The 56,462-nt window shown below is 72.6% G+C and carries 54 protein-coding genes (1 of these 54 running past the window's edge); 34 read left to right on the plus strand and 20 right to left on the minus strand.

The window, feature by feature from the left end; all coding sequences use genetic code 11:
- The first annotated feature begins 142 nt into the window (after nt 1-142).
- Nucleotides 143-1,306: a glycerate kinase family protein gene (locus tag AC3A5R_RS07465; RefSeq protein ID WP_487620133.1), complete on the plus strand. Its 1,164-nt coding sequence runs from the start codon at nt 143-145 to the stop codon at nt 1,304-1,306.
- Between the two features lie 174 nt (nt 1,307-1,480).
- Nucleotides 1,481-1,858, plus strand: a complete 378-nt coding sequence (gene erpA, locus AC3A5R_RS07470) for an iron-sulfur cluster insertion protein ErpA (protein ID WP_323098708.1) — start codon at nt 1,481-1,483, stop codon at nt 1,856-1,858.
- Nucleotides 1,859-1,960: 102 nt separating this feature from the next.
- Here erpA and AC3A5R_RS07475 read toward each other — a convergent pair whose 3' ends face one another.
- Nucleotides 1,961-2,155, minus strand: coding sequence for a hypothetical protein (locus AC3A5R_RS07475; protein ID WP_323098707.1), 195 nt, complete (start codon nt 2,153-2,155; stop codon nt 1,961-1,963).
- A 96-nt stretch (nt 2,156-2,251) separates the two neighbouring features.
- Here AC3A5R_RS07475 and AC3A5R_RS07480 point away from each other — a divergent pair, with 96 nt between their 5' ends.
- Nucleotides 2,252-3,238 (plus strand): carbohydrate kinase family protein, encoded by a 987-nt coding sequence (locus AC3A5R_RS07480; RefSeq protein WP_487620134.1) that lies wholly within the window; start codon nt 2,252-2,254, stop codon nt 3,236-3,238.
- 62 nt (nt 3,239-3,300) lie between these two features.
- Nucleotides 3,301-3,975, plus strand: a complete 675-nt coding sequence (gene aat, locus AC3A5R_RS07485; protein ID WP_487620135.1) for a leucyl/phenylalanyl-tRNA--protein transferase — start codon at nt 3,301-3,303, stop codon at nt 3,973-3,975.
- A 46-nt stretch (nt 3,976-4,021) separates the two neighbouring features.
- On the opposite strand, the gene AC3A5R_RS07490 is transcribed toward aat, so the two are convergent.
- Complete coding sequence (locus tag AC3A5R_RS07490; RefSeq protein WP_487620136.1) at nt 4,022-4,294, minus strand: sulfurtransferase TusA family protein; 273 nt, start codon at nt 4,292-4,294, stop codon at nt 4,022-4,024.
- A complete protein-coding gene (locus AC3A5R_RS07495) occupies nt 4,291-5,529 on the minus strand; it encodes a cysteine desulfurase family protein (protein WP_487620137.1) in 1,239 nt (412 codons plus the stop codon). Before AC3A5R_RS07495 ends, AC3A5R_RS07490 begins: the two co-directional genes overlap by 4 nt.
- Nucleotides 5,530-5,680: 151 nt before the next feature.
- On the opposite strand from AC3A5R_RS07495, the gene ctaC reads away from it, so the two are divergent.
- From ctaC to AC3A5R_RS07510, 3 genes are read left to right on the plus strand one after another with little or no spacing between them, the layout of a single operon-like run.
- Nucleotides 5,681-6,598 carry an aa3-type cytochrome oxidase subunit II gene (ctaC, locus tag AC3A5R_RS07500; protein ID WP_487620138.1) on the plus strand — a complete coding sequence of 306 codons (918 nt, stop codon included), beginning with the start codon at nt 5,681-5,683 and terminating at the stop codon, nt 6,596-6,598.
- Entirely contained in the window at nt 6,595-8,352 is a 1,758-nt protein-coding gene (ctaD, locus tag AC3A5R_RS07505; RefSeq protein ID WP_487620139.1) for an aa3-type cytochrome oxidase subunit I, read from the plus strand. Before ctaC ends, ctaD begins: the two co-directional genes overlap by 4 nt.
- Nucleotides 8,353-8,355: 3 nt before the next feature.
- Entirely contained in the window at nt 8,356-8,757 is a 402-nt protein-coding gene (locus AC3A5R_RS07510; protein WP_323098698.1) for a cytochrome c oxidase subunit 4, read from the plus strand.
- Between the two features lie 335 nt (nt 8,758-9,092).
- Here AC3A5R_RS07510 and AC3A5R_RS07515 read toward each other — a convergent pair whose 3' ends face one another.
- The 6 genes from AC3A5R_RS07515 to ctaE form a co-directional block, all read right to left on the minus strand.
- Nucleotides 9,093-9,446 (minus strand): metallopeptidase family protein, encoded by a 354-nt coding sequence (locus AC3A5R_RS07515; RefSeq protein WP_487620140.1) that lies wholly within the window; start codon nt 9,444-9,446, stop codon nt 9,093-9,095.
- A gap of 225 nt (nt 9,447-9,671) precedes the next feature.
- Nucleotides 9,672-10,241 carry a DUF2231 domain-containing protein gene (locus AC3A5R_RS07520; RefSeq protein WP_487620141.1) on the minus strand — a complete coding sequence of 190 codons (570 nt, stop codon included), beginning with the start codon at nt 10,239-10,241 and terminating at the stop codon, nt 9,672-9,674.
- Nucleotides 10,242-10,449: 208 nt separating this feature from the next.
- On the minus strand, nt 10,450-12,219 hold the full coding sequence (gene qcrB, locus AC3A5R_RS07525; protein WP_487620142.1) for a cytochrome bc1 complex cytochrome b subunit: 1,770 nt from the start codon (nt 12,217-12,219) through the stop codon (nt 10,450-10,452).
- Nucleotides 12,216-13,319 carry a cytochrome bc1 complex Rieske iron-sulfur subunit gene (gene qcrA, locus AC3A5R_RS07530; RefSeq protein WP_487620143.1) on the minus strand — a complete coding sequence of 368 codons (1,104 nt, stop codon included), beginning with the start codon at nt 13,317-13,319 and terminating at the stop codon, nt 12,216-12,218. The genes qcrB and qcrA overlap by 4 nt, the downstream gene beginning before the upstream one ends.
- A 49-nt stretch (nt 13,320-13,368) precedes the next feature.
- Complete coding sequence (gene qcrC / locus AC3A5R_RS07535; protein ID WP_487620144.1) at nt 13,369-14,175, minus strand: cytochrome bc1 complex diheme cytochrome c subunit; 807 nt, start codon at nt 14,173-14,175, stop codon at nt 13,369-13,371.
- A gap of 81 nt (nt 14,176-14,256) precedes the next feature.
- Complete coding sequence (gene ctaE, locus AC3A5R_RS07540; RefSeq protein WP_487620145.1) at nt 14,257-14,919, minus strand: aa3-type cytochrome oxidase subunit III; 663 nt, start codon at nt 14,917-14,919, stop codon at nt 14,257-14,259.
- 214 nt (nt 14,920-15,133) lie between these two features.
- On the opposite strand from ctaE, the gene AC3A5R_RS07545 reads away from it, so the two are divergent.
- Both AC3A5R_RS07545 and trpD read left to right on the plus strand, forming a co-directional pair.
- On the plus strand, nt 15,134-15,604 hold the full coding sequence (locus tag AC3A5R_RS07545; RefSeq protein WP_487620146.1) for a PleD family two-component system response regulator: 471 nt from the start codon (nt 15,134-15,136) through the stop codon (nt 15,602-15,604).
- A gap of 4 nt (nt 15,605-15,608) precedes the next feature.
- Entirely contained in the window at nt 15,609-16,664 is a 1,056-nt protein-coding gene (gene trpD / locus AC3A5R_RS07550) for an anthranilate phosphoribosyltransferase (RefSeq protein ID WP_487620147.1), read from the plus strand.
- 52 nt (nt 16,665-16,716) lie between these two features.
- Here trpD and AC3A5R_RS07555 read toward each other — a convergent pair whose 3' ends face one another.
- Both AC3A5R_RS07555 and AC3A5R_RS07560 read right to left on the minus strand, forming a co-directional pair.
- Nucleotides 16,717-17,001: an Lrp/AsnC family transcriptional regulator gene (locus AC3A5R_RS07555; RefSeq protein WP_323098687.1), complete on the minus strand. Its 285-nt coding sequence runs from the start codon at nt 16,999-17,001 to the stop codon at nt 16,717-16,719.
- A 20-nt stretch (nt 17,002-17,021) separates the two neighbouring features.
- A complete protein-coding gene (locus AC3A5R_RS07560; protein ID WP_487620148.1) occupies nt 17,022-18,788 on the minus strand; it encodes a DEDD exonuclease domain-containing protein in 1,767 nt (588 codons plus the stop codon).
- A 181-nt stretch (nt 18,789-18,969) separates the two neighbouring features.
- On the opposite strand from AC3A5R_RS07560, the gene AC3A5R_RS07565 reads away from it, so the two are divergent.
- Together AC3A5R_RS07565 and AC3A5R_RS07570 are read left to right on the plus strand one after the other, a co-directional pair.
- Complete coding sequence (locus AC3A5R_RS07565; RefSeq protein ID WP_487620149.1) at nt 18,970-19,293, plus strand: hypothetical protein; 324 nt, start codon at nt 18,970-18,972, stop codon at nt 19,291-19,293.
- A 54-nt stretch (nt 19,294-19,347) separates the two neighbouring features.
- Nucleotides 19,348-20,679, plus strand: coding sequence for a hypothetical protein (locus AC3A5R_RS07570; protein ID WP_487620150.1), 1,332 nt, complete (start codon nt 19,348-19,350; stop codon nt 20,677-20,679).
- 46 nt (nt 20,680-20,725) lie between these two features.
- On the opposite strand, the gene AC3A5R_RS07575 is transcribed toward AC3A5R_RS07570, so the two are convergent.
- Nucleotides 20,726-22,516: an AMP-dependent synthetase/ligase gene (locus AC3A5R_RS07575; RefSeq protein WP_487620151.1), complete on the minus strand. Its 1,791-nt coding sequence runs from the start codon at nt 22,514-22,516 to the stop codon at nt 20,726-20,728.
- A 203-nt stretch (nt 22,517-22,719) separates the two neighbouring features.
- Between AC3A5R_RS07575 and AC3A5R_RS07580 the strand changes: the two genes are divergently transcribed.
- The 4 genes from AC3A5R_RS07580 to AC3A5R_RS07595 are packed head-to-tail and all read left to right on the plus strand — an operon-like array spanning nt 22,720 to nt 25,347.
- Nucleotides 22,720-23,163, plus strand: coding sequence for an SRPBCC family protein (locus tag AC3A5R_RS07580; protein ID WP_487620152.1), 444 nt, complete (start codon nt 22,720-22,722; stop codon nt 23,161-23,163).
- Between the two features lie 6 nt (nt 23,164-23,169).
- A complete protein-coding gene (locus tag AC3A5R_RS07585; protein WP_487620153.1) occupies nt 23,170-23,625 on the plus strand; it encodes a hypothetical protein in 456 nt (151 codons plus the stop codon).
- Nucleotides 23,622-24,599, plus strand: coding sequence for an ROK family glucokinase (locus tag AC3A5R_RS07590; protein WP_487620154.1), 978 nt, complete (start codon nt 23,622-23,624; stop codon nt 24,597-24,599). Before AC3A5R_RS07585 ends, AC3A5R_RS07590 begins: the two co-directional genes overlap by 4 nt.
- Before the next feature lie 52 nt (nt 24,600-24,651).
- Nucleotides 24,652-25,347 carry an endonuclease/exonuclease/phosphatase family protein gene (locus tag AC3A5R_RS07595; RefSeq protein ID WP_487620155.1) on the plus strand — a complete coding sequence of 232 codons (696 nt, stop codon included), beginning with the start codon at nt 24,652-24,654 and terminating at the stop codon, nt 25,345-25,347.
- Here AC3A5R_RS07595 and AC3A5R_RS07600 read toward each other — a convergent pair.
- A complete protein-coding gene (locus AC3A5R_RS07600; protein WP_487620156.1) occupies nt 25,344-26,006 on the minus strand; it encodes a hypothetical protein in 663 nt (220 codons plus the stop codon). The two genes, AC3A5R_RS07595 and AC3A5R_RS07600, sit on opposite strands and share 4 nt — an antisense overlap.
- Nucleotides 26,007-26,228: 222 nt before the next feature.
- On the opposite strand from AC3A5R_RS07600, the gene AC3A5R_RS07605 reads away from it, so the two are divergent.
- From AC3A5R_RS07605 to AC3A5R_RS07630, 6 genes are all read left to right on the plus strand, one after another.
- Nucleotides 26,229-27,176, plus strand: a complete 948-nt coding sequence (locus tag AC3A5R_RS07605; protein WP_487620157.1) for a lysophospholipid acyltransferase family protein — start codon at nt 26,229-26,231, stop codon at nt 27,174-27,176.
- 3 nt (nt 27,177-27,179) lie between these two features.
- Nucleotides 27,180-28,412: a MacS family sensor histidine kinase gene (macS, locus tag AC3A5R_RS07610; protein ID WP_487620158.1), complete on the plus strand. Its 1,233-nt coding sequence runs from the start codon at nt 27,180-27,182 to the stop codon at nt 28,410-28,412.
- Between the two features lie 80 nt (nt 28,413-28,492).
- On the plus strand, nt 28,493-29,176 hold the full coding sequence (locus tag AC3A5R_RS07615) for a response regulator (RefSeq protein WP_487620533.1): 684 nt from the start codon (nt 28,493-28,495) through the stop codon (nt 29,174-29,176).
- 46 nt (nt 29,177-29,222) lie between these two features.
- Nucleotides 29,223-30,659, plus strand: a complete 1,437-nt coding sequence (locus AC3A5R_RS07620; RefSeq protein WP_487620159.1) for a class II 3-deoxy-7-phosphoheptulonate synthase — start codon at nt 29,223-29,225, stop codon at nt 30,657-30,659.
- 1 nt (nt 30,660) lies between these two features.
- Entirely contained in the window at nt 30,661-31,728 is a 1,068-nt protein-coding gene (locus AC3A5R_RS07625) for a threonine aldolase family protein (RefSeq protein WP_487620160.1), read from the plus strand.
- A gap of 121 nt (nt 31,729-31,849) precedes the next feature.
- A complete protein-coding gene (locus tag AC3A5R_RS07630; protein ID WP_487620161.1) occupies nt 31,850-33,568 on the plus strand; it encodes an alpha/beta hydrolase in 1,719 nt (572 codons plus the stop codon).
- A gap of 45 nt (nt 33,569-33,613) precedes the next feature.
- On the opposite strand, the gene AC3A5R_RS07635 is transcribed toward AC3A5R_RS07630, so the two are convergent.
- The 3 genes from AC3A5R_RS07635 to AC3A5R_RS07645 all read right to left on the minus strand — a co-directional run bounded on the left by AC3A5R_RS07635 (nt 33,614) and on the right by AC3A5R_RS07645 (nt 37,687).
- Nucleotides 33,614-34,474: a DMT family transporter gene (locus AC3A5R_RS07635; protein WP_487620162.1), complete on the minus strand. Its 861-nt coding sequence runs from the start codon at nt 34,472-34,474 to the stop codon at nt 33,614-33,616.
- Between the two features lie 49 nt (nt 34,475-34,523).
- Nucleotides 34,524-36,542 carry a Stk1 family PASTA domain-containing Ser/Thr kinase gene (pknB, locus tag AC3A5R_RS07640; protein WP_487620163.1) on the minus strand — a complete coding sequence of 673 codons (2,019 nt, stop codon included), beginning with the start codon at nt 36,540-36,542 and terminating at the stop codon, nt 34,524-34,526.
- A 137-nt stretch (nt 36,543-36,679) separates the two neighbouring features.
- On the minus strand, nt 36,680-37,687 hold the full coding sequence (locus AC3A5R_RS07645) for a lytic transglycosylase domain-containing protein (protein ID WP_487620164.1): 1,008 nt from the start codon (nt 37,685-37,687) through the stop codon (nt 36,680-36,682).
- Between the two features lie 330 nt (nt 37,688-38,017).
- On the opposite strand from AC3A5R_RS07645, the gene AC3A5R_RS07650 reads away from it, so the two are divergent.
- On the plus strand, nt 38,018-38,431 hold the full coding sequence (locus AC3A5R_RS07650) for an Rv2175c family DNA-binding protein (protein WP_487620165.1): 414 nt from the start codon (nt 38,018-38,020) through the stop codon (nt 38,429-38,431).
- Nucleotides 38,432-38,519: 88 nt separating this feature from the next.
- Here the strand turns inward: AC3A5R_RS07650 and AC3A5R_RS07655 are convergent, their stop codons facing one another.
- Nucleotides 38,520-39,626, minus strand: a complete 1,107-nt coding sequence (locus AC3A5R_RS07655; RefSeq protein WP_487620166.1) for a polyprenyl synthetase family protein — start codon at nt 39,624-39,626, stop codon at nt 38,520-38,522.
- A gap of 105 nt (nt 39,627-39,731) precedes the next feature.
- Between AC3A5R_RS07655 and metF the strand changes: the two genes are divergently transcribed.
- Nucleotides 39,732-40,640: a methylenetetrahydrofolate reductase [NAD(P)H] gene (gene metF, locus AC3A5R_RS07660; protein WP_487620167.1), complete on the plus strand. Its 909-nt coding sequence runs from the start codon at nt 39,732-39,734 to the stop codon at nt 40,638-40,640.
- Between the two features lie 32 nt (nt 40,641-40,672).
- On the opposite strand, the gene AC3A5R_RS07665 is transcribed toward metF, so the two are convergent.
- Complete coding sequence (locus AC3A5R_RS07665) at nt 40,673-41,392, minus strand: DUF4126 domain-containing protein (protein ID WP_487620168.1); 720 nt, start codon at nt 41,390-41,392, stop codon at nt 40,673-40,675.
- 517 nt (nt 41,393-41,909) lie between these two features.
- Between AC3A5R_RS07665 and AC3A5R_RS07670 the strand changes: the two genes are divergently transcribed.
- From AC3A5R_RS07670 to AC3A5R_RS07695, 6 genes are all read left to right on the plus strand, one after another.
- On the plus strand, nt 41,910-42,242 hold the full coding sequence (locus AC3A5R_RS07670) for a DUF6504 family protein (RefSeq protein WP_487620534.1): 333 nt from the start codon (nt 41,910-41,912) through the stop codon (nt 42,240-42,242).
- A 59-nt stretch (nt 42,243-42,301) separates the two neighbouring features.
- The gene (locus AC3A5R_RS07675; RefSeq protein WP_487620169.1) at nt 42,302-42,760 is read left to right on the plus strand and encodes an SAV_6107 family HEPN domain-containing protein; all 459 of its coding nucleotides are present in this window, start codon (nt 42,302-42,304) and stop codon (nt 42,758-42,760) included.
- A gap of 29 nt (nt 42,761-42,789) precedes the next feature.
- Nucleotides 42,790-46,701 carry a DNA polymerase III subunit alpha gene (locus AC3A5R_RS07680; protein ID WP_487620535.1) on the plus strand — a complete coding sequence of 1,304 codons (3,912 nt, stop codon included), beginning with the start codon at nt 42,790-42,792 and terminating at the stop codon, nt 46,699-46,701.
- 144 nt (nt 46,702-46,845) lie between these two features.
- Entirely contained in the window at nt 46,846-47,610 is a 765-nt protein-coding gene (locus tag AC3A5R_RS07685) for a class I SAM-dependent methyltransferase (protein ID WP_487620170.1), read from the plus strand.
- A 45-nt stretch (nt 47,611-47,655) separates the two neighbouring features.
- Entirely contained in the window at nt 47,656-48,915 is a 1,260-nt protein-coding gene (dinB, locus tag AC3A5R_RS07690) for a DNA polymerase IV (protein ID WP_487620171.1), read from the plus strand.
- Between the two features lie 73 nt (nt 48,916-48,988).
- Nucleotides 48,989-49,390, plus strand: a complete 402-nt coding sequence (locus tag AC3A5R_RS07695) for a DUF3040 domain-containing protein (protein ID WP_487620172.1) — start codon at nt 48,989-48,991, stop codon at nt 49,388-49,390.
- Nucleotides 49,391-49,519: 129 nt separating this feature from the next.
- On the opposite strand, the gene AC3A5R_RS07700 is transcribed toward AC3A5R_RS07695, so the two are convergent.
- Nucleotides 49,520-50,008: a DUF456 domain-containing protein gene (locus tag AC3A5R_RS07700; RefSeq protein ID WP_487620173.1), complete on the minus strand. Its 489-nt coding sequence runs from the start codon at nt 50,006-50,008 to the stop codon at nt 49,520-49,522.
- A gap of 82 nt (nt 50,009-50,090) precedes the next feature.
- A complete protein-coding gene (locus AC3A5R_RS07705; protein ID WP_487620174.1) occupies nt 50,091-50,315 on the minus strand; it encodes a DUF7455 domain-containing protein in 225 nt (74 codons plus the stop codon).
- A gap of 429 nt (nt 50,316-50,744) precedes the next feature.
- Here AC3A5R_RS07705 and AC3A5R_RS07710 point away from each other — a divergent pair, with 429 nt between their 5' ends.
- The 5 genes from AC3A5R_RS07710 to AC3A5R_RS07730 all read left to right on the plus strand — a co-directional run.
- Complete coding sequence (locus AC3A5R_RS07710) at nt 50,745-52,880, plus strand: DNA gyrase/topoisomerase IV subunit B (RefSeq protein WP_487620175.1); 2,136 nt, start codon at nt 50,745-50,747, stop codon at nt 52,878-52,880.
- A gap of 152 nt (nt 52,881-53,032) precedes the next feature.
- Complete coding sequence (locus AC3A5R_RS07715) at nt 53,033-54,286, plus strand: AAA family ATPase (RefSeq protein ID WP_487620176.1); 1,254 nt, start codon at nt 53,033-53,035, stop codon at nt 54,284-54,286.
- Between the two features lie 17 nt (nt 54,287-54,303).
- Nucleotides 54,304-55,191 (plus strand): DUF58 domain-containing protein, encoded by an 888-nt coding sequence (locus AC3A5R_RS07720; RefSeq protein ID WP_487620177.1) that lies wholly within the window; start codon nt 54,304-54,306, stop codon nt 55,189-55,191.
- Complete coding sequence (locus AC3A5R_RS07725; RefSeq protein ID WP_487620178.1) at nt 55,178-55,660, plus strand: hypothetical protein; 483 nt, start codon at nt 55,178-55,180, stop codon at nt 55,658-55,660. The genes AC3A5R_RS07720 and AC3A5R_RS07725 overlap by 14 nt, the downstream gene beginning before the upstream one ends.
- A protein-coding gene (locus AC3A5R_RS07730) for a vWA domain-containing protein (RefSeq protein ID WP_487620179.1) crosses the window boundary here: on the plus strand, nt 55,651-56,462 show its 5' portion. 178 nt of this gene lie beyond the right edge of the window; the window shows 812 of its 990 coding nt (coding positions 1-812); its start codon is at nt 55,651-55,653; the stop codon falls past the right edge of the window. Before AC3A5R_RS07725 ends, AC3A5R_RS07730 begins: the two co-directional genes overlap by 10 nt.

Consider the following 56,462-nt stretch of genomic DNA (forward strand, 5'->3'; position numbering starts at 1 on the left):
CACCCCAGCCGAAGCCCTGGCCAAGCTACTCTCGGCCCCGAACGAGCCAAGCGTTGCAACGACCCCTTGAACTCGCCGGGTGACGGAGTGCTCTTTCGATCGGGTGCGGGGGCGCCGGCGGGCGGGTGGGAGGATGCGACCCGTGCACGTCATCCTCGCGCCCGACTGCTACACCGGAACGCTGACGGCCCCGCAGGCTGCGGCCGCGATGGCCGACGGCTGGTCGCGGAGCGCCCCGCACGACGCGCTCACCCTCGTGCCGCTCTCGGACGGGGGCCCCGGCTTCGTGGACGTGCTCGCGGCGTCGCTCGGGGGCGAGGTGCTCGGCGTCGTCACGACCGACCCGCTCGGGCGCGAGGTGCCCGCGACGGTCCTGCTCGTCGACGAGCCCTCCGGTCGCACGGCCTACGTCGAGTCGGCCCAGGCCGCCGGACTGCACCTGCTCGCCCCCGACGAGCGCGACCCGACGCGCACGACCACCTTCGGCGTCGGCACCCTCGTCCTGGCGGCCCTCGAGGCGGGGGCCCGACGCGTCGTCGTCGGCCTCGGCGGCTCGGGCACCAACGACGCGGGGGCGGGGCTGCTCGCCGCGTTCGGCGCCGGACCGCGCGAGCGCCTCGCCCGCGGGGGGCTCGCCCTCGGCGCCACCGACGCCGACGACGTCGCGGACCTCGACGCCGCCCGGGCACGGCTGCGCGGGGTGGAGCTCGTCGTGGCCAGCGACGTCGACTCCCCGCTGCTCGGCCTCAAGGGGGCGAGCGCCGTCTTCGCGGCGCAGAAAGGAGCGAGCGAGGAGGACGCCCAGCGCCTCGAGAACGCGCTCGGTCACTTCGCGAGCGTCGTGGCGCGGGTGTGGCCACCGGCGCGCGACCTGCTCACCGGCGCGGCGATCCGGCCCGAGCGGGAGCTCGGTGCCGGTGCGGCCGGCGGCCTCGGCTACGCCCTGTTCCTCCTGGGGGCGCGGCACGCGTCGGGCGTCGGCGCGGTGCTCGAGGCCGTCGGGTTCGACCGCCTCGTCGCCGGGGCCGACCTCGTCGTCACCGGCGAGGGGCGCTTCGACTGGCAGTCCCTCCAGGGCAAGGTCGTCGTCGGCGTCGCCGAGGCGGCAGCCGCGGTGGGCATCCCCGCGGTGGCGGTGCCGGGGCAGGCGGTCGTCGGGCGCCGCGAGGCGATGGCGGCCGGGCTCTCCGGGGTGTACCCGGTGGCCGAGAAGCCGGCCGACGTCGCCGGCTCGCTCGCCGACCCCGCGGCGAGCCTCGCCGCCCGGGTGGCGAGGGTGGCCCGGACGTGGTCGCCGGCCCGCTGAGGGCTCGCTGACGTGCGGCGCGCACCGCGAGGAGTCCGCATCGTGGGCACCCGCCCGGGGGCGGGTTGCGTGCCCGGGGGCCTCCTCGACGTATCCTTGACGAGCCGGGAACACTTCCGGCGCGCCACGGGTTGTCACTCCTGACCCGTGCACCACGACGCGAAGGACCAGCACATGAGTGTCGAGACGAACGCTTCTCCCGCCGAGGCCCAGACCGAGGCTCCCGCCCACGGTGTCGTTCTCACGGACGTCGCGGCGACCAAGGTCAAGAGCCTCCTCGAGCAGGAGGGCCGCGACGACCTCCGCCTCCGCGTGGGCGTCCAGCCCGGCGGCTGCTCCGGCCTGATCTACCAGCTCTACTTCGACGAGCGCACCCTCGACGGTGACCTCGTGCGCGACTTCGACGGTGTCGAGGTCGTCGTCGACCGGATGAGCAGCCCGTACCTCGAGGGCGCCACCATCGACTTCGCCGACACGATCGAGAAGCAGGGCTTCACCATCGACAACCCCAACGCGGGCAGCAGCTGCGCCTGCGGCGACTCCTTCAGCTGAGTCGCGCCGCCGCACGAGCCGCCGGCACCCGCAGGACCGCCGAAGGGCCCGACCGAAACGGTCGGGCCCTTCGCGATGTCCGGCGCCGTCCACGTCAGCCGGCTAGCTGCCGTAGTCGTCGAGACCCCGGATGAGCCGCTCCGCGTCGTCCGGCACCTCGATGTCGACGTGCCGGGGCTGCCAGGCCCGCGGAGCGGTGTGCGGGAGGTCGAGGTCCCGACAGTCCATCACGAGCTCGGAGACGCTGCCCGAGTCGAGCTCGTCCCTGGGAGAGGGAAACTCCAGCGCCGTATCCATGCACCAACGCTAGTTCCGGGTCTGGGTGGGGCACAGAGGTACCGGCGGGTAGGTGCCGACCGCCCCGGTAGACGCCGTTCACGCTAGGTTCTCCGTGTGCAGATCGCCATCACCGGTTCCATCGCCACCGACCACCTCATGACCTTCGACGGCCTGTTCGCCGACTCCCTCGTCGTCGAGCAGCTCGACAAGATCTCGTTGTCCTTCCTCACCTCGGACCTTCAGGTGCGGCGCGGAGGGGTCGCGGCGAACATCGCGTTCGGCATGGCCAACCTCGGCCAGAGTCCGATCCTCGTGGGCGCGGTGGGTGAGGACTTCACCGACTACCGGTCCTGGCTCGAGCGGCACGGCGTCGACTGCGCGTCGGTGCACTACTCCGAGTCGCAGCACACGGCCCGCTTCATCTGCACCACCGACAAGGACATGGCCCAGATCGCGACGTTCTACGCGGGCGCGATGTCCGAGGCCCGCGACATCGAGCTGGCCCCGGTCGCCTCCCGGGTCGGTGGTCTCGACCTCGTCGTCATCGGCGCCAACGACCCCGAGGCGATGCTGCGCCACACCGACGAGTGCCGCAGCCGCGGCATCCCGTTCGCGGCCGACCCGAGCCAGCAGCTCGCGTTCTGCGACGGCCCGACCATCGCGCGCCTCATCGACGGCGCCGACTACCTCTTCACCAACGAGTACGAGAGCCACCTCGCCTGCCAGAAGACCGGGTGGAGCGAGGACGAGCTCGCCGACCGCGTCCGCGTGCAGGTCAAGACACGGGGCAAGGACGGCGTGACCGTCCGTGTCCGGGGCGAGGAGCCGGTCGAGGTCGGCATCGCCCGCGAGGTGCGCAAGGCCGACCCCACCGGCGTCGGCGACGCCTTCCGCGCCGGCTACATCACCGGGCTCGGGGCAGGCCTGCCCGTGCGCCGGTGCGCCGAGCTCGGCTCGATGCTCGCCACGTACGTCATCGAGACGATCGGGACGCAGGAGTACGCGCTGTCGCAGACGCGCTTCCTCGAGCGTCTCGCCGAGGCGTACGGCGCCGACTCGGCCGACGAGATCGGCCCACACATCCGGTGCCCGCGCCCGTGACGGCCGGACGCTGACGGCCGGACCGACGAGCCCCGACGCCCCCGGAACCCACGAGCGGACCCGTGCCCATCCCGCCCCCACCCACCGCCTGGGACTTCGCCCTCGACCGGGTGCCGCCCGGCGAGGACCTCATCGGCATCGGCGCCGACCTCGAGGTGCCGACCCTCTACGAGGCGTACTCGATCGGCGTCTTCCCGATGGGCATCGGTGACCACGGCGCAGAGCCGATCGGCTGGTGGTCGCCCGACCCGCGTGGCGTCCTGCGTCCCGACGGCCTGCGGGTGACCCGCTCGCTGCGCAAGGCCCGGAGCCGGTTCGAGGTGCGTGTCGACACGGCCTTCGAGGACGTCGTCGCGGCGTGCGCCGAACCCGACCGCGAGGGCCGGTGGATCACGCCCCAGATCGCGAGCGCCTACACCGAGCTGCACCGGGCGGGCTGGGCGCACTCGGTCGAGACGTGGCAGGACGACCGGCTCGTCGGCGGCCTCTACGGCGTCGCGATCGGCGGGTTGTTCGCGGGGGAGTCGATGTTCCACCACGCCACCGACGCCTCGAAGGTGGCCCTCGTCGGGCTGTGCGAGCTGCTCCGCGCCGACGGCGATCCCCGCCGCATCGTCGACGTCCAGTGGCAGACGCCGCACCTGGCCACGCTCGGCGTCCTCGAGGTCACCCGCGACGAATACCTCGCGATGCTCCCCGGCGCGCTCCGGGCCCCCCTGCCGGAACCCTGGCGCTGAGCGTTCGCCGGCCGACGTGCCGACGTGCCGACGTGCCGGCGGACGCCTAGGGGGCCTCGGGCGCGAGCACCTCGACGTCGTAGGCGGTGTGGTCGCCGCGTTCGCGTGCGCCGGCGAACCGGTGCCCCCGCATCCGGCACCAGGCGGGCACGTCGTGCGCGGCGGCCGGGTCGGTCGCGAGGACGGTGACGACACGAGGCCGGGGGTCGTCGCGAACGAGCCGGGCCAGGCGGATCACCGGCAGCGGGCACCGCTCGCCCCGCGCGTCGACGACGTCAGGCGGGTCGGTCGCGTCGGGAGCGTCGGGCGCGCCGTTCACAGGTCGTCCACCCCGAGGCCGGCGCGCACGGCGGTGACCGTCGGGGCCAGCGCCACGCAGAAGGCCTCGACGTCGGCCGTGAGGCCGGGTGAGACGGCCGGCAGCGGCAGCGTGAGCCGGACGTTGCCGTGCGTCAGCACGCCCATGGCCGCGAGGACGTGGCTCGGCTCGAGCGTGCTCGACGTGCACGCCGAGCCGCTGGCCACGGCGAAGCCGGCCGCGTCGAAGGCCCCGACGACGACCTCCCCGTCGACGTAGAGGCTCGAGAACGTCACGACGTGGGGGAGTCGGTCGACGGGGTCGCCGACGACCTGCGTGTCGGGCACACCGGCCGCGGCGTCGCGGATCCGCGACACGAGACGGGAGGTCGCGTCGGCGTCGGGCACGCGCGTCGCCTGCGTCTGCTGCCATGCCTCCGCGGCGGCGAGAGCCACAGGAACCCACGGGACGACGTCCGTGCGGCCGTGCTCGACGTCGGCCCGGGCCCCCGACCAGTGCCAGCGCACGCCCTCGCGGACGACGAGCACGCCGAGGGGCGGACCCGCCCAGGTGCGGGCGTCGCCGACGAGGACGTCCCAGTGCTCGGGCCGGTCGTCGCGGCCGAGCGAGGCGGACGCGTCGACGACGAGGGGCACGCCCGCGCGTCGGCACGCCTCGTGGGCCTCGGCCAGGGGCTGGCGCGTGCCCACCTCGCCGTTGGCGCTCTGCAGCGCCGCCACGACGGTGCCGGGCTCGGCCACGGCCGCAGCCCACGCGTCGAGGTCGACGCGGCCGAGGGCGTCGACGGGTACCTCCCCGAGCAGCGTCGGGTCGTCGACGCCCGACGCGCGGGCCCGGGCGGGCACGAGCACCGCCGAGTGCTCGACCGCCGAGGCCACGGTGCGGCCGCCGCGCCGGCGCCCCGCATGGAGCACGCCCTCGAGGGCACGCGAGATCGCGGCGGGCCCGCTCGGCAGGAAGCTCACCTCATCCGGACGCACCCCGAGACCGGCTGCGACGACCTCCCTCGAGCGGTCGAGCAGGGCCCGGGCCCGGCGCCCCTCGGAGTGCAGGCGTGCCGGGTCGGCCCAGCCGGCCTCCACGGCGGCGACGAGCGTGTCGCGCGCGGTCGGGTGCAGGGGGCCGGCGGCGGCGTCGAGGAGGCGCCGGACGGGGGTCGTGGCGGTCGTCCCACCGACCTGCCCACCGACCTGTCCCGCGGGTCCAGGGTTCGTGCCCGGATCGTGACTGACCACGCCGCAACGTTAGCCGTACCCTGCCGGACAACCTCTGTGGCAGGGCGGTAGGGTTCGGGGATGTGGGCAGAGGCTGCCCGCGGACGGATGACGGGAAGCGCTCCAGTGGCGCGCCCCGGCGCGCACACGAACGGCAAGAAAGGTGCACCTGGTGCCTGAGCACGACGACACCCCGGCCACGCCGGCGGTGACCTCGGCAGGACGGGGACGCAGGGCGGTCCGGGTTGCGGCAGTGGCCGCGGTCTCCGGTCTCGCGCTGGCCGGCTGTCAGGGTCAGCTCTCCAACGGGTTCCTCCCCGAGGCGGTCTCCGACAGCGGCAAGCTGGTCACCCAGCTCTGGGTCGGCAGCTGGATCGCCGTCCTCGCGGTCGGTGTCATCACGTGGGGCCTCATGCTCTACGCCGCCATCCGCTTCCGGAAGCGCAAGGGCGACGAGACCCTCCCGGTGCAGCTGCGCTACAACGTGCCGATGGAGATGCTCTACACGGTCATCCCGGTCTTCATGGTCGCCGTGTTCTTCTGGTACACCGCCCGCGACGAGGCCACGCTCATCGACACGACGAGCAAGAAGCCCGACCTGCAGATCAGCGTCGTCGCCAAGCAGTGGAGCTGGGACTTCAACTACATCGCGGCGAACGTCCACGAGAGCGGCGTCCACACCGAGCTCGACGGCACCACGGGCAAGCGCGCCCAGATGCCGGTGCTCTACCTGCCGGTCAACAAGCGGGTCCAGTTCATCCTCAACGCCCGCGACGTCATCCACAGCTTCTGGATCCCGTCGTTCATGATGAAGATGGACATGCTGCCGGGCAAGACGAACACCTTCGCGCTGACCCCGACGCAGACCGGCGAGTTCCAGGGCAAGTGCGCCGAGCTCTGCGGCGCCTACCACTCGCAGATGCTGTTCATGGTCAAGGTCGTCACCCAGGAGGAGTACGACCAGCAGATGAAGCACCTCGCCGACATCGGCCAGAGCGGCCTCGTGCCCGTCGACGTCAGCCGAGAGCACATGGTGCCCGCCGACGCCGACAAGATCCCCGCACCCGCTCGTACTGGGAGCAACCAATGACGTCCGCAACCCTCAACCGTGAGGCCTCGGTCCCGGCCGCCACCCCGCGTCCGCGCCTCAAGGGCCAGACCTTCGTCAAGTGGGTCACGACGACCGACCACAAGGTCATCGGCAACCTCTACTTCATCACCTCGTTCGTCTTCTTCCTGCTCGGCGGCATCATGGCCCTGTTCATCCGGGCCGAGCTGTTCGCCCCAGGTCTGCAGGTCGTCGACAACCCGGAGCAGTTCAACCAGCTGTTCACGATGCACGGCACGATCATGCTGCTGCTCTTCGCGACGCCGCTCTTCGCGGGCTTCACGAACGCGCTCATGCCGCTGCAGATCGGCGCCCCCGACGTCGCGTTCCCGCGCCTCAACATGTTCGCCTACTGGCTGTACCTCTTCGGTGGCCTCATCGCCTCGGCCGGGTTCTTCACGCCGCAGGGCGCCGCCGCCTTCGGCTGGTTCGCCTACGCGCCGCTGTCGGACGTGTCCTACAGCCCCGGCCTCGGTGGCGACCTCTGGGTCTTCGGCCTCGCGCTCGCCGGCTTCGGCACGATCCTCGGCGCCGTCAACTTCATCACGACGATCGTGTGCATGCGTGCGCCCGGCATGACGATGTTCCGGATGCCGATCTTCACGTGGACGGCGCTCATCACGTCGCTGCTCGTGCTCATCGTCTTCCCGATCCTCGCCGCGGCGCTGTTCGCCCTCGGTGGTGACCGACGCTTCGGGATGCACATCTTCGACGCCGAGAACGGCGGTGCCATGCTGTGGCAGCACCTGTTCTGGTTCTTCGGCCACCCCGAGGTGTACATCATCGCGCTGCCGTTCTTCGGCATCATCAGCGAGGTCCTGCCGGTCTTCTCGCGCAAGCCGATCTTCGGCTACAAGACCCTCGTCTTCGCCACGATCGCCATCGCGGCCCTGTCGGCGAGCGTCTGGGCGCACCACATGTACGTCACCGGCCAGGTGCTGCTGCCGTTCTTCGCCGTCATGACGATGCTCATCGCGGTCCCGACCGGTGTGAAGTTCTTCAACTGGATCGGCACGATGTGGGGCGGCAAGGTCGTCATGGCCACGCCGATGCTGTGGGCGATGGGCTTCCTCGTCACGTTCCTCTTCGGCGGTCTGACCGGCATCATCCTGTCCAGCCCGGCGCTCGACTTCCACCTGTCCGACAGCTACTTCGTCGTGGCGCACTTCCACTACACGGTGTTCGGCACCGTCGTGTTCGCGATGTTCGCCGGCTACTACTTCTGGTGGCCGAAGCTGACCGGCCGGATGCTCGACGAGCGGCTCGGCAAGATCCACTTCTGGATGCTGTTCATCGGCTTCCACACGACGTTCCTCATCCAGCACTGGCTCGGCATCGAGGGCATGGCCCGCCGTTACCCGGACTACCTGCCGGAGGAGGGGTTCCAGGCTGCGAACATCGTCTCGAGCTGCGGTGCGTTCCTGCTCGGCGCCTCGATGATCCCGTTCATCTACAACGTCTGGAAGACCTGGCGGAAGGCTCCGCTCGTCGAGTCCGACGACCCGTGGGGCTACGGCGCCTCGCTCGAGTGGGCCACCTCGTGCCCGCCGCCGCGGCACAACTTCACCTCGCTGCCGCGGATCCGCTCCGAGCGCCCCGCGTTCGACCTGCACCACCCCGAGGCTGCCGCAGGCGTCCGGCCGGTGGCCGACCAGGGCACCCTCACCCAGGTGATGGGCCCGGCCGACGTCGAGCACGAGCCCACCCCCGCCCGTACCGACAAGCGTGAGGACTGACCGATGCGCGTCGAGACCAAGCTGCTGGTCTACCTGTTCATCTTCTTCGTCCCGGTCACGCTGATCTACGGGTTCTGGTCCAAGTGGGAGGAGCCCATCGGCGTCACCGCCCTGGTCCTCACCGGCGCCCTCTTCGCCCTGTCCGGGTTCTACTTCTGGATGACCGGCAAGAAGCTGCCGCTGCGCCCCGAGGACAACGCGAGCGGTGAGATCGAGGAGGCCGAGGGCAACTACGGCTACTTCGTCGCCAGCTCCTGGACGCCCCTGTGGCTCGGTGCCTCCGGCGCGATCATGTTCGCCGGGCTCGCGATCGGCTGGTGGCTGTTCATCATCGGCGTGTTCTTCGCGATCCCCGCGGTCGTGCTCTGGGTGTTCGAGTCCTTCTCGGGCGAGTACTCCATCTGAGGCGGGTCAGCCGCACCAACCCTGCACCACACCCGGACGGGCCCGATCGCCACTGGCGATCGGGCCCGTTCCGCGTCCCGGCGCCCGTGCAGGTCCGGGCGCGCTGGACCGCTGCACCGGGACATGACGAAGGGGAGGGCGCAGGACCCTCCCCTTCGTGTTGGCCACGTGCGTCACGGACCCTCGGGTTCGTGGTGCGATCGTGTGGGAGAGAACATCCTCGCTTGCACCTCCATCCGATCGGTGGTCGGTCCTACGACCGTAGATCGTCCGAGCGGGGCCGTAAAGGGCAGGTGCCCCCGGGCGGGGGCAAAGTGTCCACCGCACGAGACACGTCAGCCCCAGCCGAGCTCGTGCAGCTGCTCGTCGTCGATGCCGAAGTGGTGCGCCACCTCGTGCACGACGGTCACGGCGATCTCCTCGCGCAGCTCCACGAGGTCGGAGCACATCCGTTCGAGGGGCCCCTTGAAGATCGTGATCCGGTCGGGCAACGAGCCGGCCGACCACCACTCGCCGCGTTCGGTCAACGGCGTGCCTTCGTAGATGCCGAGCAGCTCGGGGTCGTGAGCCGGTGGCTCGTCCTCCACGAGGACGACGACGTTGTCCATGGCCCGGACCAGGTCCTCGGGGATCGTGTCGAGGGCGTCGCCGACGGCCTGCTCGAACTCGGCCTCGGACAGGTGCTGCACGGCAGCAGTCTCGCACGACGGGTGGCCCGCCCCGTGGCCGCGCGGCGCCGGAGCGCGGGCGTGGGCGGGCTCGGCCGAGGGGAAGGGTTCGCGGCACGCAGGACGGCCCGTGGAGGCGCTCAGCGCGCCCCACGGGCCGTCTCGGGTGCCCCCTGGGAGCCCTGCGGAGAGGGTGCGCGCGCAGGATGCCCTACGCCGACATCAGGGGAGGCCGCGCCCCGGCTCTCAGTTGCCGCCGTCGCCGGTCTTCGGGGCGGGGGTCTGCGACACCGAGTCGGACCAGGCGGCCTCGGCGCCGCTGTGGCCGATGCGGATGACCTGAACCGATGTGCCGAGCGCGGCGACGAGGCCGACCACGGCCGCCCCGACGAGCAGCCAGCGCGGCAGCGCCGCCGCCGGTGCGACGCGCTCGGCCGCCACAGACGTTGCCGGTGCCGTCGCGCCGTCGGTGGCTCCCGAAGCGGATGCCCGCTCACGGCGCGCGACGACATAGAGCGCTGCGGCGCCGACGAGCAGGACGACCACCCAGGGGAGCAGGCCGTCGGCCAGCTCAGAGTGCTGCTCGATGAGGGCGCTGTGCTCGACGCGGCGCTCGAGGGCCTCACCGGACTCGGTCGACAGCGGGGTCAGCACGACGGCGAGGACCGCCAGCGCGAGCGGGAACCAGCCGGCCCAGCGGCGGAACCGTGGCCAGACGGCGGCGAGGAGGACGGCCACGGCCGCGGAGGGGACGATGACGGTCGTCGCATGGACGACGAGGGGATGGACGGGGAGGCCGAAGATCGTGTCGAGCATGCGTCTACCTCTCGGGGTGGGGAGGGGCGCCGGGAGGGGCGGACGCCCGAGCAGACCCTTTCGTCCGGTTCTGAGAAGTTTCTCAGAGCGGCCCGCGGTCGGCGCGTCGGGACCGGGACTACGCCGGGAACGCCGAAGGCCCCGACCCGGTACGGGTGGGGCCTTCGGGCGAACCTGACGCGGTGCGCCGGGCCGCAGGTCGGTGGCCTCAGTCGTGGTGACGGTCGGCCTTGATCGTCTCGCGCTCGCTGCCCGCACCCGACTCGATGGCCTCGTGCTCGCCGGCCGGGGCGGCCGCGGGAGCGCCGTGGTCGTGCTCGTGGTGCGCAGCCTCGAGCTGGGACGGTGTGACCGGGGCGACGCGGTCCCTGAAGTAGAAGTGCGAGAACTTCGCGCGCAGCCGCTCCTTGCGGGCGATCGGGCTGTCCACGCCGTTGGCGTCCTTGCCCGCCGTGAGCGCCAGGGGCTCGGGGGACTCGTGCTGGACGAGCACCCACCGCTCCTCGGGAGTCAGCGGCGCGTGGATCTCCTCGAAGCGACCGTCGGCGTAGCGCCAGATGGTGCCGGTCTCACGGCCGTGGAGCACCTTCTGCTGGTCGGCTCGCTGCAGGCTCAGGCAGATCCGCTTGGTGACGATGAACGCGATGACCGGGCCGACGAAGAACAGCACCCGCAGCGTCTGCGTGATGTCGTTGATCGACAGGTGCAGCTTGATCGCCATGAGGTCGTTGCCGGCGGCGAAGAAGAGCACGACGTACATCGTGATGCCGGCGATGCCGATGGCCACGCGCGTCGGGGCGTTGCGCGGGCGGTCGAGCAGGTGGTGCTCGCGCTTGTCACCGGTGACCCAGGCCTCGACGAACGGGTAGACGCCGATGATCGTCCACATGATCGGCAGGAGCAGGATCGAGCCGGGGAAGATGTTCATGCTCCACGTGAAGTTGCCCCACGAGACGAACTCGAGGAAGCCGGGGAGCAGTCGCAGCGCACCGTCGGCGAAGCCCATGTACCAGTCGGGCTGGGAGCCGGCCGTGATCGGTGACGGGTCGTACGGGCCGTAGGCCCAGATCGGGTTGATCGTGACGACCGCCGAGATGAGGGCGATGACACCGAAGACGATGAAGAAGAAGCCGCCGGCCTTGGCGATGTACACCGGCAGGAGCGGGTAGCCGACGACGTTGTTGTTCGTCCGGCCCGGCGCCGGGAACTGGGTGTGCTTGTGCACGAAGACCAGCAGGATGTGCGCCGTGAAGAGGCCGACGAGGATGGCCGGGATGAGCAGCACGTGCGCCGAGTAGAGGCGCGGGATGATCGCCTCGCCGGGGAACGCGCCGCCGAAGATGAAGTAGCTCATGTACGAGCCGATGACCGGCACCGACTGGACGAAGCCGTTCATCGCGCGGATGCCGGTGCCCGAGAGCAGGTCGTCGGGCAGCGAGTAGCCGGCGAAGCCCTCGATGCAGGCGAGCATCGACAGGATGGTGCCGAAGACCCAGTTGATCTCGCGCGGCTTGCGGAAGGCGCCGGTGAAGAAGACGCGCGCCATGTGCACGAAGACCGAGACGACGAAGATCAGCGCCGCCCAGTGGTGGATCTGCCGGATGAGCAGGCCGCCACGGATGTCGAAGGAGATCGCGAGCGTCGAGCGGTAGGCGTCGGACATCGTCACGCCCTGGAGGGGCACGTACGAGCCGTCGTAGACGACCTGGCTGGCGCTCGGGACGAACCAGAACGTCAGGAACGCGCCGGTCAGCAGGCAGACGATCATCGAGTACATCGCGATCTCGCCGAGCATGAACGACCAGTGGTCGGGGAAGACCTTCTTGGCCAGGAACGACACGCCCTTGGCGGCGCCGACGCGGTCGTCGACCCAGCCGGCGATGCCGCCGAGCGGCTTGGTGGCCGACGCCTCGGCCTCGGCCTGACGGTCGCCGGAACGCAACGCGTCGGCGGGACGGGACTCGTTGATGGTGCTCATCGTGCACGCTCCCAGAAGCTCGGTCCCACGGGCTCGAGGAAGCCCTGGGGGGCGACGAGGTAGCCGGCGTCGTCGACAGTGATCTTCAGCTGCGGCAGCGGCCGCTTGGCCGGGCCGAAGATGACGGCGCAGTCCTCGGTGAGGTCGAAGGTCGACTGGTGGCACGGGCAGAGCAGGTGGTGCGTCTGCTGCTCGTAGAGGCCCACCGCGCAGCCCACGTGGGTGCAGATCTTGGAGTAGGCGACGGCTCCGTCGACGCCCCAGTCCTTCGCCTTCTGCACCTTGATCAGGTCAGGCTCGAGACGGATCAGGATGACCGCTGCCTTGGCCTTGGCCTCGAGGACGTGCTTGCCCTCGTCGATGTACTTCTGAAGGGTCTCCGGCATGACGTGGAAGACCGAGCCGAGGGTGACCTCGTCGAGGCGGATCGGCGTCATCTCCGGGTCACGCATGAGGCGGATCGGCTTGCCGCCGTTGTCCTTCGGGTCCCAGATCGTGTGCTTGAGCTCGTCGATGGTGACCGGGCCGAGCGAGCCGGCGACCTGCAGGCCGAGGGGGAGGGCGAAGAGGCCGAGCGCGCCGCCGAGCGTGTACTTCAGGATGGGGCGGCGGTTCATCTGCGTCGACTCGACGCCGGCGGACACGACCTGGACGGCCTTGGCGCGCTCCTGCGTCGTGGAGGCCTGGACGTGGCGCTCCTCGACGATCTCCTCGTCGGACATGAGCGTCTTGGCCCAGTGGACCGCGCCGATGCCGATGAGGAAGATCGCGAAGCCGAGCGAGAGGCCGAGCACGACGTTCTGCGTCTTGGCCTTGCCGATGCCCGGGAAGAAGAACGTGGCCTCGTCGGGGATGGCGAAGTAGCTGACGAGGAAGACGAGCGTGGCCAGCATCGACAGGCCGAACAGCGTCGCGACCTGGCGCTCGGCGCGCTTGGCGGCGGCGGGGTCGTCGTCGGCGGCGCGGTGGACGTGCGGCGGCAGCCCCGGGTTCTCGAAGAGGTCCGCTGCAGCGTCGGCGTGGCGCTCGACGGCGCCCGACTCGGAACCGTGGGCGAGCGCGCTGCCCGCTCCGGTGTCCGTCGTCTCGTTGTCGTTCATCGGGTGGTGGTCCTGTCGTCGTGCGTGATCTGGACGATGCAGTGGGTGCTCATGCGGCCTTCTTGCCGAGCCAGACGGCGCAGGCGATGAGGATGCCGAGGCCGAAGACCCAGGCGAAGAGGCCCTCGGAGACCGGGCCCAGGTTGCCGAGCGTCAGGCCGCCGACGTTGGTCTCGTTCTCCTGTGCCTTGAGGTAGGAGATGACCTTCTGCTTGGCCTCGGGGGTGAGGTTGGTGTCGTTGAAGACGGGCATCGACTGCGGGCCGGTGAGCATGGCCTCGTAGATGTGCGTCGGGGTGGTCTCCTGCAGCGACGGCGCGTACTTGCCGCGGGTCAGCGCGCCACCGGCGCCGGCGAAGTTGTGGCACATGGCGCAGTTGACGCGGAAGATCTCGCCGCCCTCGGCGATGGCCTTGTTGTTCTCGGCGGAGCCGGGCTCGATGACGGTCGTGTACTTCGAGTCCGGGACGGCCGGGCCCGAGCCGAGCGAGGCGACGTAGGCGGCGAGGGCGCTGATCTGCTCCTGCGAGAACTTCACCTTGTTGACCGGGGCCTGGATGTTCGGGCCGGCGAGCGGCATGCGGCCGGTACCGACCTGGAAGTCCACGGAGGCGGCGCCGACCCCGACGAGCGAAGGGCCCGACTTCGTGCCCTGGGCGTTGAGGCCGTGGCAGCTGGCGCAGTTGGCGAGGAAGAGGTCCTTGCCCTCGGCGACGGTGTCGGCGGCGACGGACGCGGCCGCGTTGGCGTCCTTGGGAGCGAGGAAGGAGTAGGCGCCCCCGGTCACGAGCAGGCCGAGCAGCAGCAGCACCGCGATCGCGGCGGGGTGTCGGCGTCGGGCGGCCAAGGCTTTCACTGTGTCTTCCTGTCGTCCAAGGGGGTCACGGTCGGTGTGGTGCGGAGGCGCATGCGCCGGAAGGGCTCGGGGGCGGCGTGGTCAGCGCAGGATGTAGATCGTGGCGAAGAGCGCGATCCACACGACGTCGACGAAGTGCCAGTAGTAGGAGGTGACGACGGCGCCGGTCGCGTTGGCGTGGGTGTAGCGACGCGTCGTGAACGTGCGGGCGATGATGAGCAGGAACGCGATGAGGCCGCCGGTCACGTGCAGACCGTGGAAGCCGGTCGCCATGTAGAAGACCGAGCCGTAGGCGTCGGAGCTCAGCGTGACGCCCTCGCTCACGAGCTCGGCGTACTCCATGACCTGGCCGGCGATGAAGAAGGCGCCGAAGAGGTAGGTCAGGACGTACCACTCGCGCATGCCCCAGTTCTTGATGTCGAGGAGCCGGCCGGTGCGTGCCTTGTGGCCGCGCTCGGCCTTCCAGACGCCGAGCTGGCACCACACCGAGGAGATGACGAGCACGAGGCAGTTGACGCTCGCGAACGGCAGGTTGAGCTTCTCGGTCTGCTGCGCCCAGAGGTCGCCTCGGACGGAGCGGAGCTGGAAGTACACCGCGAACAGACCCGCGAAGAACATGAGCTCGCTGGAGAGCCAGACCATGGTGCCGACGGCAACCATGTTCGGACGGGTCGCCGGGCCGTGAGCGGCCGGGTTCGCTACTGCGCTGGAAGGAACTGCTGATGCTGTCGCCACGTTGGACATTATTCCCACATTCATGTCGGGGGTGGCGAGCGACCCCCCCGATTGCCGCCGCCCTGTCGAGGATTCGTGACCATTCCGACACGTCGTCGAGGGGGAGGGCGCGATACGTCCGGTTCGCTCGCCGGGCACCCGCTCGCGGCCGAGCCTCGGAGAGCGTCCCGACCGCCGGGAGGGTCCTGCGGTCGCGTGTGTGCGGGCCGGTAGCATCTGCCGCATGACCGCCTCGAACGACACCGCAGCCCAGCGCACCTCCACCGACGTCGTGACGTCGACGGGTGACGCGCCCCAGGTGGCGCGGGTCAGCGTCCTGCTCTACAGCGACGACTTCACGACGCGCGACGCCGTCCGGGCTGCCGTCGGCCGCCGCCCCGCCAAGGACGTCGAGGTGGTCCGCTGGCACGAGTGCGCCACGGCCGACGCGGTCATCAGCTCGGTCGAGGGCGAGCATTTCGACATTCTCGTCCTCGACGGCGAGGCGGCCAAGGTCGGCGGCCTGGGTCTGGCCCGTCAGCTGAAGAACGAGATCTTCGAGTGCCCGCCGATCATCGTGCTCACCGGCCGGCCCCAGGACAGCTGGCTGGCCGCGTGGTCGCAGGCCGACCTCGCCGTGCCGCACCCGCTCGACCCGATCGCGCTGACGGCCGCCGTGACGACCCTCGCGCGCGCGGGCGCCACCAGCGCCTGAGCGCATGGTCCCGGACGCGACGACGACGAGCTGGCCCTCGGTCTACGCCGACCTCATCGCCAGGCGTGACCTCGACCGCGGCACGGCCGCGTGGGCCATGGACCAGATCATGGCCGGGGAGGCGACGCCGGCCCAGGTGGCCGGCTTCCTCATGGGTCTGCGCGCCAAGGGCGAGAGCATCGAGGAGATGCAGGGGCTGGCCGAGCAGATGCTCGCCCACGCCCGGCGCATCGAGGTGCCCGGACCGAGCGTCGACATCGTCGGCACCGGCGGCGACCGCTTCCACACCGTCAACATCTCGACGATGTCGGCGATCGTCGTCGCGGCCTCCGGCGTGCGCCTCGTCAAGCACGGCAACCGCGCGGCGTCGTCGTCGTCGGGTTCGGCCGACGTCCTCGAGGCCCTCGGCATTGACCTGTCGTTGACGCCCGAGCGCGTTGTCGAGGTCGCCCACGAGGCAGGCATCACCTTCTGCTTCGCCCAGACCTTCCACCCGGGTTTCCGGCACACGGCCGTTCCGCGCCGCGACCTCGGCATCGGCACGGCCTTCAACTTCCTAGGCCCGCTGACCAACCCGGCGCAGCCGACCTACGCCGCCGTGGGGTGTGCCGACGCACGGATGGCCCCGCTGCTCGCGGGGGTCTTCGCCGGCCGGGGCAAGGACGCCGCCGTGTTCCGCGGTGACGACGGCCTCGACGAGGTGACCGTGTCGACGACGACGACGGTGTGGTGGGTGCGCCACGGCGAGGTCGGCGACCGCGTCGTCGACCCGACGCGTCTGGGCCTGTCGCTGCACCCGATCGAGGCGCTGCGTGGCGGCGACGCCGGGCACAACGCCGCCGTCGTCCGCGAGGTCTTCGCGGGCGCGACCGGTGCGGTGCGCGACGCCGTCCTGCTCAACGCCGGGATCGCGCTGGCCCTGACCCGGCCCGATACGGGCGCGCGTCAGGAGGACTTCGACGCCGACCTGCGGGCCGCGATGGACGTCGCGGCGGCAGCGATCGACGACGGCTCGGCGACACGTGTCGTCGAGCGCTGGGTCGCGGCCACCCGCGGCTGACCCACGCTGACCCGCGGCGAGCTGTCTGCGGGGTGCCGTCAGCGGTGTCGCGTCAGTCGCCCTCGAGGCCGAGGCTGAACGCGGCCTCGAGATCGTGGGCCGAGTACGTGCGGAACGCGATGTGCGTCGACGTGCCCACGACGCCCTCGACCTTGTTGAGGCGGTCGGCGATGACGTCGGCGAACTCCTCGTGGGCCCGCACCCGCACCATCGCGATGAGGTCGGCGTCGCCCGTGACCGAGTAGACCTCGGAGACGGCAGGGATGTTCGCGATCGCCTCGGCGACCTCGGGGATCCGGTCGACCTCGCAGTTGATCATGACGATGGCGGTGATCACGGGAGACACCCTAGCCGCCGTCAGCCGGCGCGGCGCAGGCCGTGGCGCCGGTGCCCCGACGCGGCAGGTGCGGGGACGTCGTGGTCGAAGCCGACGGCGTCACGGGCCGACGCGACGGCGGGCTCGAGCTCGAGCCGGACCGCCCCGGCGCCGCCGACCGGGCACGTCCACGAGCCGTCGAGCTCGACGATGCGCACGCCCGGCGCCTCGAGCCAGCGCAGGATCACCTCGGTCTCCTCGGTGAGGGCGGCGGGCCGGTCGGGCGTCGGTGCGTCGACGACCTCGGCGGTGGCCTGCATGGAGCGGACGAACGGCATCGGGTCGGCGCCGCGCGGGCTGACCGCGGTGCCGGCGAGGCGACCGTGGCGGACGGCGACAAGCTCCCAGCCGCCGGCGTCGCTGCGTCGGGCGGCGACGATCTCGGGGGAGCGGGTCAAGGGTGCGAGGCGCTGGGCGCGGGCGGCACCGCGGACCAGCTGGAGGAAGCGGTCGCGGACGCGCGCGGCGTCCTCGAAGCGCTCCTGCGAGGCGAGCTCCTCGAGCCGGGCACGGAGACGGTCGGCGACGGGCCGCGCGTCGCCGGTGAAGATCGAGGCGCAGCTCGCGGCGACGACGGCGTACTCGTCGGGGGTCTGGGCGCCGGTGCACGGCGCGCCGCACCGGCCCATGTCGGCGAGGGCGCACGCCGAGCCGCGGCTGCCGGCGAGGCGGCCGGTGCACTGCCGCAGAGGCACCACCTCGTGGACGGCGTCGACGGCGGCCTGGGCCGTGGCCCGCGAGCGGAACGGCCCGATGTAGTGCGCGCCGTCGTCACGGACCCGCCGCACGATGGACAGGCGGGGGAACCTCTCGTTGGTCAGCTTGACCCACGAGAGGCGTCGACCGTCCTTGGACCGGCGGTTGAAGCGCGGCTGGTGCTCGTCGATGAGGCGCAGCTCGCGGACCTGCGCCTCGAGGGAGGTCTGGCACACGACGGGGTGGACGGCCTGGGCGAGGCGGACCATCTCGGCCATCCGGCTGCGCTGCTCGGACGCCGTGAAGTAGGTGCGCACGCGGGTGCGGATGTCGCGGCTCGTGCCGACGTAGAGGACGCGGCCCTGGGCGTCCTTGAAGAGGTAGACGCCGGGCGCGCTGGGCAGCGGGTCGGCGAGGAAGCGCTTGCGCCGCTGGGCCGGCGTGACGCGGGAGGTGTAGCTGGCGAGCTCCTCGAGGGTGTGCACGCCGAGGTTGCCGACGCGCTCGATGAGCCCGTGCAGCACGTGGACCGTGGCGCGCGCGTCGTGCAGGGCGCGGTGGTCGGGCGTGGTCGGCGAGCCGAAGACCTGTGCGAGAGAGGACAACCGGTGGTTCGGCGACTCGTCGCGCACGACGAGCTGGCGAGCCAGCTGCAGCGTGTCGAGGACGGTGAAGCCGGGCCACGGGTTGTCGGTCAAGGACGCCGCCGACTTGAGGAAGCCGATGTCGAAGCCGGCGTTGTGGGCGACGAGGACACTGCCCGCGGCGAACTCGAGGAACGCGGGCAGGGCGCTGTCGATGCGCGGGGCGTCGGCGACCATCCCGTCGGTGATGCCGGTGAGGACCGAGATGAAGGCCGGGATGGGCTCGGCCGGGTTGACGAGGGTCTGGAACTCCCCTAGGACCTCACCACCCCGGACCTTGACCGCCCCGATCTCGGTGATGCCGCACTGTGCCGGTGTGCCACCGGTGGTCTCGAGGTCCACGACGACGAACGTGACGCCGGCCAGCGGGGTGCCGAGGTCGTCGAACGTCGCCTGGAAGGAGTGCATGGCATCGACGGTAGGGGGCGGCGCCGACATCGCCGTGGAGGCAGGCCGGGCAACGCCGTTGCGGCCGTGGGACATCCGAACGTCGCGTGGGGCGGCGACGACGTCGTGGGCGGGGGTGTCGGTGGTGGCTCCTAGCGTGTCCGGTGACAGATCGCAACGAGAGACAGAAGGGTGGCCAAGAATGCTCGTCGACTGCCAGACCTGCCCCGTGCGGGGCGTGCACTGCGCGGACTGCATGGTGACCGCGCTGTCGGCCCTGCCGATCGTGACGGCACCGCGTCCCGCGCGGGCTCCCGCTCCGGCGTCCACCCGGACGCACCACTCGCTCCGGGTGACCGACACCACCGACGACGAGGCGCACAGCGCGCCGCTCGACCGCGCCGAGCGCCGTGCCGTCTCGGCGCTGCTCGGCGCCGGCCTCGTCACCACCGCGACGGCCAACGCCGCCCGGGCGGTGCTCGACCCGCTGCCCTCCGCGGCCGACCGGGCGCGCCACGCCGGCTGAGGCTGGGCACCCAGCCCCGCGTGCCACGATGGCGTGGTGGTGAGGGCCCGGAGCGTGCGACTCGTCGCGGTGATCGCCTCCGGCGTCCTCGCCGCGACGGCCGCCGCGTGCTCCTCGTCCCCTGACGGGGGAGCGGTGGCCACGACCCGGGCCACGAGCCCGCTGTCCGCCGGCGCATCGCAGACCGCCGCGTCCGACGTCACGCCCGATGCGTGGGCCGGTGCGCGGGCGCGGGCCGTCCAGGCCCTTGCCGAGCGACGCGCTGCCGCGGCCGGCAGCGGCGACCGCGCGGCGTGGCTGGCCGACCTCGAGTCGGGTGACCCGCGGCTGCGCGCGGCGCAGACAGCGGTGCTCCGGCGCATGGTCGCCATGCGCGCCGACCACGTGACCGTCGCCGCGGTCCGCGAGCGAAGTGCCCCGGTCCCGGTACCACGCGGGACGAAGGTCGACTGGGACGTGAGGGTCACCTCGACGTACCGGCTCGAGGGTTTCGACACCGCGCCCCGAACCTTCGACCTCGACCTGACAGTGAGGGCCGACCCGGCCGATCCCGCAGCGGTCACCGTCGTGGCCTCGCGGCCCGCCGACCGGCCGCAGCCGTGGGACCTGGCCGGCCTCGTCGTCCGACGCACCGACCGCGCCCTCGTGCTCGCAGTCGGCTCCGCGGGCCGGGTCGCAGAGGTGCAGCGCCGCGCCGTCGCGGCGGGCGCGCGGGTGGCGGCGGTGTGGGGGCGCTCCCGGCCCGCGGTCTGGGTGGCACCGGCCACCGACGCCGACGCGGCCCGGCTCCTCGGCCGGCAGGCGAGCGACCTCGAGGGGGTGGCCGCGGCGACGGACGGGCCGCTCGTCGCGGGCAGCCCCGCCGGCGCCGACCGGATCGTCGTCGTGCCCGGCCCGTGGGACTCGCTGCGCCCGGCCGGGCGCGACGTCGTCATGACGCACGAGCTGACCCATGCCACGGTGCGCTCCTCGACGACACGGGCGGTGCCGCTGTGGTTGTCGGAGGGCTTTGCCGAGCTCGTCGGGTACCGCGCCGTCGACCTCCCCGAGGCCACGGTCGTGGCACCGGCCCTCGACGCGGCCCGCGCCGACGGTCTCCCGCAGGGCCTGCCCGCCGACTCGGCCTTCGACCCGTCGACGGGACGGCTGCCTGTGGCCTACGGCGAGAGCCTGCTCGTGCTGCGCACCTTGGCCGACCGCTACGGCACGGCCGGAGTCGTGAAGCTCTACCGCGCCGCGGCGGGCGGACTGTCGGTGCCGGCCGACGTCGTCGGTGACCCCGATGCCGTCGCCGACCGGGCCCTGCGGGCCGAGCTCGGCACCGACCGTGCCGCACTGGTGCGGTGGTGGCAGGTGCGCCTGCGGACCCTGCTGCGCGGGGCCTGACGCGTCGGGGCTGATGCGACGGGGCTGATGCGTCCGGCTCCGAGGCTCAGGCGTAGAGCTTGTCGACGTCCTCGGCGAAGTCCTTCATGACGACGGCTCGCTTCAGCTTGAGGGACGGCGTCAGGTAGCCGTTGGACTCCGTGAAGTCGCCGGGGAGCACCGCGAACTTGCGGATCGACTCGGCGCGCGACACGGCCTGGTTGGCCCGGTCGACGGCCGCCTGCAGCGCCTCGAGGACCTTCGGGTGGGTGCGCGCCTGCTCGATGGTGACGTCCTCGAGGCCGTGGGCCTTGGCCCAGCCCGGCCACATCTCCTCGTCCAGGGTGACGAGGACCCCGACGAACGGCTTCTGGTCGCCGACGACGATGCACTGCGACACGAGCGGATGGGCGCGGAGGCGGTCCTCGAGCACGGCCGGGGCCACGTTCTTGCCGCCCGCCGTCACGAGGATCTCCTTCTTTCGGCCGGTGATCCGCAGGTAGCCGTCGTCGTCGAGCTCGCCGACGTCGCCGGTGCGGAACCAGCCGTCGACGATCGCCTCCTGCGTGGCCTGCGGGTTGTTGTGGTAGCTCGTGAAGACGCCGACGCCCTTGAGGAGCACCTCGCCGTCCTCGGCGATGCGGATGCCGCAGCCGGGCAGCGGGTAGCCGACGGTGCCGATCTTGACCTTGTCGGGCGTGTTGACGGCCACCGGTGCCGTCGTCTCGGTCAGGCCGTAGCCCTCGAGGATGAGCACGCCGATGCCGCGGTAGAAGTGGCCGAGGCGGGTGCCGAGCGGAGCGCCGCCGGACACGGCGTAGCGGACCTGGCCACCCATCGCGGCGCGCAGCTTCCCGTAGACGAGCCGGTCGAAGAGCACGTGCTGCAAGCGCAGGGACAGGCTCGGGCCGCCCTCGTCGAGGGCCTCGCTGTAGGCGATGGCCACGGTGGCGGCCCGCAGGAAGATCTTGCCCTTGCCCTCGCCCGACGCCTTGGCCTCGGCGGAGTTGTAGATCTTCTCGAACACGCGGGGCACGGCGAGGACGAACGTCGGCTGGAAGCCGGCGAAGTCGTCGAGGAGGGTCTTGATGTCGGACGAGTGGCCCATGCGCGCCTTGCCGGCCACACAGAGCACCTCGATGAAGCGGGCGAACACGTGCGCCAGGGGCAGGAACAGCAGCGTCGACGCGTTGTCGGTGAGGACGACCTGGCCGAGCTTCTCGATCGCGTTCTCGGCGAGGTCGAGGAAGTTGCCGTGCGTCAGCTCGCAGCCCTTGGGGCGGCCCGTGGTGCCGGACGTGTAGATGATCGTCGCCACCGAACGCCGGTCGAGCCCGTCCCGACGGGCGTCGAGGTCGGCCTGGGGCACGTCGCGGCCACGCTCCCGCAGCACGTCCAGGGCTCCGTCGTCGATGACGAGCACGTCGTCGAGGCCGGGCAGGTCGGCCCGCACCTGCTCGACGACCGACGCGTGGGCCGGGGTCTCGACGACGACGAACCGGGCGCCGGAGTCGGACAGGATCCACTGCACCTGCTCGGCGGAGGACGTCTCGTAGACCGGCACGACGGCCGCGCCGGCCGCCCACCCGGCGAAGTCGACGAGCGTCCACTCGTAGCGGGTGCGACACATGAGGGCGACGCGGTCGCCCGGCTGCACGCCGGCCGCGACGAGGCCGCGCGCGACGGCGTCGACGTCATCGGCGAACTGGGTCCAGCTGACCTGGCCCCACCCGCCGGACGGGCGCTTGATCGAGAACGCGGTCTCGTTGGGCGCCTCGGTCGCGTTGCGACGGGGCAGGTGGGCGAGGCTGCCCTCCGTGGTGACGGGGGCGAGCGGTGCGACGACGTTGTCCTTCACTGACACTCCTGGTTGGCCGGGGCCGGGCTGCGACAGACACTACCGAGCGGTAACCGTGATGACCACGTCGCCGTCGTCACAGCACCGGGCACCCGGTCGGGCCGACGCGTCCGCGAGCACGGACCCGCCGTCGCCGCCATCCTCCCACGACGCCCCGCGGCGGCACACCGGGCCGCGTCCACCGGCGCGATAGCCTTCGGCGCATGGCCGATCGCACCGAGTCCTCCATCGTCATCGCCGCGCCGCCCGGCGAGGTGCTCGACGTCATCGCCGACTTCGAGGCCTACCCGGAGTGGGCGGGCGAGGTGAAGGACGTCCGCGTGCTCGCCGAGGAGGGCGACGGCTGGGCCGACCAGGTCGAGTTCACGCTCGACGCCGGCGCCATCAAGGACACCTACGTCCTCGACTACGAGTGGGACGTCGTCGACGACGGCACGGGCGTCGTGTCGTGGTCCCTCGTCTCTGCGCAGGTGCTCAAGGCGATGAACGGCTCCTACACGCTCTCCACCGACGGCGACGGCACCCGCGTCACCTACCGGCTCGCGGTCGACGTCAAGGTCCCGATGATCGGGCTGCTCAAGCGCAAGGCGGAGAAGGTCATCGTCGACACCGCCCTCAAGGAGCTGAAGAAGCGCGTCGAGGCCTGATCGACCGTGACGCCAGAGGACACCGACACGCGCGAGCCGCGCGGCACCGCCACCGGATCGGTCGCCGAGGAGGCCGCGCTGCTCGTCGACCTGCTCTCCTCCCGGGGCTGGGGCGCCGCGGGCGCCGCAGCGGACGAGGCGGCCGACGAGACCGGCGGGACCGGCCCGGACGACGCGTCGGCCGCGAACCGCTCGACTCCGGCCGGCGAGGACGACGCACCCAGCGGGTCCGACGCGCACGAGTGCACGTGCGGCGGCCGGACGCCGGCAGCGTGCGCCGTCTGCCCCGTCTGCCAGCTGATCGCCTTCGTCCAGCGGATCGAGCCGGACGCCATCGACCGCTTCGCCGACGTCGTGGGGCTCGCTGCCACGGCGCTACGCGACCTCGCCACGGCCCAGCGCGAGCGCCGCGACCGGTCAGCGGGGGCGTCGGGCGACGACGGGAAGGGAGCGTCCGAGTGAGCACCGGACTCGCGATCGGCATCGACATCGGCGGCACCAAGGTGGCCGGCGGCATCGTCGACGAGCAGGGACGCATCTCCCACCGGGTCCGGCGCGACACGCCGCACCGCTCGACCTCCCCGCGCGTGGTCGAGGACACCATCGTCGAGGCGGTCGAGGACCTCCTCGCCCAGGTGCGCGCCGACAGCGGCCAGGACGTCGTCGCGGTCGGCATCGGCGCGGCGGGGTTCGTCGCCGAGGACCGCGCCACCGTCGTCTTCGCGCCCCACCTGTCGTGGCGCAACGAGCCGCTGCGCGACGCCCTCGCGGGTCGCATCGAGCTGCCGATCACCGTCGACAACGACGCCAACGCGGCGGCGTGGGCCGAGGCGACCTTCGGCGCGGCGCGGGGTGAGTCGCACGTCGTCGTGATCACCCTCGGCACCGGCATCGGTGGAGCCCTCATCATCGACGGCCGGGTGCAGCGCGGCCGGCACGGCATCGCCGGAGAGTTCGGCCACATGCAGATCGTCCCCGGCGGAGCGCGCTGCGAGTGCGGCAACCGCGGCTGCTGGGAGCAGTACGCGAGCGGCAACGCCCTCGTGCGCGAGGCCCGGGCCATGATCGAGGCCGGCTCGCCCGTCGTCGCCGACCTGCTCGTACGGCTCGGGGGCGACAAGGGCGCGCTCACCGGACCGTTCATCACCGACGCAGCCCGCGACGGCGACCCCACCGCCCGTGAGCTGCTCGCCGACATCGGGGAGTGGCTCGGTGTCGGCCTGGCCAACCTCGCGGCCGCCTTCGACCCCGGCCTGTTCGTCATCGGTGGGGGAGTCAGCGCCGCCGACGAGATGCTCATCGGGCCGGCGCGCGACGCCTTCCGCAGGCAGCTGCCGGGGCGTGGTTACCGCCCGGAGGCGCGGATCGTGCGCGCGGTCCTCGGCAGCGACGCCGGCCTCATCGGCGCGGCCGAGCTGGCGCGCACGGGGCAGTGACGCCGCGGTGACCCCGGGCGCGGGTGCCGGGCGGGTCCGGCCCCTGCGCGTCATGTCGTACAACGTCCGCGACTTCCTCGACGACCGTCGGGCGGCCGCCCGCGTCGTGCGTGCCGTGGCGCCCGACGTGCTGTGCCTCCAGGAGGTGCCACGTCGGCTCACGACCGAGGTACGTCTCCCGCGTTTCGCCCGCGAGTGCGGGATGAACTGGGGCAGAGGCAGGTTCGGCACCGGTGGAACCGCGGTCCTGACTGCTCCCGGGGTCGCCGTCGTCGCATCGTCCCGTGGACGGCTGCCGACGCGTTTCCCGGACCGGACGCGCGGCTGGGCCGGCGTCACGGTGGCGCCGGACGGGTGGCCGCCCGACGCGGCGCTGACCGTCGTGAGCGTGCACCTCGGGCTGAGGGCGGGGGAGCGGGTGCGCCACGCCGAGCACCTCGTCGCCACGTTGCCGGCCCGCAGCGTCGTGGCGGGTGACCTCAACGAAGGGCCGGACGGCGACGCGCGCGGAGTGCTGACCCGTCACTGGCCTCCGGTGCTGCCGGACGTGCCGACGTTCCCCGCCGCGACGCCGACGGTGGCCATCGACGCGGTGCTGGCCGCACCGGATCTCGTTGCGGCACAGCGTGATCCGGCCGATCCACCTGAGCGCAAGACGCTGGACCTGGCGATCGCCGCGGACGTCGCGGTCGCGTCGGACCACCGGCCCCTCTGGGTCGACCTGGTGCCGAGAGGTGCGGGTGGCTAGACCCGTGTGCCGTCGTCGAACGGGTCGCGCTCGGTGCCGCCGCGCAGGACGAGCAGGACGAAGCCGACGACGATCATCGCGAGCGCCGTGACGACCCACCAGCCGCTGCCGTCACGGTCGAAGAAGAGGACGTAGAGCAGCAGGAGCGGACCACCGACGAGGCCGCCGACGATGGCCCAGAACATCGGGTCGGTCTCGGCCGAGGGCAGGTCTATCTCCGACGGCGGCACGAAGTGGTCGTCGTCGGGGTCGTCGGTGCCGACCCGGTCGAGGAGAGCGTCGGCGTCTTCACGCCGCGGCGGGCCTCCGCGCCACACGTGCTCGGTGCTCGAGGCGATCGGCAGGTCGAGGACGTCCGAACCGCCCGAGCCGCCGGGGGCGCTCGGTGCGCCCGGGTCCGCGGCGGGAGCAGCGTTCGGCGCGGGGTCGGCGAGGACGTCGTCGGTCAGCGCGTCGGTGGCGTCCGACGCGTCGGTCGGTCCGGTGCCGGTCGCGGTGGTGGCGTCGCCGACGTCCCGCGCATCCGTCGAGCCGGCGTCGGAACCGGTGTCGGGACCGGTGTCGGCGGTCGGAGCGCGGCGCGGCAGCGGGTCGGGTGCCTCGGCGTCCCAGCCGGCAATGATCCGTGCGAACTCGTCGTCGAGGTCCCGGTCGTTCACGACAGCCTCCCTGGCACCTGGGCGGGGTGGACGACGACGGCGGCTCGCGGCCGCGGGAGGCGCGGCGAGGACGCCCCGCGTGGGGTGGCGGCGACCTCGGTGGGGACCGGCACGGTGGGCTCCTGGCGACGGTGCGGCTGGACCTCATGATCCTCGCATGCGGCGCTGTGCGTGCGCGAGTGCCGTAGAGTTCGAGCGGTCACAGTCAGGAGGAGTGCGCGGGTGTTCTACTGGTTCCTCAAGATGGTCGTCATCGGGCCGATCATCAAGCTCCTCTTCCGCCCCTGGGTGGAGGGTGAGGAGAACATCCCCGAGACGGGTGCGGCGATCTTCGCCTCGAACCACCTGTCCTTCTCCGACTCGATCTTCCTGCCGCTCGTCGTCTCGCGCCGAGTCACGTTCCTGGCCAAGAGCGACTACTTCACGGGCCGCGGCCTCAAGGGGCGCCTCACGGCCGCCTTCTTCAAGGGTGTCGGCCAGCTGCCGGTCGACCGCTCCGGTGGCAAGGCGAGCAACGCAGCCCTGAACTCCGGCCTCAAGGTCCTGCGCCGCGGCGAGCTGCTCGGCATCTACCCGGAGGGCACCCGCTCACCCGACGGCCGCCTCTACCGCGGCCGCACCGGCATGGCCCGGATGGCCCTCGAGGGCAAGGTCACCGTGATCCCGATCGCGATGATCGGCACCGACAAGGCCCAGCCGACGGGCAAGGTCATCCCGCGGATCATGCGCATCGGCGTGCGCGTCGGCAAGCCGCTCGACTTCTCCCGGTACGAGGGCATGGAGGACGACCGCTTCGTCCTGCGCTCGATCACCGACGAGGTCATGTACGAGCTGATGCTCCTGTCCGGCCAGGAGTACGTCGACATGTACGCGACGTCGATGAAGGACCGCCTCGTCGCCGCAGCCAAGGCCAAGGCCCGCGAGCTGCAGGAGGCCGCCAAGCCGGGCAGCGCCGCCCCCGAGCTCGAGGAGGCGCTCGACGCCGCCGAGGGAGCTGAGCGCAACGAGCGCACGGTGCGCGCCGCGCCGGCCGGGGCGTCAGCGCACCCCGACCGCACGGACGACTCCGAGGGCAGCGGCGACGCCGGCGCGGAATCCGGCGCCGATTCCAGCGCCGGAGCCGACGAGGACTCCGACGAGGACGGCGGCCCCGTCGTGGCGGCCTCCTGACCCATGTCCGTCGCGACCGGCGGGTCCGAGACGCCCGCGGGCCCGGCCCTGCTCGATGACGAGCACGTCGTCGTGCGCGGCCTGTGGCGCGCCGTCGACGTGTTCCGGATCCTGGCCCTCGTCTACGCCGCGTACTCGATGTGGGAGCGACGCGCCGGGGTTGCCCACCTGTCCGTGGCGCTCGTGGTGCTCGGCGTCCTCGCCGGGTGGACCGCCGTGCAGACCGTCCGGCCGATGCGCACCGTCCGCGCCTACACCGTCGAGCTCGCCATCGGCTGTGGTGCCATCCTCGCCACGCGGCTCGTCGACACGCCCGAGGTGATCACCGCCGGCGCGAAGACGCTGCCCTCGATCTGGCCCTCGGCCGCCGTCGTCGGCTTCGCGATCCTGCGCGGCTGGCGCGGCGGTCTCGCGGCGGCGTGCCTCGTCGCCGCGAGCTCGTTCGTCGAGGTCGTGCAGCCCACCGCGAACACCGTGTCCAACTCGATCTTCGGGCTGCTCCTCGGCGGGTGCATCGGGTACTGCGTCGACCTCGCCCGCGCCAGCCACTCCGCCCTCGCCGAGGCCATGCGCCTCGACGCGGCCCGAGCCGAGCGCGACCGCCTCGCGCGCACCGTCCACGACGGCGTCCTGCAGACCCTCTCCTTCATCCACCGTCGTGCCACCGACCTCGGGGGAGAGTCGGCCACGCTCGGGGCCATGGCCGGGGAGCAGGAGCGCATCCTGCGCACCCTCGTCAGCCAGACCGACCTCGCGGAGGTGGGGCGCGCCGTGAGCGGCGACGCCGACCTGCGCACCCTGCTGCGCCACGTCGAGACCGACGACGTCCAGCTCGTGTCGCCCGCCGACCCGGTCCTGCTGCCCCGACGGGTCGCCGACGAGGTCGTCGCGGCCGTGGAGGCCGCGCTCGACAACGTCCGCAAGCACGCCGGCGAGGGGGCCCGGGCCTGGGTGCTGCTCGACGACGACGGCCGCGACGTCGCCGTGACGATCCGCGACTCCGGGCGCGGCCTCAGCGAGGCCCGGCTCCAGGAGGCCGTCGGCCAGGGCCGGCTCGGGGTCTCCTCGAGCATCAGGGGGCGCCTGAGCGACCTCGGCGGCGGCGCCGTCATCACCTCGGGACCAGCCGGCGGTACCACCGTCGAGCTGCGCGTCCCTCGCCATCCCTCCCACCCCTCCCACCGACCCGACCGGCCCGCCCGACGCGGCCGGAACGACCGACGAGGAGCACCGTGAGCGACGACGCTGCCACGCCCGCACCCGACCCGACGCACGACGACCCGACGCACGACCCGACGCCCGGTGGCGCGGCGCGCATCCGCGTCGTCGTCGCCGACGACCACCCGATGTGGCGCGACGCCGTCGCCCGCGACCTCGCCGACGCCGGGTTCGAGGTCGTCGCCACCGCCGACGACGGACGCTCGGCCGTGGCGCGCACCCGCGCCACGGTCCCGGACGTCCTCGTCCTCGACCTCAACCTCCCCGGGCTGAGCGGGTCGCAGGTCTGCGCTGCACTCGCCGCGGCCGGGGTGCCGACGCGTGTGCTCATCCTCTCGGCGTCCGGTGACCACCAGGACGTCCTCGAGGCCGTCAAGGCCGGCGCGCTCGGCTACCTCGTCAAGAGTGCCGGCCGAGAGGAGTTCCTCGCCGCCGTGCGCGCCACGGCCGTCGGCGACCCCGTCTTCACGGCGGGCCTGGCCGGGCTCGTCCTCGGCGAGTTCCGTCGGGTCCGCAGCTCGGGCGGCCCCGAGCGCGAGGTGCCCGAGCTGACCGACCGTGAGACCGAGATCCTCAAGTACGTCGCGACGGGCATGGGCTACAAGGAGATCGCTGCGACGCTGTTCCTGTCGCACCGCACCGTGCAGAACCACGTGCAGAACATCTTCGGCAAGCTGCAGATGCACAACCGCGTCGAGCTGGTCCGGTTCGCGATGGAGCGCGGCCTCGACCTCGAGGAGCGACCCGAGCCCGGGGGACTGACGGGGACTGACCGGGACTGACGGGGGACTGACGGGGGACTGACGGGGTGCGGGTGGAGATATCGGGATGCGGACCCGGCACGGAGGACCTGCGTGTGCCGTCTACCCTGATCGGGTGAACATGAGGACCGTCACCGCCGATGTCGGTCTCGAACCCGCGAACGGGTCCGAGGCCCTCGCCGCCCTCACGGCGGCAGCAACCGAGCTCGAGGCCGGGCAGCAGCCCTCGTGGCCCGACACGGCTGCGCTCTCCGAGGTGATCGAGACCCTCGCCTCGTATCCGCCGCTCGTCTTCGCCGGCGAGTGCGACATCCTCACCGCCCGGATGGCCTCGGCCGCTGTCGGGGAGGCCTTCGTCCTGCAGGGCGGCGACTGCGCCGAGACGTTCGCGTCCGCGACCGCCGACAACATCCGCGACCGCATCAAGACGATCCTGCAGATGGCCGCCGTCCTCACCTACGGTGCGTCGGTGCCGGTCGTCAAGGTCGGCCGGATGGCCGGTCAGTACGCCAAGCCGCGCTCGTCCGGCGTCGAGACCCGTGAGGGCGTAACCCTGCCCGCCTTCCGCGGTGACATGGTCAACGACTTCGCCTTCCACGAGACGGCCCGCATCCCCGACCCGCAGCGGCTCGTCCGCGCCTACCACGCGAGCTCGGCGACGCTGAACCTCGTGCGCGCGTTCACGACCGGCGGTTTCGCCGACCTGCGCCACGTGCACGACTGGAACCGTGGCTTCGTCGCCAACTCGGCCAACCAGCGCTACGAGAAGCTCGCCAAGGACATCGACAAGGCGATGCGCTTCATGGCGGCCTGCGGCGCCGACTTCGACGCGATGCGCACCGTCGAGTTCTTCGCGGCCCACGAGGCACTCCTGCTCGACTACGAGCGCCCGCTGACGCGCATCGACTCCCGGTCGGGGCGCCTTTACGACACGTCGGGGCACTTCGTCTGGGTCGGCGAGCGCACCCGCCAGCTCGACGGCGCGCACGTCGACTTCGTCTCGCGCATCAGCAACCCGATCGGCGTGAAGCTCGGGCCCAAGGCCGACATCGACGAGGTGCTGCGCCTCATCGACAAGGTCGACCCGAACCGCACGCCCGGCCGCCTGACGTTCATCACGCGCATGGGCGCGGGCACGATCCGCGACGCCCTCCCGGCCATCGTCGACAAGGTGACCGCCTCCGGCGCGACGGTGACGTGGATCTGCGACCCGATGCACGGCAACACCTTCGAGAGCTCGACCGGCTACAAGACGCGCGACTTCGAGGACATCGTCGAGGAGGTCCGCGGCTTCTTCGAGGTGCACCAGTCCCTCGGCACGGTGCCCGGCGGCATCCACGTCGAGCTGACCGGCAACGACGTCACCGAGTGCCTCGGTGGCGCCGAGAAGATCATCGACACCGACCTCGAGAAGCGCTACGAGTCGGTGTGCGACCCCCGCCTGAACCACCAGCAGTCCCTGGAGCTGGCCTTCCTCGTCGCCGAGATGCTCAGCCAGGCCTGACGTGGCCCCGACCGTGACGGCCCTGCGCGCCGACCTGCTCAGCGACACCCTGACGCGTCCGAGCAAGGCGATGCGGGCCGCCATGGCCGTGGCCGAGGTCGGCGACGACGTCTTCGGCGAGGACCCGACGCTGCGGGCCCTCGAGGAGCAGGTCGCCGGTCTGCTCGGCCACGAGGCGGCGCTCTTCACGCCGTCCGGCTCGATGGCCAACCAGCTCGGCATCCGGTTGCACGTGCGCCCGGGGGAGGAGCTCGTCGCCGACTCGCTCGCACACGTCGTGCGGGCCGAGCTCGGCGCGGCGGCCGTGCTCTCGGGCATCACGTCGCGCACGTGGGTGTCCGAGCGCGGCCGGTTCCGCGCCGACGACCCGGCCGGCCTCATGGTCACCGGCGCCGGGCCCTACCAGGTCAACAGCGCCCTGCTCGTCGTCGAGAACACGCACAACTTCGGCGGCGGCACCGTGCAGTCCCTCGAGCAGATCCGCCGGGCGCGCGCGATGACCCGCGAGCGGGGCGTCGCGATGCACCTCGACGGGGCGCGCCTCTTCAACGCCCACGTCGCGTCCGGGGTGCCGGTCGCCGACTACGGCCGCGAGTTCGACACCGTGTCTGTGTGTCTGAGCAAGGGCCTCGGCGCACCGGTGGGCAGCGTGCTCGTCGGGTCGGCCGAGGCGATGGCGGAGTCGCGCATCTGGCGCAAGCGTTTCGGTGGAGGGATGCGCCAGGCCGGGATCCTCGCTGCTGCAGGGCTGTTCGCCCTCGAGCACAACGTCGAACGGCTTGCCGACGACCATTCGCGAGCCCGCCGCGCCGCCGAGGCGATGGCCGAGGCGGCGCCCGGATCGGTCGACCTGACGAGCGTCGAGACGAACATCGTCATCGTCGACGTCGCGGCCGCCGGGTGGACGTCCGCCGCGTTCGTCGCGGCCACCCTCGACGCCGGCGTGCGCACGTACGCCGTCGGCCCCGGTGCGGTGCGCCTCGTCTGGCACCTCGACGTCGACGACGCCGCCACCGGCGCGGCGACCGACGTCCTCACCGGCCTGCTGCGCCAGCCGCCGACCCGCTGACCGTTGCCGGCCCGGCACCAGCCGGTACCGGACGGCTCTTCCGCGTTTCCGGGGCGCGCCGCCGGCCCGACCCGTACGTTTGGGGCAGTCAGGGACAGACCTGGACCTCCAGGAGGTCGCCGTGGTGCGCCAGACAGATCCGGATGAGCAGATGTCGGTCACGGGTGCATCCGCCACGTCGCCGCCGACGGCGCGTCCCACCGGCGTGCTCGGCCGGCTGGTGCGCTGGGCCCACCTGACCCTTCCCGGCTGCTGGGGCGCCGTCGTCCTCGCGGCGGTGTCCTACACCCCGTCGCTCCTGCCCCGAGGTGGGCTCCTGCAGGGCATCGTCTGCGGCATCACCGGCGCCATCGGCTACGGGCTCGGCGTGCTCGTCGCCTGGATCTGGCGCGCCTTCGCCGACCGGTCGGCCCGCACGCCCCGGCCGGGCTCGTGGCGCAGGTCGCTCATCGCGGGCGGCGTCCTGCTGGCCGTCGCGTTCGGCTTCGGTCAGTACTGGCAGTCCGAGATCCGGCGCATCATGGGCATCGACGAGTACGACATCGCCCTGGTCGTCCTGTCGCCGCTCGTCGCCCTCGTGCTGTTCGGCCTGCTGGTCGCGGCCGGCCGCGGCGTGCGCGCGCTCTACCACCGCCTGGCCCGGCTGCTCCGGCGCTGGATCGGGCCGCGTGCGGCGAACGTCGTGGGCTGGGGCCTCGCCGCGGCCGTCGTGTACCTCCTCGTCACGGGGGTGCTCCTCGACGGGCTGCGCACCGTGGCCGACGAGATGTTCTCCGTCCGCAACGGGATCACCGAGGAGGGAGTGAAGCAGCCGGCGACGGCGCTGCGCTCGGGCGGCCCGGGGTCGGTCGTGCCGTGGGACACCCTCGGCCGTGAGGGCCGCACGTTCGCCGCGTCCGGGCCGTCGGCCGCCCAGATCCAGTCGCTCGTCCACCGGCCGGCGAAGGAGCCCATCCGCGCCTACGCGGGCCTGGAGTCGGCCGGCGACGCCGAGGCGCGGGCCCGGCTCGCGGTCGACGACCTCGTCCGGGCCGGCGGCTTCGACCGCAGGGACCTCGTCGTCATCACGACGACCGGCAGCGGCTGGGTGGACCCTGCGCTCATCGACAGCTTCGAGTACCTCAGCGGAGACTCGGCGGCCGTGGCGATGCAGTACTCCTACCTGCCCTCGTGGATCTCCTACCTCGTCGACCAGTCCAAGGCCCGGGAGGCCGGACGGGCCCTGTTCGACGCGGTCTACGAGCACTGGATCGGGTTGCCGCAGGACCACCGCCCCCGGCTGTTCGTCGCCGGGGAGAGCCTCGGCTCGTTCGGCGGCGAGACCGCCTTCAGCGGCGAGTTCGACCTGCGCAACCGCACCGCCGGCACGGTGTTCGTCGGCCCGCCCAACTTCAACACGCTGTTCCGCGAGTTCAGCGACGACCGTGACCCCGGCAGCCCGGAGATCCAGCCGGTCTACAAGGACGGGCGCACGGTCCGGTTCGCCAGCGACGCGAGCGTCGACATCCCACCCGACGGGCGGTCCTGGGAGGGCAACCGCGTCCTCTACCTCATGCACGCGTCGGACCCGATCGTCTGGTGGAGCCCGAACCTCGTCCTCAGTGAGCCCGACTGGATCGGCGAGCCGCCCGGCAAGGACACGCTCGACATGGTGTGGATCCCGTTCGTGACGTTCTGGCAGGTGACCGCCGACCTCCCCTTCTCCACGGGCGTGCCGGGCGGGTTCGGCCACAAGTACACCGAGGAGCAGGTCGACGCGTGGAACGCGGTCCTGCGTCCGGAGGGCATCACCCCGGCCGAGCTGACGGCGGTCCGCGACGCCGTGGCCCACGTCGGCTGACGGCGTCGTCGACCGGCGTCGTCGACCGGCGTCGTCGACCGGCCGTCAGACCTCGTGGTGCAGCGCCTCGGCGGGCAGCTCGCGGGGACGGCGGCGGGTCGCGACGATCTCGACCGCACACATGGCCGTCAGCACGAGGGCGCCTCCGACGACCATCCGCCAGGTCAGCGACTCGTCGCCGAGCGTGACCGCGAAGAACGCCGCGAAGACCGGCTCCATGGTCATGACGATCGAGGCCCGGGTCGCCGGCAGGTGCGCCTGGGCCCACGTCTGGGCCCACAGCGCGAGGATGCTCGCGAAGGCGACCATGTAGAGCACCGTGGCCCACTGGCCCGGCGTCTGCGGCAGGACGATGCCGCCCGGCAGCGCACCGGCCCCGCAGAGGACGGCGATGACGACCATCTGCACGACGGACAGCCCCGTGGCGACCTCCGAGGCGCTGTACCGGCCGAGACCGACGATGTGCAGTGCGTAGAGCAGCGCCGAGAGCAGCGTCACGGCCTCGCCCGGCCCGACCGTGAGCCCGCGCAGCGACAGCAGCGCGAGGCCGGCGGTGGCCAGCCCCACGGCGAGCCACGTCGAGCCCGAGACCCGCTCGCGCAGCAGCACCGCCGTGAGCAGTGGCGTCAGGACGACGTAGGTGCCGGTGACGAAGCCGGACACCGACGCCGGTGTCGTGGCCAGACCCACGGTCTGGGCGATCTGGGCCACGCCGTAGAGGCCGCCGAGCCCGACGCCGACGAGCACCTGACGCCGGTCGAGGGCCCGCAGCGGCCGCCAGAAGAGGACCACCATGACGACGGCCGCGATGGCGAAGCGGACGGCCAGGAAGTCGATGGGCGGCACGTGCGCGACGAGGTCGCGGATGAGGAAGAACGTCGATCCCCACACGGCCGTCAGGGACACGAGCAGGATCGTCGCGAGGCGCGAGCGCGCCGAGGGCCGCACCGGCGCCTCAGACGATCGTCAGCGTGATGGTGCTGCCCTTGGGCGCAGACTGGCCGCCGTCGATGCTCTGGTGCTGGACGAGGTCGAAGACCGGTCCGAACGGACCCGCCTCCTTCTTGACGGTGAAGCCCAGGGCCGTCAGCGCCTTCTCCGCGTCGGACGACTTCTGGCCGACGACGCTCGGGACCTGAACCATGACCGGGCCCTTGGACACGACGAGCGTCACGCTGTCGCCACGGTGCAGGGTGCCGGACGCCGGGTCCTGGCTCACGACGCTGCCCGCGGGCACCGAGTCGCTGTTGACGTCGGCGCCCCGGCGCACGACGAGGCCGAGCCCGCCCAGCTTCGCGGACGCGGCGTCGAACGGGGTGCCGGTGACCTTGGGGACCTCGATCGGCTGCGGGCCCCTGGACACCACGAGGTCGACGCGCGTGCCGCGCTTGACCGACGCACTGGGGTCGGGCGACTGGGAGATGACACGGCCCTTGGCGACGGTCTCGTTCCACTGCTGCTTCGTGTCGCCGACGGCGAGGGTCAGCGGCCCGAGGACGCCGGCGGCGTCGGAGGCCTTGGTGCCGACGAGCTTCGGGACGATGTAGCGCTCCTGCCCCTTGGACACGACGACGCGGATCGTGGAGTCCTTGGACAGCTCGGTGCCGGCGGCGGGCTCGACGCGCAGGACGGTGCCCTTGGCGGCGGTCTCGGAGAACTCGGCCTGCTCGTCCATCGACAGCGACACGGCCTCGAGGCCGGCCTGCGCCTGCGCGACCGGCTGCCCGACGAGTCCGGGTACGACGGTCGTGCCACCCGGGCCGGCGGTGAACCACCAGCCGGCCCCGGCGCCACCCAGCACGAGCAGGACGACGGCGAGCCACCGTGGCCAGCGCGAGCGCCGTCGGCGCTGCAGTGGCATCGCGGTGGTGCGCTCGATGACGGGGCCGTCCTCGTGGACCGGCAGCGCGGCGAGGCGCGGGCGCTGGGAGCGGTCCGTGCCGTCGGTGCTGGCAGGGGCCCCCCGTCGCGTCGAGGGGGCGGCGACCGCCCCCGCCACCGCGTCGGTGACCGTGCCGTCGTGGGTGTCGCCCGGGTCGTCGGCGCCGGACGTGGGGCGACCGGCCGGGAGCGGGACGGCGGTGTCGCCGCTGCTCGCGCTGCCGCGTCGGTCAAGCTCGATGGGCGTCAGACCTCGCCGCACATGGCGCAGGGCGGCGACGAACTCGGTGGCCGAGTCGAAGCGGTGGTCGGGGTCGAGGGCCGTGGCCCGGGCCACGAGGTCGTCGAGCGCCTCGGGCACGGTCGGCACGAGCGTCGAGGGCGACGGGATCGAGCCGTGCACGTGCTGGTAGGCGATCTGGATCGGGGTGTCGCCGGTGACCGCCTTGCGGCCGGTCAGCATCTCGAAGAGGAGCAGCCCGGCGGCGTAGACGTCGCTGCGGGCATCGGCCTGCCCGCGCTCGACCTGCTCGGGCGAGAGGTAGGACACGGTGCCGAGCAGGACGCCGGTCTGGCTCGTGGCCGTCTGGTTGGTGATGGCCCGGGCCAGGCCGAAGTCGGCGACCTTGACCTCACCGTCGTGGCGCACGATGACGTTCTCGGGCTTGACGTCGCGGTGGATCATCCCGGCCGTGTGCGCGGCGCGCAGCGCGAGCAGGATCGGCTCGAGGATCGCCAGGGCCTCGCGTGCCGTGAGCGGCGACTCCTCGTGGATGACGTCGCGCAGGGTCTTGCCCTCGACGAGCTCCATCGCGAGGAACACGTCGCCGTCGTCCTCACCCTGGTCGAAGACGGCGACGACGTTGGGGTGGCTGAGGCGCGCGGCCGAGCGGGCCTCGCTGCGGAACCGCTCGACGAAGACGTCGTCGACGGCCAGCCCCGGGCGCATGATCTTGACCGCGACCTCGCGGTCGAGGCGTCCGTCGAGCGCCACGTAGACGGAGGCCATGCCTCCGTCCGCGAGGTGGGAAAGGATGCGGTACCGGCCGTCGATCACCCGACCGACGAGGGCGTCCGCCACGCTGGACGTCACGGCAGGAGTTTACGGGCTGTCCGGTCGCATCCCGTGCAGGCGAGCCGCGGCCCCTGCAGGCGAGCCGCGGCCCCGCACACCCGTGGGGATGGGTGGCGGGGCCGCGGCATTCTGGGGGCTCCCGGGGGGTGGGAGCGTCACATGCGGTCGTAGACCGCAAGGACGGTGGCGACGTACTTCTTCGTGTCCTCGTAGAGGCCCTTGGTGCGCACCGAGTAGAGGCCCTGGTAGTAGCCGGCGATCGCCTGCTCGCGTGAGTCGGCCGTGGCCATGAGGGCGCGGATGATGAGGACACCGCCGGTGATGTTGTCCTGGGTGTCGTAGCGGTCGAGCGTCCGCCCGGCCAGCTGCGAGGCCCACGTCTCGGAGATGGGCATCAGCTGCATGACGCCGACGGCATCGGTGTAGGACACGGCGCGCTGGTACCACCCGGACTCGATCCAGCCGATCGCGAGGGCGAGCTTGGGGTCGACGCCGTTGCGCGTCGCCGTGGCCCGGATGAGGTCGGAGGTCTCGGTGCGGCTCGGGACGTCGCGGTCGGCCAGCTCGGCCTTGCTGGCGGCCACAGCCTGTTGGGTCTTCGTCGGCGTCGTGTAGCCGCTCGGCGGAGTCGCAGCCGGGGCGGGCGTCGACGGGGCCGGGGCGCTCGTCACGCCGGGCACGACGATGCGTTGGCCGATGTAGATGAGGCCGGCGTTCTTGAGCTTGTTGGCGGCGAGCAGCTTGGTCAGCGACACCTTGTACCGTGCGGCGATCCCCGACATCGTGTCGCCGCGGACGACGACGTGGACGAGGCCGCCGGCGGGGACCGAGGGGGCGGGTGCGGTCGTGCCGGACGGCTTCGGCGCGGGCTTGGTGGCCGGCTTAGGCGCGGGCTTGGTGGCCGGCTTGGCGGTCGGCTTCGGCGTCGTGGCCGTGGCGGGGGAGCCGGGCACGAGGAGTTTCTGACCGGGGTGGATGACACTGCCACCGGCGGCGAGGCGGTTCTTGTCCACGAGTGCTCGCACCGTCGTGCGGTGGGCGATGGCGAGGTGCCACAGCGTGTCGCCGGGTCGGACGGCGACTGTCTTCCACGGCGTCGTGCTCACGGGCACGACGACGGCGTGGGGCGGCTGCGCCAGCGCGGCGACGTCGGCGAAGGGCATGGGCTGGTCCTTTCCTGGGCCCGGTTGCAAGGACGTGTGGAGGGGCACTCGGGAAGGGGCTGGTGGTGCTCGGGGGTGCGGTCGTTCGGGGGCAGCGGTGATGCGACTGTGAGTGATGTGACGTGTGTGACGGTAGCGCATGAATGTGCATACTTGAGCGCTAAAGTATAAATACACGGGTGTAATTCCGGTCGAACCATCCTGAAGGACGCAGAAGCGGAATCCCGGGAGCCGTTCCCACGCTGCGAGCGGGTTTCGGAGCTGGTGCCAGCACGTCGACCGGTGCCGGGCGTGTCGCGACTCCGGTCGCGGGTGGCAGACTCTGACGACGTGAGCCAGAGCCCGAACCCCGACACCGCTGCCGACTCCGGCGACACCACCGACGCCCGCGCCCTCGAGCGCCTCGTGGGGGAGTGGCTGACCGTCCCCGACGTCGCCGAGCGGCTCGGCGTGCCGCTGTCGCAGGTCCGGCGCCTCATCGCCGACCGCGAGGTCATCGCCGTCCGCGTCGGTGAGCGCCGCGTCGCGTCGGTCCCGGCCAAGTTCCTCGACGACGCGGGCCCGCGTCCCGAGCTGCGGGGCACCTTCACGGTGCTCGCCGACGGTGGGATGGACGACGACGAGATCATCGAGTGGCTGTTCACCCCCGACCCGACGCTGCCCGTCGAGGGTGCGCCGATCGACGCCCTCCGCGCCGGGCACAAGACCGAGATCCGCCGGCGCGCCCAGGAGCTCGCCTTCTGACGCCCTGACGCGCGTCGGCCCCTGACGCGCGTCGGCGCCTGACGTGTCGTGTCCGACGAGTCACGACCCGGGCCCACGGGGCCCGCGGTCAGGCGTGGCGCGCGGTCGAGACCTCGACGAGGCCCTCGAGGACGTCGAGCGCGGTGTCGTCGAGGACGCCGGTGGCCCGGGCCCGCGCGACGGCGCCGCGGGACGCGTCGGCGAGCTCTGAGATGAGCTCCTCGACGCGGTCGACGGCGCCGGTGCCGACGAGGACGGACCGGATCCGCTCGACGCCGGCGAGGTCGAGGTCGTCTCGGCCGAGGAGCGCCTCGACGAGGTGGCGGTCGGGATCGGACGCGGCGTCGAGCGCATGGGCGACGAGGACGGTGCGCTTGCCCTCGCGCAGGTCGTCGCCCGCGGGCTTGCCCGTGGCCTCCGGGTCGCCGAAGACGCCGAGGAGGTCGTCGCGCAGCTGGAACGCCTCGCCGAGCGCGAGGCCGTAGTCGGACAGCGCGCCGAGGGCCTCGTCGGGGGCGCCCCCGACGAGCGCGCCGATGAGCAGCGGGTGCTCGATCGTGTACTTGGCGCTCTTGAAGCGGATCACCTTGCGCGCCGAGGCGACCCGTGCGTCGAGGTCGAGACCGTCCCAGCCGCGGGCCGACTCGAGCAGGTCGAGGAACTGGCCGCCCATGAGCTGGGTGCGCATGAGGTCGAAGAGCGCCCGGCCGCGGGCCAGCTCGGGCGCGGGCAGGCCGCACGAGGAGTAGAGCTCGTCGCACCACGTGAGGCAGAGGTCGCCGGCGAGGATCGCCGTGCCCTCGCCGAACCGGTCGGAGTCGCCGGACCAGCCGTGGTCGGTGTGCAGCGTGGCGACCGAGCGGTGCGCCGACGGCTTGCCGCGGCGGGTGTCGCTGCGGTCCATGACGTCGTCGTGGAGCAGGGCCGCGGCCTGGAAGAACTCCATGCTCGCGGCGAGCCGCACGATGGCGTCGGAGTCGGCGCCGCCCGCCGCGCGGTAGCCCCAGTAGAGGAAGCCGGCGCGCAGGCCCTTGCCGCCGGACAGCAGGCCCGAGACGGCCGACACGAGCGGCGCGGTCTCCTCGCCGATGGCCGCGAGCGCCGTCGTGGCCCCCGTGACCTGGCCGTCGATCGCCTGCTGCACCCGACGGCGCAGCACGTCGAGGTCGGTGGGGGTCTGCACGGGCTCCTCCATCGAGCGGGTCGAGCGGGTCGGGATTGGTGGTCAGCCTACGCGGGCGCGCGACCGTCCCGTGAACAGGTCGCACGCCGCGGACGAGCGGCGCCTAGGGTGAGCGGCATGGCGCACGGCACGGCATCCTCCATGGCACGGGCGGAACGGTTCACCCGGTCCATCCCGGCGATGATCGCCGCCGACACCCCGACCTTCAGCTTCGAGTTCTTCCCGCCGAAGGACGACGCCGCCGAGGTGCAGCTCTGGGAGGCCGTCCGGCGCCTCGAGAAGATCTCGCCGGGCTTCGTGTCGATCACCTACGGCGCCGGCGGCGGTACCCGCGACCGCACGGTGCGCCTGACCCGGCGGATCCTCGAGGAGACGACGCTGACGCCGATGGCGCACCTGACGTGCGTCGGGCACTCGGTGTCGGAGCTGCGCGGCATCGTCGGGGCGTACGCGTCGGCCGGGGTGCGCAACATCCTCGCGCTCCGCGGCGACCCGCAGGGCGGCCTCGGCCGGCCCTGGGTGGCGCATCCCGAGGGGCTCGACCACGCCGACGAGCTCGTCGGGCTCGTGCGCGGGCTCGGCGACTTCACCGTCGGCGTCGCGGCCTTCCCCGACGGCCACCCCGAGTCCGCCGACCTCGCCGACGACGTCGAGACCCTCATCCGCAAGGAGCGGGCCGGGGCCGAGTTCGCCATCACCCAGATGGTGTTCGACGTCGACAACTACCTGCGCCTGCGCGACGAGCTGGCCCGACGCGGGTCCCGCCTGCCGGTCGTGCCGGCCATCATGCCGATCACCAACGCGCGCCAGGTCGTGCGGATGGCCGAGCTCGCGGGCCAGCCGATGCCGCGTGCGGTCACCGACCGCCTCGACCGGCACGGCGAGGACGCCACGGCCGTGCGCGCCGAGGGGATGTCCATCGCCACGGAGTCCGCCCAGCGCCTCCTCGACGAGGGGGCGCCCGGCATCCACTTCATCACGATGAACCGGTCCTCGGCCACGCTCGAGGTCTACGGCCGGCTCTGACGCACCGACGGTCGGTGACGCGTCGGCGTACGTCAGCCGGGGCGCCCGCGACCCGCGTCGTCCGTCGGGAACGGGCGCGTCGGGTCGGCCCGGCGCCGGGGAGGTCGGTTGCCCGGTGGGCCGGCGTCGTCGCCCGGTGCGACGCGACCGGTGGGGGCGGCGATCCCGACGCGCTCGCCCCACGCGTCGTAGCGACGCTTGAGCCGGCGCAGGCGCCCGGCGAGCTTCCACACGATGAACGCGCCGACGGCCAGCAGCAACAGGGCGATCGTCGCGGCGGCCCACGGGTGGGCGATGGCGAGGGCGGTGACGCCGGTGACCGTGACGTCCTCGCCCGTGCTGACGACGATGTTGCTCGCGGGCTCGGGCGAGGTGTTGATGATGCCGCGGAGCCCGGCCTTGACGCCGTGCGAGACGAGCGCCGTGACCCCGCCGGTGGCAGCACCGACCGCGGCGGCGAGGCCCGCGGTCTCGTGGCCGATGAGGTAGCCGATCGTCGCTCCGACCGCCGGACGCACGACGGTGTGGACCGAGTCCCACACCGAGTCGACGTAGGGGATCTTGTCGGCGACGAGCTCGAGGACGAAGAGGATCGCGGCGCCGACGAGGACGTCGGTGCGGGCCAGGGCGTCGGGGATCTGCCCGACGTGGAGGAATCGGTCGGCGATCCCGAGGACGAGCACGACCGCGTACGCGTTGATGCCGCTGCCCCACCCGGTGGTGAAGGCCATGGGGATGAGCTCGGCGCCCACGTGACTCCTTCTTTCTGCCGGTCGGCCGGTGTCCGGTCGTGCCCGGCCGAGGGCCGAGCACCGGTCCAACGCTGCCGACGCTCCCGTATTCCCCGGGTCGGCGCAAGGGGAGTCGAGCGGGGCTGACGGGGGCAGCAGGACGGGCCCGGTCCGTGGACGGACGGGACCCCTGCGCCCTTCCGGCCACGGACCGGGCCCGTGGTGTGCTCCCACTGTGGCCGAGCCCGTCCGGGTGCTCCTGAGCACCGGTACTCAGCTCCGGTCGAAAGGGACGGAACGGCCGGATCCGGGCCCGTCGTCGGCCGGTCGTCGGCGGGTCGTCGGCGGGTCGTCCGCGGATCGTCGACCGCCTTGACACGGTGTCGGCGGCAGGGGTTACGCTGATGGTGTTCGAACAGATGTTCGAACGATCATCGTTCAGTCCAGTCGTCGGTTGGGGTGTCGGCTGTCCGTGTGGGGCGCGGGCGGCCTGGGTCGTGATTTCCCGCTTCGACGTGTCCGAGGGAGACGTGTCGTGGTGCGCAGGTTCAGTGATGTCGTGCAGGTCAGGGTCCGGTCCGAGGACGCCGCCCGGGAGCGGCCCGAGGCCTTCATCTGGAAGGGCCGCCTCTACGTCGTGCGCGAGGTCCTCGCCCAGTGGCGCGAGCGGCGGGCGTGGTGGCACGACGCGCTCGACGCCGAGGAGTCGCAGGTGCACCCCGGCCAGACGCTCGTCGCCGCCGCGAGCGAGCAGCACGTCTGGCGGGTCGAGGCGAGTCCGGGGTGGTCGTTCACGCCCGGGGTCTACGACCTCGCCCACGACGCGTCCCCGCGTGGTGACCACTGGTCTCTCGTCCGGGTCGCCGACTGATGCCGGCCGCACCCGCCTCTGCACCCGTACCTGCCTCCGTGAGAGAGAGGAGCCGACCCGTGGCTGCCGCCCCGCTGCACCGCCCACCCATCTCGGTCGCCGTGCTCACCCTGCTCGACCGCTCGAGGGACACCCTCGAGTCGGCCTGCCGCGCGAGCGAGGCCACCGAGCGCTACCGCGACGCCCACCTCGGGGCCCTCCGTGCCGCTGCCGCCCTCGTCGCGGCCCGCACGGCGCCGACGCCACGGTCCCGGCCCCGCAGCGTCTGGCAGGTGCTGCCCGTCGTCGCCCCCGAGCTGGGGGAGTGGGCCGCCTTCTTCGCCGCGTGCTCCGCGCGCCGGTCCGTCGTCGACCGCGGCGGCCACATCGCCCCGCGCGAGGCCGACGACCTGCTCCGGCAGGCCGAGATGTTCCTCGAGATCGTCCAGGACCTGCTCGGGGTGCCGATCGCCGTGCCGCTGCCACGGACCATCACCCCGGTCTCGTCCGGGTCGAGGAGCCGTGCGAGCAGGGCATGACAGGCACGACCACCACCAGCACCACCGGCATGACCACCACGGGCCCGGCGGTCTCGTCGGTCAGGGCCGCCCGCGGCGGCGACGGTTTCGTCCACCTGCACGTCGCGAGCGGCTACTCGATGCGCTACGGCACCGCCACACCGCGCCAGCTCGTCGAACGGGCCGCCGCCTGGGGGCAGCCGGCGCTCGCGCTCACCGACCGCGACGGCCTCTACGGGGCAGTCAAGTTCGTCCGCGCCTGCATGGAGCACGACGTCGCGCCCGTCCTCGGCGTCGACCTCGCGGTCGAGCCGCCGGGCGCCGGTCGCCCGCGTCGGGCCGAGCACGTCCGCACCCCGGTCCGGGGCGGCGCCCTCGTCGACCCGCGCCTGCCCCGTGTCACCGTCCTGGCCCGCGGCCAGGCCGCCGGCCTCGCACCCGGGCTCGGGTGGGCGGCCCTGTGCCGCCTCGTCACGGCCACCCACCTGCGCGGCGAGCGCGGCACGCCGGTCACGACGCCGGCCCTCCTCGCCGAGCACGCCCGCCCCGACACCCTTCCCGAGGCCGGGCCCGCGCCCCTCGTCGTCCTGCTCGGGCCCGACTCCGACGTCGGCCGCGCCGTCCTCGCCCGCCGCCACGGCGAGGCCCGGGCAGCCCTTGAACGGTGGGTCGCCCAGCTGCCGCCCGGGGCCGTCGTCGTCGAGCTCGTCTGCCACGGCGGCCCGGAGCACCTGCCGGGCAGCCTCGGCCAGGCCGGCCGGATGCTCGCCCTCGCCCGTGAGGTCGGCGTGCCCACCGTCCTCACCGCGGCGGTGCGCCACGCCGACCCCCAGGACGCCGCCGTCGTCGACGTCCTCGACGCCGCCCGCCGGCTCGTCGCCCTCGACACGCGCCACCTCGACCGCGTCACGACCGCCGGCCACCTCGCGCCGACACCGGTCATGCACGCGCTCGCCCTCGACGTCGTCCAGGTGTCCGGCCCCGGCCTCGTCGGGGGTGGGGCGCTGGCCCGCGAGCACGCCCACGAGCTCCTCGCGCGCACCACGGCCCTCGCCACCCAGTGCGTCCAGGACCCGCGCGCCGACCTCGGCATCGGCTCGGTGCACCTGCCCGAGCCCGACGTCCTCGGCATCCGTCCCGGCACCAACCCGCAGCACGTGCTCGCCCGCCGCTGCCGCGAGTCGATCGCGAGCCGCTACCCCGACCGGTCCGGGCCCGAGCTCACCGCCGTCAGCGACCGCCTCGAGGACGAGCTCGGCGTCATCGAGACCCTCGGCTACGCCACGTACTTCCTCACCGTTGCGCAGGTGTGCGACCTCATCCGCGAGATGGACGTGCGCGTCGCGGCCCGCGGCTCCGGCGCCGGCTCGCTCGTCAACTACCTGCTCGGCATCTCCGGCGTCGACCCGATGCGCCACGGCCTGCTCATGGAGCGGTTCTGCTCACCGCTGCGCGCCGAGCTGCCCGACATCGACATCGACGTCGAGTCGGCCCGGCGCACCGAGATCTACGAGCGGATCCTCGAGCACTTCGGCGGCGAGCGCGTCACGTGCGTCTCGATGATGGACACCTACCGGGTGCGCCACGCGATCCGCGACGCCGGGGCCGCGCTCGGGCTGCCGCCACCCGAGATCGACGCCATGGCCAAGGCCTTCCCGCACATCGCCGCCCGCAACGTGCGCCACGCCCTCGCCGAGCTGCCCGAGCTGCGGGCGTCCGGCCTCGACGTGCCGCGCCTGCAGCTGATGTTCGACATCGTCGAGCGCCTCGACGGCCTGCCCCGGCACATCGCCCTGCACCCGTGCGGCGTCGTGCTGTCCGACTCCGGCCTGCTCGACCGCACCCCCGTCGAGGCCAGCTGGCTCGGGTTCCCGATGAGCCAGTTCGACAAGGACGACGTCGAGGAGATGGGCCTGCTCAAGCTCGACGTCCTCGGCATCCGGATGCAGTCGGCGATGGCCCACGCCGTCGAGGAGGTCGAGCGCGTCGACGGCGTCCGCGTCGACCTCGACGACGAGGAGCAGGTGCCCTTCGACGACGAGCCGACCTTCGAGATGATCCGCTCCACCCGCACCCTCGGCTGCTTCCAGATCGAGAGCCCCGGGCAGCGCGAGCTCATCGGCAAGTTCGGCCCGCGGACCTTCGAGGACCTCATCGTCGACATCTCGCTGTTCCGGCCCGGCCCGGTCAAGAGCGACATGATCGTGCCGTTCCTCAACGCCCGCCAGGGCTGGAAGGAGCCGGCCTACCTGCACCCGACGCTGATCCCGGCGCTCGAGGAGACCGAGGGCGTCGTCGTCTTCCACGAGCAGGTCCTCAAGATCGTCGCCGAGACCACCGGGGTCAGCCTCGCCCACGCCGACGAGGTGCGTCGGGCCCTCGGCACGCCGGCCGGGCAGGAGCGGATCGAGGGGTGGTGGCGCCCGGCGGCGCGGGCCCGGGGCTACGCGCCCGCCGACGTCGACCGCATCTGGGAGGTCCTCAAGGCGTTCGCCTCGTTCGGGTTCTGCAAGGCGCACGCCGCGGCCTTCGCGCTGCCGACCTACCAGTCGGCCTTCCTCAAGGCCCACCACCCGGCCGCGTTCCTCGCCGGCGTGCTCACCCACGACCCCGGCATGTACCCCAAGCGGCTCATCCTCGACGACGCCCGCGCCTTCGGCGTCGCGATCCTCGGCCTCGACGTCAACGCCTCCACCGGCACGTACCGGTTCGAGCGCACCGACGACGGCGACCAGGCCATCCGGCTCTCGCTCGCCGACGTCCACGGCATCAGCGAGGCCGAGGTCGCGCGCGTGGTCGCCGGGCAGCCGTACTCGAGCCTGGCCGACTTCTGGCAGCGGGCCCAGGTCTCGCGCCCGGTCGCCGAGCGGCTCGTCCTCGCCGGGGCGTTCGACTCGATCCACGGCATCGACCTCGGCGGCCCGTCACGCCTCGACGACGCCGGCGGCCTGACGCGCCGGGCCCGCAGCGGCCTCGGCCGGCGCGGCCGGGTCACCCGGCGCGACCTGCTCCTGCACGTCGCCGAGCTCGACCGGTGGTCCTCCTCGCAGCGCCGGTCAAGCCGGCGGGTCGCGGCCGCGAGCCGGTCGCGTGGGCGGGTCACGTCGGTGTCGGCCACCGGCGACATCCGTGCCCTCGCTGCGGCCCAGTCGCAGGCGTCCGCGGGGGCGCCCGAGCACCTCGCCACCCAGCTGACCCTCGACCTCGGCGACGCGCCCCAGCTCACCGCCACGAGCGGCCTTCCCGAGATGACCGGCCCGGAGCGGGTCCGGGCCGAGCTCGAGGTGCTCGGGCTCGACGCGTCGGGCCACGTCGTCGACTTCTACCGCCCGCTGCTCGACGCCCTCGGCGTCACCCGGGCCCGTGACCTGCTCGCGGGCCGCAGCGGCCGCGAGGTGTGGGTCGCCGGGGTCAAGGTCGCCACCCAGACCCCGCCGATCCGCTCCGGGCGACGCGTCGTGTTCCTCACCCTCGACGACGCCAGCGGCCCGGCCGACCTCACCTTCTTCGAGGACGTCCAGGGCCCGTACGCCGCGACGGTGTTCCACTCCTGGCTCATCCTCGCCCGCGGCCTCGTGCGGCGCACCGGCCCGCGGGGCGTCTCGATCCGGGCCACCGGTGCGTGGGAGCTGTCCGCGCTCCAGGAGGCGTGGACCGCCGGCGGCGTCGAGGCCGTCCACGCGGCCCTCGAGGAGGCCGACCGCGCGGCGTGGGAGCGGGCCGGTGCGCTCGAGGGCCCGGGCTCCGGCGTCGGGGAGACGCCGGAGGGCCGGCGTGTCCTCGTCCACGCGTCGGGGTTCCGGCAGTCGCCGTACGCCGACATCCGCCCGGCGGGCGAGGAGGTGCGCGGGGCCCGGGGCACGGCCGGGCTCGTCCCGACCGACCCGAGCGGTGGCATCGGTGGCGTCGGTGGCCCGCCGCGCAAGCTGTGGCACGCGAGTCCGGGAAGCTCGGGGCACTAGGGTGATGACGCACACGAACCACCACATCGACCCCGTCGGCGGCACGTCCGCCGTGCCCGCCGGGCCCGCGACCGCCGCTCCCGGCGCCGGACGCGCCGCCCGGCCCGGCCCGCGGGGTGAGCGAGCCCCACGACGGAGGACCCCGTGCCCGACGAGCAGCGCCCCCAGCGACGCGGCGGAGTCCGGCCCTCGGCCGTCGTGTCCGCCGTCGGACGCATCGCGAGCGAGTGCGCCGACCGCCTCGGCCGGCCGCTCGACGTCCTCGACCTCGGGGGCGGCACCGGCGGCGTCGCCGTCCCGCTCGCCGAGGCCGGTCACCGCGTCACCGTCGTCGACCCCAGCCCCGACGCGCTCGCGGCCCTGGCCCGCCGTGCCCGCGAGGCCGGCATCGTCGACCGGGTCACCGGCGTCCAGGGCGACGGCGACACCCTCGCCAGCGTCCTCGCCGACCACTCCGTCGACCTCGCCTGCTGCCACGGCACCCTCGAGTTCGTCGACGACCCCGACGCGACGCTGCGCGCTCTCGCCGCGGCACTGCGCCCCGGTGGCGTCCTGTCGCTGCTCGTCTCCGGCCGCCTCGCCGTCGTGTTCGCCAAGGCGATCGCCGGCGAGTTCGCCCAGGCCCGCGCCGCGCTCGTCGACCCGTCCGGTCGGTGGGGTGGCACCGACCCGCTCCCGCGCCGCTTCGACGCCGACCAGCTCGAGGCGCTGCTCGGTGCCGCCGGCTTCACCGACGTCCAGGTCCGCGGCACCAACATCGTCGGCCACCTCGTACCGGCCTCCCTCGTCGACTCCGACGCCGACCGGGCGGCTCTCGCCGAGCTCGACGACCTGCTCGTCTCCGGTCCCGGCCGCGAGTTCCTCCGCACGCTCGGCAATGCCCTGCACGTCGTCGCCCGCCGCGACTGACGGGCCCGTCGCAGTCGGTGCGCCCATCGGGACGGGGGGTCAGCTGTGAGCCGCCGCCAGTTCACGGCCCCGACGCGTCCGGACGGCCGACCACCCGACGACACCGGGTGCACCGTCCTGCACGTCGACATGGACGCCTTCTACGCGTCGGCCTCGCTCATCTCGCGGCCCGACCTGCGCGGCAAGCCGGTCATCATCGGGGGAGCGGGCGGCCGCTCGGTCGTGCTGTCGGCCACCTACGAGGCGCGCGCCTTCGGGGTTGCCTCGGCGATGCCGATGGCCCGGGCCCGGCGGCTGTGCCCGCAGGCGGTCGTCATCGAGCCGGACCACCGGCGCTACGCCGCGATCTCCGAGGCCGTCATGGCCACCTTCGCCACCGTCACCGACACCGTCGAGCCGCTCTCCCTCGACGAGGCCTTCCTCGACGTCTCCGGCGCGGTGCGGCGCCTCGGCAGCCCGACCACCATCGCCGAGCGGCTGCGCGACACCATCGCCGACGAGCAGGGCATCACGTGCTCGGTCGGAGTGGCGCCGACGAAGTTCGTCGCCAAGCTCGCCTCGAACCTCGCCAAGCCCGACGGGCTCATCGTCGTGCCGCGCGAGGAGGTCGTCTCCTTCATCCACCAGCTGCCGGTCGCGGCCATCTGGGGTGTCGGCGACAAGACCGAGGAGCACCTGCACCGGCTCGGCCTGCGCACCGTCGCCGACCTCGCCCACACGCCGGTCGAGACCCTCCAGCGCGCCCTCGGTGACGTCGCCGGCCGCAACCTGCACGACCTCGCCTGGGGCCGTGACCCCCGGCACGTCGTGCCCGAGCGTCGCGAGAAGTCGATCGGGGCCGACGAGACCTTCGCCCACGACATCGACGACCCGGTCCGCATCCACCGCGAGCTGCTCCGCCTCGCCGACCGCACCGCGGCCCGGGCCCGGACGGCCGGGATGTCGGGGCGCACCGTGTCGATCAAGGTCCGGTTCGCCGACTTCACGACGATCACCCGGGCCAAGACCCTGCGCCACCACACCGACGTCTCGCGCGACATCTACGCCACCGCCCGCGAGCTCTACGCCCGGCTCGGCCTCCAGCGAGCCCGCATCCGCCTCGTCGGCGTCCGCCTCGAGGGGCTCGTGCCATCCGAGAACGCCCCCATCCAGGCCCGCCTCGACGAGCCGGAGAAGGGGTGGCGCGACGCCGACCGTGCGGTCGACCGGGCGAGCGCTCGCTTCGGTGCCGGGTCGGTGCGGCCGGCCAGCCTCATGCGTGAGCCGACCTCGGGTTCCCATCGTGAGACGCGGGACCTATCCTGAGGGAAAGAGACCCCCAGTCGGGTGTCGCCGGAATACGATTGGTGACAGTCGAGATCGCACAGGGAGGTGCCTAGTGGCACTCTCGGAACACGAGGAAGCCCTGCTCCAGCAGATGGAGGAGGCCCTCTATGCCGAGGACCCGCGCTTCGCGTCGCGGATCCGCAAGACCAAGTCGCGCGGCGCCGGGCGAGGCAGGATCGTCGCCGGAGTCATCGCGGGTGTGGCGGGCTTGGCGCTCGTCGTCTTCTCGGCCATGAGCAGCACGATCTGGCTCGGTGCCGTGGGCTTCGCGATCATGGTCGCCGGCATCGTCTACGCGATCACGCCGTCGAAGACGCGCCTCGCGGCCGTCGACGAGAACGGCACGCCCAAGCCCCGGACTGCCGGTCGTCAGCGCGCCACGAGCTCGCGGCAGGCCACCTTCATGGAGCGCCTCGAGGAGCGTTGGGAGAAGCGTCGCCGCGACCAGTGGTGACACCACGCCACGACCGCACGAACGGAAGGCCGCCATCCCGCCGGGAGGCGGCCTTCGTGCAGGTTCGGCAGGTTCCGGCGCCGTCGCACGGCCATCCGGTGTGAGAAGCGCCACGTGGGAGACGCGCGGTCACGGACGCGTCAGGTAGACCCCTGCCACCCACGTCACGAGGATCCCGACGGCCGTCAGCAGCTCGATGCCCATGCTCGTGGCGACCGCCCGCACGGCCTCTCTGGTGGCCGACCAGGCTCGGGCGTGCTCGCGGTGCTTGATGCGCTCGAGCAGGTAGACGGTCAGGACGAAGCCGAGTGGTCCGCCGATGACCGGGACGACGAAGAAGCCCACCACGGCCACGAGCGCGGCGACCGCCACGAAGGTCGAGTCGACGCCGCGGCTGGTCATCCGCCGGCCGGGCACGAGGTACTTGGCCGTCATGCCCACGGCGAGGAGCACCGTCGCCACCGCGAGGACGGCCCAGCCGGCCGCGTCCTGACGCAGCAGCGCCCACGCGAGGACACCGCCCCAGACCAGGAGGAGTCCGGGCAGGACGGGTACCACGACGCCAGCGGTCCCGACCAGCATGGCCACGAGGATCAGGAGGTTCGTCTCGGTGATCACGGGTCAGCCGGTCGGGACCGCTGGGACGTGTGGTGGACGCATCGCGTCCGTGGGCTCCGTTGCCGCGCTTCGGTCCTGCCGGTCAGCGCTCGTCGACCTCGGCGGAGGCCGGCGTCTCGATGAGCCGGGCCGTCTCGTCGTGGATGTCAACGGCCTTGTCCGCCAGCGCCGGGAGGTGCTGTCGTCCGTGGTGCGCGCAGAAGAGCAGCTCGCCGCCGCTGACGAGGCGGGCGCGGATGTAGGCCTGGGCGCCACACCGGTCGCAGCGGTCTGCTGCAGTCAACTCGGGTGCCAGTGCTGTCGTCATCTCAGTGCTCGCCTTCTCTCTGTTCCTCGGGGGCCTCCCCGGAGGGAGTTCCGATGTCCTCGAGGCTCGGGGCTCCTGCGTCTGCCCGTCGTCCTCGCGGCTGTTCCAACAGTGAATCACGCGGAATGCTTCCCCGATGGCACGCTCGGCTGCAAGGGCCCCGCAAGATTCCCGGATCGTTACCGACTGTCGAGGGTTCGGAGCCGATGACGGTCCGGATGCCTCGCAGCCCGGCCCCCCTCCGCCGGCACCTGTTTCCATACCCGGGCGGGACCCGTCGCCCTCGCCGCGAGCCTCCGATGGGTCGTCGGCGGTGGTGGCTAGGCTGCAGGGTGCCGGTCGGGACCGGTGGACCCTCCGTGGACTCCCCGTGAAGCCCCCTCCCGCCGCCGGCGAGCAGTCCGACGAAACGAGAGAGAACCGACACCTGTGGCCTCCGCCTCCCGCCCCGCCCCCTCCGGCAACGGCGACTACACCGCGCGTCACCTGCAGGTCCTCGAGGGCCTCGAGGCCGTGCGCAAGCGTCCCGGCATGTACATCGGCTCGACCGACCAGCGCGGCCTCATGCACTGCCTCTGGGAGATCATCGACAACGCCGTCGACGAGGCGCTGACGGGCGTCTGCACCGGCATCGAGGTGATCCTCGGCTCGGACGGCTCGATCGAGGTGCGCGACAACGGCCGCGGCATCCCCGTCGACATCGAGCCGCGCACCGGCCTGTCCGGCGTCGAGGTCGTCTTCACCAAGCTGCACGCCGGCGGCAAGTTCGGCGGCGCCTCCTACGCCGCCACCGGCGGCCTGCACGGCGTCGGTGCATCGGTCGTCAACGCCCTGTCCGCACGGCTCGACGTCGAGGTCGACCGCGGCGGCAAGACGTACGGCATGAGCTTCCGACGCGGTGAGCCCGGCACCTTCACCGACGCCGCGGGCGCCCCGCACTCGCCGGAGGCGTCGTTCACGCCCTACGAGCGAAAGAGCGCACTGCCCGTCGTCGGCAAGGCCAAGCGCGGCGTCACCGGCTCGCGGGTGCGCTTCTGGCCCGACCGGCAGATCTTCCTCAAGGACGCCGAGCTCGACTACGACGCCATCCTCGGCCGCGCGCGCCAGACCTCCTTCCTCGTCCCCGGCCTCCGGCTCGTCATCCGCGACGACCGCCGGCTCAAGGGCACGCCGGGCGAGGAGGGCCCGATCGAGGACGTCTTCCAGCACGACGGCGGCATCACTGACTTCGTCGAGTTCCTCGCGCCCGACACCCCGATCACCGACGTGTGGCGCCTGGAGGGCTCGGGCACCTTCACCGAGACGGTCCCGGTCCTCGACGTCAACGGCCACATGACGCCCACCGAGCTCGAGCGCGAGTGCGGCGTCGAGGTGGCGCTGCGCTGGGGCCAGGGCTACGACACGAAGATGCAGTCCTTCGTCAACATCATCACCACGCCCAAGGGCGGCACCCACGTCGCCGGCTTCGAGCAGTCGATCGTCAAGGTGTTCCGCAAGCAGCTCGAGGTCAACGCCCGCCGGCTCAAGGTCGGCAACGACAAGCCGGAGAAGGACGACATCCTCGCCGGCATGACGGCGGTCGTCACGGTGCGCCTGGCCGAGCCGCAGTTCGAGGGCCAGACCAAGGAGGTCCTCGGCACCAACGCCGTGCGCGCCATCGTGGCGAAGGTCGTCGAGAAGGAGCTGACCGAGCGCCTCACCTCGACCAAGCGCGGCGACAAGGCCCAGGCCGCGCTGCTGCTCGAGAAGGTCGTCTCGGAGATGAAGTCGCGCATCAGCGCGCGGCTGCACAAGGAGACGCAACGGCGCAAGAACGCCCTCGAGAGCTCGACGCTGCCCTCGAAGCTGCGCGACTGCCGCACGACCGACGTCGAGCGCTCCGAGCTGTTCATCGTCGAGGGTGACTCGGCGATGGGCACCGCCAAGGAGGCGCGCAGCTCCGAGTTCCAGGCCCTGCTGCCGATCCGCGGCAAGATCCTCAACGTCCAGAAGGCGTCGGTCTCCGACATGCTGAAGAACGCCGAGTGCGCCTCGATCATCCAGGTCATCGGAGCCGGCTCGGGCCGCAGCTTCGACCTCGACGCAGCGCGCTACGGCAAGGTCATCATCATGACCGACGCCGACGTCGACGGCGCCCACATCCGCACCCTGCTGCTGACGCTCTTCTTCCGCTACATGCGCCCGCTCGTCGACGCTGGCCGCGTGTACGCGGCGATGCCGCCGTTGCACCGCATCGAGGTGATCAACGCGGGCGCCAAGAAGAACGAGCTCATCTACACCTACAACGAGGTGGAGATGCGTCGCACCCTCGCCCGGCTCGAGAAGTCCGGCAAGAAGATCAAGCAGCCGATGCAGCGCTACAAGGGCCTCGGCGAGATGGACGCCGACCAGCTGGCCGACACGACGATGGACCCGCGCCACCGCACGCTGCGCAAGGTGACCATGCGCGACCTCGAGGCTGCCGAGCGGGTCTTCGAGCTGCTCATGGGCAACGAAGTGGCACCGCGCAAGGACTTCATCATCGGGTCCGCGTCCGAGGTCGACCGGGAGCGCATCGACGCCTGAGGCCACCCGAGGGGGCAGCTGGGGAGCAGCTGGGGGAGCAGCTGCTGGCGCGGGCCGGGTTGGGCGTCCGCCGGACGCCGCCCGGGGTGGCGTGCTTACGATGTGCGTGCCGGCGGGGCTCCCTCCGGCGTTGTCGTCGAGAAGGGGTGTCGATGGTGGGCAACGGCGGAGCCGACCGTTCGGTGGACGCGGAGCACGACGAGCGCTGGGCAGGGCCCGCCGGGCGTCCGCAGGCGGACGCGGGCACCGAGGGGGAGAGCTTCACCGTCGAGGTGCCGGTCGATGCCACGGGGTCAGCGGCGGCGCAGGCCGACCCGTCCGCGCCGGTCGAACCCGACCAGCTGTCCGCGGGCCCGGCCGTCCCCGACGAGGACGTCGCCGTGGCCCGGATCGACGAGGCCCCGGAGCGCACCGTGCCGGCCACGAGCTACCTCTCGCCCGACGAGCTGCGCTGGGCCGGCGACCGCATCGGCGCCATCTCGGGCTCCTTCGCGGCGCGCGTCGTCGGGCAGGCCCGACTGCAGGAGACCCTCCTCATCGCCCTGCTCACCGGCGGCCACGTGCTGCTCGAGAGCGTGCCGGGCCTGGCCAAGACGACAGCCGCCCAGACGGTCGCGCAGGCGGTCGGCGGCCGGTTCCACCGCATCCAGTGCACGCCCGACCTGCTGCCGAGCGACATCGTCGGCACGCAGGTGTACAACCAGCACTCCGGCGCGTTCGAGACCCAGCTCGGCCCGGTCCACGCCAACTTCGTGCTCCTCGACGAGATCAACCGCAGCAGCGCGAAGACCCAGTCGGCGATGCTCGAGGCGATGCAGGAGCGGCAGACCTCGATCGGCGACCGCAGCTACGCCCTGCCGGACCCGTTCCTCGTCCTCGCGACCCAGAACCCCATCGAGCAGGAGGGCACCTACCCGCTGCCCGAGGCTCAGCTGGACCGCTTCATGCTCAAGGACGTCCTCGACTACCCGTCGCCGGCCGAGGAGGCCGAGGTGCTGCGGCGCATCGATGCCGGGGTGTACGCCCGGCCGGGCACGCCGGTCGTGTCGACGGACGACGTCAAGCAGCTGCAGGGCCTCGTGTCGCGCGTCTACATCGATCCGGCGATCGTCAACTACGTCGTCGGGATCACGTACGTGACGCGCCACCCGCGCGACTACATCGAGTCGCGTCTGGCCGGCTACGTCGACTTCGGGGCGAGCCCGCGGGCGAGCATCGCCTTCACGAGCGCAGCGCGTGCCCGGGCTCTCATCGACGGCCGCAACCACGTCGTGCCCGACGACGTCAAGGCGCTGACGCACCGGGTGCTGCGCCACCGGGTCACGCTCGGGTTCGAGGCCGTGGCCGACGAGGTGCCGGTCGAGCGCGTCATCGACGCCATGGTGGGCGGGATCCGCACTCCCTGACCGGGGCGGGAGCCACCATGCCGACGACGCTGCTGACCCGGGTGAAGAGCAAGCTCTTCGTCCACGCCCGCCGGAGGTCGCGCAGCCTCCTCGAGGGCGAGTACGCGTCGGTCTTCCACGCGCGCAGCCTCGACTACGACGACCTGCGGGCGTACGTGCCCGGCGACGAGGTGCGCGACATCGACTGGAAGGCGACGGCGCGCCACCAGGCGCCCCTCGTCAAGCGCTACGTGGCGACGCGCAAGCAGAACCTCATGCTCGTCGTCGACACCGGCCGCGGCATGGCCGCGACGACCCGCAGCGGCGAGCCGAAGAAGGACGTCGCGATCGCCGCCGCCGGGCTCGTCGGCTACCTCGCCGAGCGCCACGGGGACCTCGTGGGCCTCGTGCGCGGCACCGCCACCACGACGGTGTCCCACGAGCTGCGGGGTACGGAGGCCCACCTCGAGCTGCTGCTGCGCGCTGTCGACGCCGCGACCCGGCTCGACGCGGACCAGAGCAACCTCGCGACCCAGCTGCGGTGGGTCGTGCGCAACGTGCGTCGCCGGCTCGTGCTGCTCGTCGTCGCCGACGACCGCGACCTCGACCCCGCCCTCGACGACCTCCTGCGGCGGCTCCACGTGCAGCACGAGATCCTGTGGCTCACCGTCGAGGACGCCGACCCGACCGCCGTCGAGGGCGACCGCACCACCTACGACGTCGCCGACACCTACACGCTGCCGACGCTCGTGCGCCTCGACCGGAAGGTGCGAGCGGCCTACGCGCGCACGGTGCAGGATCGGGTGCAGCGTACGGCCACCCTGCTCGACCGCCGCGGCATCAACCACGCCCGGCTCGGCTCGAGCGACGAGGTCGTGCCGACGGTGTTCGCCCTGCTGGAGAGGCAGCGTCGTGCACGCCGCTGACGCGCCGCCGCCCGGCTTCTACGCCCCGGACCCGTACGCGTCGCGGTGGCTGTGGCTCGGCATCGGTGCGCTCGTGCTCGTCGCGCTCTGGTACGTGTGGGTGCTGTGGTCGACGCGGCGGCGCCGGGTCGTCGTGCCGCCGCGGATCACGCCCGACCGGCTGACCCGGCTGCGCGCCGACTACACCCACCAGATCGACGTCGTCCTCGGCCGGGCCGCGGCCGGTGAGATCACCCAGCGGCGGGCGCACCAGCAGCTGAGCGTTCTCGTGCGGCACTTCGTCCAGGAGGTCTCCGGCGTCCACGCGCCGACGATGACCCTGACCGAGCTCACCGCGTCGGGGGAGCGGTTCACCCCGGTCTCGCACGTCGTCGGGCGCCTCTATCCGGGCGAGTTCGCCCCGCACGAGGCGCAGACCGTGGCGGGGGCCGGCGAGGTGGCCAAGCAGGTGGTGGCGCGATGGGCCTGACCTCCCTCGACCTCAGGTGGCCGGCGGTGCTCACCGTCGGCCTGCTCGTCGTCGTCGCCGCCGCCGTGGGCGTGTACCGGCTGCGGGTGCGTCGCTCCGCGCGGGCCGGGGCGGCCGTGGCCAACTCCCGGGCGCTGACCGAGCTGCCGGAGTTCCGCCACGCCCTGCGCGTCCACCGGGTCCGGATGGGCGTGCTCACCGGCAGTGCGGCCCTGCTGGCCTGCGCGGCACTGCTCGGGGCGGCACGGCCCCTCGACACCACCATCGACAAGCCGCAGACCCGGTCGCGCGACATCATGCTGTGCCTCGACATCTCCGGGTCGATGGCCGCCTACGACGCCGAGCTCGTGGCCACCTTCAAGTCGCTCGTCAGCAGCTTCGAGGGCGAGCGCATCGGCCTCGTCATCTTCAACTCCTCGGCGGCCACGGTCTTCCCGCTCACCGACGACTACGACTTCATCAACGACGAGCTCGACACGGCGGCCGACGCGCTCGGCGGCGACCCCGACCAGGAGTCGTTCTTCGCCGGGACGTTCAACGGACGCGGCACCTCTCTCATCGGCGACGGGCTCGCGACCTGCGTGTCGAGCTTCGACCGCGTCGACCTCCAGCGCGCCCGCTCGGTCGTCTTCGCCACCGACAACCACGTGGCGGGGCGCCCGATCATCGACCTCCCCGAGGCCGGAGAGCTGGCCAAGGCCAAGGGCGTCCGCGTCTACGGCCTCAACCCTGAGGAGGACGGGCCCGACGACGAGGCCGCCGAGATGCGCCAGGTCGTCACGGGCACGGGCGGGCAGTACTA

The organism is Intrasporangium sp. Soil_C_50 (assembly GCF_057656595.1).

Bases quoted from the DNA above. Each gene is read 5' to 3' on its own strand.
- AC3A5R_RS07580 (WP_487620152.1), top strand. From the start codon at position 22,720: ATGGCCGATCGCACCGAGTCCTCCATCGTCATCGCCGCGCCGCCCGGC.
- AC3A5R_RS07520 (WP_487620141.1), bottom strand. From the start codon at position 10,241: ATGCTCGACACGATCTTCGGCCTCCCCGTCCATCCCCTCGTCGTCCAT.
- AC3A5R_RS07705 (WP_487620174.1), bottom strand. From the start codon at position 50,315: ATGACGACAGCACTGGCACCCGAGTTGACTGCAGCAGACCGCTGCGAC.
- AC3A5R_RS07560 (WP_487620148.1), bottom strand. From the start codon at position 18,788: ATGCACTCCTTCCAGGCGACGTTCGACGACCTCGGCACCCCGCTGGCC.
- metF (WP_487620167.1), top strand. From the start codon at position 39,732: ATGGCGCACGGCACGGCATCCTCCATGGCACGGGCGGAACGGTTCACC.
- trpD (WP_487620147.1), top strand. From the start codon at position 15,609: ATGGTCCCGGACGCGACGACGACGAGCTGGCCCTCGGTCTACGCCGAC.
- AC3A5R_RS07545 (WP_487620146.1), top strand. From the start codon at position 15,134: ATGACCGCCTCGAACGACACCGCAGCCCAGCGCACCTCCACCGACGTC.
- AC3A5R_RS07715 (WP_487620176.1), top strand. From the start codon at position 53,033: ATGGTGGGCAACGGCGGAGCCGACCGTTCGGTGGACGCGGAGCACGAC.
- ctaE (WP_487620145.1), bottom strand. From the start codon at position 14,919: ATGTCCAACGTGGCGACAGCATCAGCAGTTCCTTCCAGCGCAGTAGCG.
- AC3A5R_RS07475 (WP_323098707.1), bottom strand. From the start codon at position 2,155: ATGGATACGGCGCTGGAGTTTCCCTCTCCCAGGGACGAGCTCGACTCG.
- qcrB (WP_487620142.1), bottom strand. From the start codon at position 12,219: ATGAGCACCATCAACGAGTCCCGTCCCGCCGACGCGTTGCGTTCCGGC.
- macS (WP_487620158.1), top strand. From the start codon at position 27,180: ATGTCCGTCGCGACCGGCGGGTCCGAGACGCCCGCGGGCCCGGCCCTG.
- AC3A5R_RS07620 (WP_487620159.1), top strand. From the start codon at position 29,223: ATGCGGACCCGGCACGGAGGACCTGCGTGTGCCGTCTACCCTGATCGG.
- AC3A5R_RS07655 (WP_487620166.1), bottom strand. From the start codon at position 39,626: ATGGAGGAGCCCGTGCAGACCCCCACCGACCTCGACGTGCTGCGCCGT.
- ctaD (WP_487620139.1), top strand. From the start codon at position 6,595: ATGACGTCCGCAACCCTCAACCGTGAGGCCTCGGTCCCGGCCGCCACC.
- AC3A5R_RS07680 (WP_487620535.1), top strand. From the start codon at position 42,790: ATGACCACCACGGGCCCGGCGGTCTCGTCGGTCAGGGCCGCCCGCGGC.
- AC3A5R_RS07720 (WP_487620177.1), top strand. From the start codon at position 54,304: ATGCCGACGACGCTGCTGACCCGGGTGAAGAGCAAGCTCTTCGTCCAC.
- AC3A5R_RS07595 (WP_487620155.1), top strand. From the start codon at position 24,652: ATGTCGTACAACGTCCGCGACTTCCTCGACGACCGTCGGGCGGCCGCC.
- AC3A5R_RS07645 (WP_487620164.1), bottom strand. From the start codon at position 37,687: ATGCCCTTCGCCGACGTCGCCGCGCTGGCGCAGCCGCCCCACGCCGTC.
- erpA (WP_323098708.1), top strand. From the start codon at position 1,481: ATGAGTGTCGAGACGAACGCTTCTCCCGCCGAGGCCCAGACCGAGGCT.
- AC3A5R_RS07565 (WP_487620149.1), top strand. From the start codon at position 18,970: ATGCTCGTCGACTGCCAGACCTGCCCCGTGCGGGGCGTGCACTGCGCG.
- AC3A5R_RS07510 (WP_323098698.1), top strand. From the start codon at position 8,356: ATGCGCGTCGAGACCAAGCTGCTGGTCTACCTGTTCATCTTCTTCGTC.
- qcrA (WP_487620143.1), bottom strand. From the start codon at position 13,319: ATGAACGACAACGAGACGACGGACACCGGAGCGGGCAGCGCGCTCGCC.